The 54,878-nt window shown below is 70.7% G+C and carries 58 protein-coding genes and 2 pseudogenes (1 of these 60 running past the window's edge); 31 read left to right on the forward strand and 29 right to left on the reverse strand.

All coding sequences use genetic code 11. From position 1 onward, the window contains the following. Positions 1–1,356 (reverse strand): arabinofuranosidase catalytic domain-containing protein (locus tag M8J74_RS05220; RefSeq protein WP_249835261.1); only part of this gene is annotated, 1,356 nt, incomplete at its 3' end. 303 nt (positions 1,357–1,659) lie between these two features. Between M8J74_RS05220 and M8J74_RS05225 the strand changes: the two are divergent. Next, positions 1,660–1,863 (forward strand): annotated as a pseudogene (locus M8J74_RS05225) (DUF6191 domain-containing protein); the annotation flags it as partial. 165 nt (positions 1,864–2,028) lie between these two features. Here the strand turns inward: M8J74_RS05225 and M8J74_RS05230 are convergent. Further along, positions 2,029–2,679 carry a hypothetical protein gene (locus M8J74_RS05230; RefSeq protein WP_249835262.1) on the reverse strand — a complete coding sequence of 217 codons (651 nt, stop codon included), beginning with the start codon at positions 2,677–2,679 and terminating at the stop codon, positions 2,029–2,031. Positions 2,680–3,358: 679 nt separating this feature from the next. Between M8J74_RS05230 and M8J74_RS05235 the strand changes: the two genes are divergently transcribed. The 6 genes from M8J74_RS05235 to M8J74_RS05260 all read left to right on the forward strand — a co-directional run bounded on the left by M8J74_RS05235 (position 3,359) and on the right by M8J74_RS05260 (position 8,759). After that, positions 3,359–4,120: a DeoR/GlpR family DNA-binding transcription regulator gene (locus M8J74_RS05235; protein ID WP_249835263.1), complete on the forward strand. Its 762-nt coding sequence runs from the start codon at positions 3,359–3,361 to the stop codon at positions 4,118–4,120. Positions 4,121–4,201: 81 nt separating this feature from the next. Continuing rightward, positions 4,202–5,560, forward strand: a complete 1,359-nt coding sequence (locus M8J74_RS05240) for an ABC transporter substrate-binding protein (RefSeq protein WP_249835264.1) — start codon at positions 4,202–4,204, stop codon at positions 5,558–5,560. A 78-nt stretch (positions 5,561–5,638) separates the two neighbouring features. Further along, positions 5,639–6,598 (forward strand): carbohydrate ABC transporter permease, encoded by a 960-nt coding sequence (locus M8J74_RS05245; RefSeq protein WP_058927513.1) that lies wholly within the window; start codon positions 5,639–5,641, stop codon positions 6,596–6,598. After that, positions 6,595–7,491, forward strand: coding sequence for a carbohydrate ABC transporter permease (locus M8J74_RS05250; protein WP_249835265.1), 897 nt, complete (start codon positions 6,595–6,597; stop codon positions 7,489–7,491). Before M8J74_RS05245 ends, M8J74_RS05250 begins: the two co-directional genes overlap by 4 nt. After that, complete coding sequence (locus M8J74_RS05255) at positions 7,488–8,477, forward strand: zinc-dependent alcohol dehydrogenase family protein (protein WP_249835266.1); 990 nt, start codon at positions 7,488–7,490, stop codon at positions 8,475–8,477. The genes M8J74_RS05250 and M8J74_RS05255 overlap by 4 nt, the downstream gene beginning before the upstream one ends. Before the next feature lie 72 nt (positions 8,478–8,549). Next, the gene (locus M8J74_RS05260) at positions 8,550–8,759 is read left to right on the forward strand and encodes a hypothetical protein (RefSeq protein WP_249835267.1); all 210 of its coding nucleotides are present in this window, start codon (positions 8,550–8,552) and stop codon (positions 8,757–8,759) included. A 70-nt stretch (positions 8,760–8,829) separates the two neighbouring features. On the opposite strand, the gene M8J74_RS05265 is transcribed toward M8J74_RS05260, so the two are convergent. Then, positions 8,830–9,249, reverse strand: coding sequence for an arsenate reductase ArsC (locus M8J74_RS05265; RefSeq protein WP_249835268.1), 420 nt, complete (start codon positions 9,247–9,249; stop codon positions 8,830–8,832). Between the two features lie 127 nt (positions 9,250–9,376). Here M8J74_RS05265 and M8J74_RS05270 point away from each other — a divergent pair, with 127 nt between their 5' ends. Together M8J74_RS05270 and arsB are read left to right on the forward strand one after the other, a co-directional pair. Then, on the forward strand, positions 9,377–9,685 hold the full coding sequence (locus M8J74_RS05270) for an ArsR/SmtB family transcription factor (protein ID WP_249835269.1): 309 nt from the start codon (positions 9,377–9,379) through the stop codon (positions 9,683–9,685). Then, the gene (arsB, locus tag M8J74_RS05275) at positions 9,682–10,788 is read left to right on the forward strand and encodes an ACR3 family arsenite efflux transporter (protein ID WP_249835270.1); all 1,107 of its coding nucleotides are present in this window, start codon (positions 9,682–9,684) and stop codon (positions 10,786–10,788) included. The genes M8J74_RS05270 and arsB overlap by 4 nt, the downstream gene beginning before the upstream one ends. A gap of 34 nt (positions 10,789–10,822) precedes the next feature. Here the strand turns inward: arsB and M8J74_RS05280 are convergent, their stop codons facing one another. Continuing rightward, positions 10,823–11,200 (reverse strand): ArsR/SmtB family transcription factor, encoded by a 378-nt coding sequence (locus tag M8J74_RS05280; protein WP_249835271.1) that lies wholly within the window; start codon positions 11,198–11,200, stop codon positions 10,823–10,825. 132 nt (positions 11,201–11,332) lie between these two features. Between M8J74_RS05280 and M8J74_RS05285 the strand changes: the two genes are divergently transcribed. The 4 genes from M8J74_RS05285 (at position 11,333) to M8J74_RS05300 (ending at position 15,171) form a co-directional block, all read left to right on the forward strand. Beyond that, on the forward strand, positions 11,333–12,709 hold the full coding sequence (locus tag M8J74_RS05285) for an FAD-dependent oxidoreductase (protein WP_249835370.1): 1,377 nt from the start codon (positions 11,333–11,335) through the stop codon (positions 12,707–12,709). Between the two features lie 143 nt (positions 12,710–12,852). Further along, entirely contained in the window at positions 12,853–13,572 is a 720-nt protein-coding gene (locus tag M8J74_RS05290) for a haloacid dehalogenase type II (protein WP_249835272.1), read from the forward strand. A gap of 95 nt (positions 13,573–13,667) precedes the next feature. Next, positions 13,668–14,369: an SDR family NAD(P)-dependent oxidoreductase gene (locus M8J74_RS05295; RefSeq protein WP_249835273.1), complete on the forward strand. Its 702-nt coding sequence runs from the start codon at positions 13,668–13,670 to the stop codon at positions 14,367–14,369. A gap of 7 nt (positions 14,370–14,376) precedes the next feature. Continuing rightward, entirely contained in the window at positions 14,377–15,171 is a 795-nt protein-coding gene (locus M8J74_RS05300; RefSeq protein WP_249835274.1) for a YqjF family protein, read from the forward strand. A 37-nt stretch (positions 15,172–15,208) separates the two neighbouring features. On the opposite strand, the gene M8J74_RS05305 is transcribed toward M8J74_RS05300, so the two are convergent. Further along, complete coding sequence (locus M8J74_RS05305) at positions 15,209–16,549, reverse strand: glycosyltransferase (protein ID WP_249835275.1); 1,341 nt, start codon at positions 16,547–16,549, stop codon at positions 15,209–15,211. Positions 16,550–16,814: 265 nt separating this feature from the next. On the opposite strand from M8J74_RS05305, the gene M8J74_RS05310 reads away from it, so the two are divergent. After that, on the forward strand, positions 16,815–18,806 hold the full coding sequence (locus M8J74_RS05310; protein WP_249835371.1) for a glycosyltransferase family 4 protein: 1,992 nt from the start codon (positions 16,815–16,817) through the stop codon (positions 18,804–18,806). Between the two features lie 58 nt (positions 18,807–18,864). Here M8J74_RS05310 and M8J74_RS44405 read toward each other — a convergent pair whose 3' ends face one another. Beyond that, positions 18,865–19,665, reverse strand: coding sequence for a DUF427 domain-containing protein (locus M8J74_RS44405; RefSeq protein ID WP_283947815.1), 801 nt, complete (start codon positions 19,663–19,665; stop codon positions 18,865–18,867). Positions 19,666–19,876: 211 nt separating this feature from the next. On the opposite strand from M8J74_RS44405, the gene M8J74_RS05325 reads away from it, so the two are divergent. Then, complete coding sequence (locus M8J74_RS05325; protein ID WP_249835276.1) at positions 19,877–20,866, forward strand: aldo/keto reductase; 990 nt, start codon at positions 19,877–19,879, stop codon at positions 20,864–20,866. A gap of 12 nt (positions 20,867–20,878) precedes the next feature. Here the strand turns inward: M8J74_RS05325 and M8J74_RS05330 are convergent, their stop codons facing one another. Beyond that, entirely contained in the window at positions 20,879–21,664 is a 786-nt protein-coding gene (locus M8J74_RS05330; RefSeq protein ID WP_249835277.1) for an AraC family transcriptional regulator, read from the reverse strand. 70 nt (positions 21,665–21,734) lie between these two features. Between M8J74_RS05330 and M8J74_RS05335 the strand changes: the two genes are divergently transcribed. Both M8J74_RS05335 and M8J74_RS05340 read left to right on the forward strand, forming a co-directional pair. Then, positions 21,735–22,553 (forward strand): phytanoyl-CoA dioxygenase family protein, encoded by an 819-nt coding sequence (locus M8J74_RS05335; RefSeq protein ID WP_249835278.1) that lies wholly within the window; start codon positions 21,735–21,737, stop codon positions 22,551–22,553. Beyond that, positions 22,550–22,834 (forward strand): hypothetical protein, encoded by a 285-nt coding sequence (locus M8J74_RS05340; protein WP_249835279.1) that lies wholly within the window; start codon positions 22,550–22,552, stop codon positions 22,832–22,834. Before M8J74_RS05335 ends, M8J74_RS05340 begins: the two co-directional genes overlap by 4 nt. Before the next feature lie 128 nt (positions 22,835–22,962). On the opposite strand, the gene rox is transcribed toward M8J74_RS05340, so the two are convergent. The 8 genes from rox to M8J74_RS05380 form a co-directional block, all read right to left on the reverse strand. Continuing rightward, a complete protein-coding gene (rox, locus tag M8J74_RS05345) occupies positions 22,963–24,438 on the reverse strand; it encodes a rifampin monooxygenase (protein WP_249835280.1) in 1,476 nt (491 codons plus the stop codon). Positions 24,439–24,726: 288 nt separating this feature from the next. Continuing rightward, on the reverse strand, positions 24,727–25,551 hold the full coding sequence (locus M8J74_RS05350) for an ATP/GTP-binding protein (protein WP_249835281.1): 825 nt from the start codon (positions 25,549–25,551) through the stop codon (positions 24,727–24,729). A 140-nt stretch (positions 25,552–25,691) separates the two neighbouring features. Then, positions 25,692–26,396, reverse strand: coding sequence for a 3-oxoacyl-ACP reductase FabG (fabG, locus tag M8J74_RS05355; protein ID WP_249835282.1), 705 nt, complete (start codon positions 26,394–26,396; stop codon positions 25,692–25,694). Continuing rightward, positions 26,396–26,671 (reverse strand): hypothetical protein, encoded by a 276-nt coding sequence (locus tag M8J74_RS05360; RefSeq protein ID WP_249835283.1) that lies wholly within the window; start codon positions 26,669–26,671, stop codon positions 26,396–26,398. The genes fabG and M8J74_RS05360 overlap by 1 nt, the downstream gene beginning before the upstream one ends. Then, a complete protein-coding gene (locus M8J74_RS05365; protein ID WP_249835284.1) occupies positions 26,668–27,120 on the reverse strand; it encodes a hypothetical protein in 453 nt (150 codons plus the stop codon). The genes M8J74_RS05360 and M8J74_RS05365 overlap by 4 nt, the downstream gene beginning before the upstream one ends. Before the next feature lie 292 nt (positions 27,121–27,412). Then, a complete protein-coding gene (locus M8J74_RS05370) occupies positions 27,413–28,432 on the reverse strand; it encodes an AvrD family protein (RefSeq protein ID WP_249835285.1) in 1,020 nt (339 codons plus the stop codon). 284 nt (positions 28,433–28,716) lie between these two features. Next, complete coding sequence (locus M8J74_RS05375; RefSeq protein ID WP_058927533.1) at positions 28,717–29,202, reverse strand: MarR family winged helix-turn-helix transcriptional regulator; 486 nt, start codon at positions 29,200–29,202, stop codon at positions 28,717–28,719. A 177-nt stretch (positions 29,203–29,379) separates the two neighbouring features. After that, positions 29,380–31,074 (reverse strand): MFS transporter, encoded by a 1,695-nt coding sequence (locus tag M8J74_RS05380; RefSeq protein WP_249835286.1) that lies wholly within the window; start codon positions 31,072–31,074, stop codon positions 29,380–29,382. 372 nt (positions 31,075–31,446) lie between these two features. Here M8J74_RS05380 and M8J74_RS05385 point away from each other — a divergent pair, with 372 nt between their 5' ends. Then, the gene (locus tag M8J74_RS05385) at positions 31,447–32,607 is read left to right on the forward strand and encodes an amidase domain-containing protein (protein WP_249835287.1); all 1,161 of its coding nucleotides are present in this window, start codon (positions 31,447–31,449) and stop codon (positions 32,605–32,607) included. Between the two features lie 120 nt (positions 32,608–32,727). Here the strand turns inward: M8J74_RS05385 and M8J74_RS05390 are convergent, their stop codons facing one another. After that, positions 32,728–33,387 carry a DUF305 domain-containing protein gene (locus tag M8J74_RS05390; protein ID WP_249835288.1) on the reverse strand — a complete coding sequence of 220 codons (660 nt, stop codon included), beginning with the start codon at positions 33,385–33,387 and terminating at the stop codon, positions 32,728–32,730. Positions 33,388–33,494: 107 nt separating this feature from the next. Beyond that, on the reverse strand, positions 33,495–33,989 hold the full coding sequence (locus tag M8J74_RS05395) for a hypothetical protein (protein WP_249835289.1): 495 nt from the start codon (positions 33,987–33,989) through the stop codon (positions 33,495–33,497). A gap of 166 nt (positions 33,990–34,155) precedes the next feature. Here M8J74_RS05395 and M8J74_RS05400 point away from each other — a divergent pair, with 166 nt between their 5' ends. From M8J74_RS05400 to M8J74_RS05410, 3 genes are all read left to right on the forward strand, one after another. Beyond that, on the forward strand, positions 34,156–34,611 hold the full coding sequence (locus tag M8J74_RS05400) for a hypothetical protein (RefSeq protein ID WP_249835290.1): 456 nt from the start codon (positions 34,156–34,158) through the stop codon (positions 34,609–34,611). Positions 34,612–34,707: 96 nt separating this feature from the next. Further along, on the forward strand, positions 34,708–36,294 hold the full coding sequence (locus M8J74_RS05405) for a multicopper oxidase family protein (RefSeq protein ID WP_249835291.1): 1,587 nt from the start codon (positions 34,708–34,710) through the stop codon (positions 36,292–36,294). Between the two features lie 81 nt (positions 36,295–36,375). Beyond that, positions 36,376–36,591 carry a hypothetical protein gene (locus tag M8J74_RS05410; protein WP_249835292.1) on the forward strand — a complete coding sequence of 72 codons (216 nt, stop codon included), beginning with the start codon at positions 36,376–36,378 and terminating at the stop codon, positions 36,589–36,591. A 114-nt stretch (positions 36,592–36,705) separates the two neighbouring features. On the opposite strand, the gene M8J74_RS05415 is transcribed toward M8J74_RS05410, so the two are convergent. The 5 genes from M8J74_RS05415 to M8J74_RS05435 all read right to left on the reverse strand — a co-directional run bounded on the left by M8J74_RS05415 (position 36,706) and on the right by M8J74_RS05435 (position 41,598). Further along, entirely contained in the window at positions 36,706–37,683 is a 978-nt protein-coding gene (locus M8J74_RS05415; protein ID WP_372500112.1) for an L-threonylcarbamoyladenylate synthase, read from the reverse strand. A gap of 218 nt (positions 37,684–37,901) precedes the next feature. Then, positions 37,902–38,468 (reverse strand): helix-turn-helix domain-containing protein, encoded by a 567-nt coding sequence (locus M8J74_RS05420; RefSeq protein WP_249835294.1) that lies wholly within the window; start codon positions 38,466–38,468, stop codon positions 37,902–37,904. Positions 38,469–38,614: 146 nt separating this feature from the next. Beyond that, complete coding sequence (locus tag M8J74_RS05425) at positions 38,615–39,361, reverse strand: LamG domain-containing protein (RefSeq protein WP_249835295.1); 747 nt, start codon at positions 39,359–39,361, stop codon at positions 38,615–38,617. Positions 39,362–39,559: 198 nt separating this feature from the next. After that, positions 39,560–41,170, reverse strand: a complete 1,611-nt coding sequence (locus tag M8J74_RS05430; RefSeq protein WP_249835296.1) for a sodium/solute symporter — start codon at positions 41,168–41,170, stop codon at positions 39,560–39,562. Continuing rightward, positions 41,167–41,598: a DUF485 domain-containing protein gene (locus M8J74_RS05435; RefSeq protein ID WP_249835297.1), complete on the reverse strand. Its 432-nt coding sequence runs from the start codon at positions 41,596–41,598 to the stop codon at positions 41,167–41,169. Before M8J74_RS05435 ends, M8J74_RS05430 begins: the two co-directional genes overlap by 4 nt. 573 nt (positions 41,599–42,171) lie before the next feature. Between M8J74_RS05435 and M8J74_RS05440 the strand changes: the two genes are divergently transcribed. The 6 genes from M8J74_RS05440 (at position 42,172) to M8J74_RS05465 (ending at position 46,173) form a co-directional block, all read left to right on the forward strand. Next, complete coding sequence (locus tag M8J74_RS05440) at positions 42,172–42,852, forward strand: SMI1/KNR4 family protein (RefSeq protein ID WP_249835298.1); 681 nt, start codon at positions 42,172–42,174, stop codon at positions 42,850–42,852. 250 nt (positions 42,853–43,102) lie between these two features. Then, entirely contained in the window at positions 43,103–43,417 is a 315-nt protein-coding gene (locus M8J74_RS05445) for a hypothetical protein (protein WP_249835299.1), read from the forward strand. Positions 43,418–43,549: 132 nt separating this feature from the next. Beyond that, the gene (locus tag M8J74_RS05450; RefSeq protein WP_249835300.1) at positions 43,550–43,741 is read left to right on the forward strand and encodes a hypothetical protein; all 192 of its coding nucleotides are present in this window, start codon (positions 43,550–43,552) and stop codon (positions 43,739–43,741) included. 159 nt (positions 43,742–43,900) lie between these two features. Beyond that, positions 43,901–44,146 (forward strand): hypothetical protein, encoded by a 246-nt coding sequence (locus M8J74_RS05455; protein ID WP_249835301.1) that lies wholly within the window; start codon positions 43,901–43,903, stop codon positions 44,144–44,146. Positions 44,147–44,534: 388 nt separating this feature from the next. Then, on the forward strand, positions 44,535–45,389 hold the full coding sequence (locus M8J74_RS05460) for an ANTAR domain-containing protein (protein ID WP_249835302.1): 855 nt from the start codon (positions 44,535–44,537) through the stop codon (positions 45,387–45,389). A gap of 316 nt (positions 45,390–45,705) precedes the next feature. Beyond that, positions 45,706–46,173, forward strand: a complete 468-nt coding sequence (locus M8J74_RS05465; protein WP_249835303.1) for a LysE family translocator — start codon at positions 45,706–45,708, stop codon at positions 46,171–46,173. A 34-nt stretch (positions 46,174–46,207) separates the two neighbouring features. Here the strand turns inward: M8J74_RS05465 and M8J74_RS05470 are convergent, their stop codons facing one another. Continuing rightward, positions 46,208–47,410, reverse strand: a complete 1,203-nt coding sequence (locus tag M8J74_RS05470; RefSeq protein ID WP_249835304.1) for an alkane 1-monooxygenase — start codon at positions 47,408–47,410, stop codon at positions 46,208–46,210. 248 nt (positions 47,411–47,658) lie between these two features. Between M8J74_RS05470 and M8J74_RS05475 the strand changes: the two genes are divergently transcribed. After that, on the forward strand, positions 47,659–48,240 hold the full coding sequence (locus M8J74_RS05475; RefSeq protein WP_249835305.1) for a TetR/AcrR family transcriptional regulator: 582 nt from the start codon (positions 47,659–47,661) through the stop codon (positions 48,238–48,240). A 216-nt stretch (positions 48,241–48,456) separates the two neighbouring features. Here the strand turns inward: M8J74_RS05475 and M8J74_RS05480 are convergent, their stop codons facing one another. Then, positions 48,457–49,068 (reverse strand): class I SAM-dependent methyltransferase, encoded by a 612-nt coding sequence (locus M8J74_RS05480; protein ID WP_249835306.1) that lies wholly within the window; start codon positions 49,066–49,068, stop codon positions 48,457–48,459. A gap of 89 nt (positions 49,069–49,157) precedes the next feature. Beyond that, a complete protein-coding gene (locus M8J74_RS44775) occupies positions 49,158–50,798 on the reverse strand; it encodes a LuxR C-terminal-related transcriptional regulator (protein ID WP_249835307.1) in 1,641 nt (546 codons plus the stop codon). Between the two features lie 65 nt (positions 50,799–50,863). Between M8J74_RS44775 and M8J74_RS05490 the strand changes: the two genes are divergently transcribed. Both M8J74_RS05490 and M8J74_RS05495 read left to right on the forward strand, forming a co-directional pair. Continuing rightward, entirely contained in the window at positions 50,864–51,433 is a 570-nt protein-coding gene (locus tag M8J74_RS05490) for a hypothetical protein (RefSeq protein ID WP_249835308.1), read from the forward strand. 219 nt (positions 51,434–51,652) lie between these two features. Next, entirely contained in the window at positions 51,653–51,964 is a 312-nt protein-coding gene (locus M8J74_RS05495; RefSeq protein ID WP_249835309.1) for a WhiB family transcriptional regulator, read from the forward strand. A 142-nt stretch (positions 51,965–52,106) separates the two neighbouring features. Here M8J74_RS05495 and M8J74_RS05500 read toward each other — a convergent pair whose 3' ends face one another. The 4 genes and pseudogenes from M8J74_RS05500 to M8J74_RS05515 form a co-directional block, all read right to left on the reverse strand. Then, entirely contained in the window at positions 52,107–52,328 is a 222-nt protein-coding gene (locus M8J74_RS05500) for a hypothetical protein (RefSeq protein WP_249835310.1), read from the reverse strand. A gap of 36 nt (positions 52,329–52,364) precedes the next feature. Further along, the gene (locus M8J74_RS05505; protein ID WP_249835311.1) at positions 52,365–53,210 is read right to left on the reverse strand and encodes an MOSC domain-containing protein; all 846 of its coding nucleotides are present in this window, start codon (positions 53,208–53,210) and stop codon (positions 52,365–52,367) included. A 121-nt stretch (positions 53,211–53,331) separates the two neighbouring features. Further along, entirely contained in the window at positions 53,332–53,598 is a 267-nt protein-coding gene (locus M8J74_RS05510; RefSeq protein WP_249835312.1) for a hypothetical protein, read from the reverse strand. A 32-nt stretch (positions 53,599–53,630) separates the two neighbouring features. Then, positions 53,631–54,028 (reverse strand): annotated as a pseudogene (locus M8J74_RS05515) (NF041680 family putative transposase); the annotation flags it as partial. Positions 54,029–54,044: 16 nt separating this feature from the next. Here M8J74_RS05515 and M8J74_RS05520 point away from each other — a divergent pair. Beyond that, a protein-coding gene (locus M8J74_RS05520) for an inositol monophosphatase family protein (RefSeq protein ID WP_249835313.1) crosses the window boundary here: on the forward strand, positions 54,045–54,878 show its 5' portion. 15 nt of this gene lie beyond the right edge of the window; only the first 834 of its 849 coding nucleotides appear in the window; its start codon is at positions 54,045–54,047; the stop codon falls past the right edge of the window.

Consider the following 54,878-nt stretch of genomic DNA (forward strand, 5'->3'; position numbering starts at 1 on the left):
GGTGGCGCCGCTGGGGGAGTCGAGGCAGCGCCCGGACTGCGGATTGCGCAGGGAGCCGTCGGCCTGCTGCACCCATTTCTGGCCGCCGACGCCGTTGCAGTCCCACAGTTCGAGCTTGGCTCCGCCCGTCGTGCCGTTGTTCTCGATGTCGAGGCAGCGGCCGAGGGTGGAGAGGGAGCCGTCGGGGTTGTGGGTCCAGTGCTGGTCCTCGGCGTAGGTCTGGCAGTCCCACAGCGGCACGGCGGCGCCGTTGACGCCTGAGTCGTCGGCGGCCACGTCCATGCACTTGCCGCCCGGTCCGGTGACGATGCCCTGTGGCCCGTTCGGGACGTCGGTCTCGCCGCTGTAGCCGACGGAGGTGATGTTGGCCTGTACGGCGTTCTCTGCGGCGTCGGTGGGATAGCCGGAGACCATGACGCCTTCGAAGAACGTGCCCCGGTTCCAGTTGCTGTTGTCGCCGCCGATGCCCAGGATGATGCCGCCCTCCTGGTGCATGGGCTGGTAGCCGCCCCGGGTGGGCAGCGCCCCGTCCCACCAGGTGGTCAGGCCGCCGGACTGAGCGTCGCCGCCCTTGAGTGCGTATCTGGTCTGCCCGTTGTTCTTCAGGACGGCGGTGACGAAGGTCGACTTGTTTCCCAGGTTGGCGGTGTTGGAGCCGTTGTCGCCCTGGAACATGCCGTTCTCCAGGTCCGCCTCGATCCACGGACCGGTTCCGGTGCAGGGGGCGAAGTAGCAGGTGGTGGCGATGGATACGGCGTCCATGTGCCCGTTGCCGGTGTCGGCCGGGGTGCTTTCTGCGTTGCCGTAGTCGAAGCAGCAGGCGGAGCCCACGTGGGTGCCGCTGGCCACCATGTAGGCCCCTTCGGGCCGGCCGTTGACGGCGACGCCGGAGGCGACACCGGTGTAGCGGTAGCCGACGCCGGGCGAGATCCACAGGCCGTACACCTTGTGGCCGCCCGCGCTGACGGAGATCTCGGAGGCGTCGGCACCGCGGTCGGCGCCCGTGCCGGCGGTTCCGGCGGGGCCGGGGGTGAGGTCGTTGTGGCGGCCGCTCTGGTCGTAGATCTTCGTGATGCGACAGCCGCCGCTCGTGGCGCAGAAGGCGTCCTGGGCCCCCGCGTCGGCGTAACCGCCCTGCGCGAGCAGGCCGATGTCGGTGGTGGCTCCGTCGGAGACGCGGGTCACCTGGTAGAGCGGTCCGTTGTACGAGGACAGCAGGGCGCGGGTGACACTGTGCGCGGCCACACACGGGGTGCCGGCCGCGGCGTAGATGTCGCACGGGAGGGAACCGGCCGCCACGGAGGCGGCGGGGAAACCGAGCAGGGCGCCGAGGGCGAGGACCAACGCGCTCAGCATGGTGGCCGCGGACCGCCAGGGTGCACACGCTGGGCGCGGAACCGTTGTTGGCGGGTGCATGACAGTCCGAGACGCAGGACGGGAACTGTGCATGGGAGTCCCTTCGATGCTCGACGAGCGGGGGTGGACGCACCGTTGGCATGACGGTGCGACTCTTCGATCGGCACGCCCGGAACCTACGCACGCTGTTCGAGAAGGTCAATATTTGTTGCCTTTTTTGGTACAGACCAAAAGAAGGGTGGCAAGGACGTCGGCTGCCGTACGTAGTTGACCGCAGGCGTCGAGCCGCAGGGGTACTGCGCCATGGGATTCGTGTTCTTCATGACGCTGCCCGGGCTGGTCACCGGGTTCGAGCAGCTGCACGCGAGTCTTTCGCCCGGCAAGCAGACCGAGTTGAAGGAGCGGCGGTCGGCCCTGGTCATGCCGGACGGCGAGGACGACGGAGCTCCGCCGAACAGGACCACGGTGGACCTGGACGGAGGAACCGCGGTCGTCCGGATGCCTCGCCGGGAGCCGATGAGGCAACACCCCGAGGGGTGCGGGGTGCACGGTGGCGGGGCCACGGTGGCCCACTCGACCAGGGCGCGGGTCTGGTCGAGTGCGGCTGTGCATGGGCCTTCCGCGCGGCACCGGGATCACAGGGCAGCCGCCGAAGCGGCTCCCCGACGGTGGTCAGGCTGGCTGCTGTTCCTCCTGCTCACCCTGCTGAGCGGGCTCGGAGCTCTCCGGGGTGGTGTAGAAGACGGACCTGCCCTGCTTGGTGCGCTGGGCCTGGTTCTTGGCCACGAGCCCTTCGAGGGTGAGGCGCACGATCTTGGCCTTGAACTCGCGCTCGGGGTGCTGCTGTTCCAGGGAGGTGGCGATCTCGGCGGCGGAGCGGGGCTCGTTGAGTCCGGCCAGGTGTTCGCGGACGAGATCGACGAGCTTGGTCGACGGTGCCTGAGCGGCCGGTGACGCGGCGGCACTCTTCTTGGCCGCTCGCTTGCGGGCCGGGGCAGCGGACTTGCGGGCCGGGGCGGAGGACTTGCGGGCCCGGGCCGGCTTGGCCGCGGCCGGTGCGGCTGATGTCTTGCGCTTGCGGGGAGCGGGCACCGCCGCGACGGCCTCCGGCTCCGGCTCGACGGCTGCCGCCGGGCCCCCGAGAGCCTGCTGGATGTTCACAAGGACCGTCTGGTCCTGCTGCAGGGCGGTCAACTGCGCCTGCAGTGCCTCGATCTCGCCCTGGACGCGCTCCTGCTCCTTGAGGTTGCGCTCAAGGTCGCCGGCCACCTGCGTGCTGTACTGCGAGGTCAACTCGGTGGTGTTGGTTGTGGTTTCGGACATCGTGCTCACACCCTTTCCCTGGCGCCACGGCCGGTGGGTAGCAGGCTGCGGCATGTGCGGAATTTCATGCGTGTGCTGTTCATCCTGATAGCCAGGTTCGCGGCAGCCGTTACTGCTGCACACCTGTGTCTTAGCGATAGTACGGAAGACATGCGCATTGTTCTCCACTGCATGGCTGAAATTCAACAAATGGGGTGGTGGCCGCGGTCGAGGAGCGGAGCTGTGTGCGGCGGGGCACATGTCGTGCGGCAGGCGAGGCAGCGAGACAGACAGCATCTGCCGGCCGACTCGGCGCCTGTCTCGCCGAGCACGAGCGGAGGTCGACCGCGACAAAGAAGCGGCACTGAGCAAGGGCTCCTCAGGAAGACCCAGGTGACCGGAATTCCGCTCCTGCATCCCGGCCCGCGATCCTGATCCACCCGGAAACGGGCACCCATCGGGCACGTCTCGGTCCGCTTGCAGTCACCCGGCCCCCCTTCCCCGACGCGTTCCGCCGCGGCGAGCAGGGAATCCGTGTCCGGCGAGACGGTCACATTCGGTCACGAACTTCGTTACGACGAACCTGGTCAGTAGCCGCTGTCCCCTTGTAGAAATTTGGCCACCGGAGCCCGAACGGGACGGGCTCGGGGATCGGCCCACTCGGGCACATCATGCGGAGCCGTGGAACGGAGGTGTCGCCGTGGACACCGAGGAACGAAGACGGGGAATCCTGGAGACGGCACGCCGTGACGGATCCGTCGACGTCGGGCAGCTCGCCGTAGAGCTGCGGGTCTCCAAGGAGACCGTGAGGCGAGACCTCAACGCACTGGAGAGGCACGGGCTCGTCCGCCGTACGCACGGCGGCGCACACCCCGTGGAGAGCGCGGGCTTCGAGACGACGCTCGCCTTCCGCACCACCATGCACGTCCCCGAGAAGTCCAGGATCGCCGGCGCCGCGGTCGAACTCCTCGGTGACGCCGAGACCGTGTACATCGACGAGGGCTACACCCCGCAGCTCATCGCCGCCGCCCTGCCCCGCGACCGGCCACTGACCGTGGTCACTGCCTCGTTGTCCACCGCCGGCGCCCTGGCGGCCGCCGAGAACATCAACGTGCTGCTGCTCGGCGGCCGGGTCCGCGGCGGGACGCTGGCCACCGTCGACCACTGGGCCACCCGCATGCTGTCCGGCTTCGCCATCGACCTGGCGTTCGTCGGCGCGAACGGCATCTCCCGCCAGTACGGACTCACCACTCCCGACCCCGCCGTCGGCGCCTTGAAGGCCGAGGTCATGCGGGTCGCCAAACGCCGGGTGTTCTCCGGCGTCCACACCAAGTTCGGTGCCGTCAGCTTCTGCCGTTTCGCGCAGGTCACCGACTTCGAGGCCATCGTCACCGACACGGGACTGCACAGTTCCGAGGCCCGCCACTACGCACTGCTGGGTCCCCAGGTCATCCAGGCCTGAGCCGCAGCCCATCCCTCGTCCATCCCACCCCGCAAGGCCGGGGCGTGGTTCCCCATGCCCTCGAACACCCTGGAGTCAGTCATGCGTACACGGAGAATGGTTCATGTTCTCGCCACGGCCACGGCCGCCGGCTCACTGCTGGTCGCCTGCAGCGGCGCGGGTGGTTCGTCGAGTTCCGGTGGCGGCGGCAAGAGCATCAACGTGCTGATGGTGGGCAACCCGCAGATGGAGGACATCGCCAAGCTGACCAAGAGCACGTTCACCAAGGACACCGGCATCAAGGTCAACTTCACGATCCTTCCCGAGAACGAACTGCGCGACAAGGTCACCCAGGACATCGCCACCCAGGCCGGCCAGTACGACGTCGCCACCATCGGCGCCTACGAGGTGCCGATCTGGACCAAGAACGGCTGGCTGCACGAGCTCGGCTCCTACGCCGACAAGGACGCCGGCTTCGACAAGGCCGACCTGCTCAAGCCGATTGTCACCTCCCTCTCCGGCGCCGACGGCAAGCTGTACGCCCTGCCGTTCTACGGCGAGTCGTCGTTCCTGATGTACAACAAGGACGTCATGAGGTCGAAGGGCGTCACGGTGCCCGAGCACCCCACCTGGCAGCAGATCGCGGACATCGCGGCGAAGGTCGACGGTGCCGAGCCCGGCATGCGGGGCATCTGCCTGCGTGGTCTGGCCGGCTGGGGCGAACTCGGCGCACCGCTGACCACCGTGGTCAACACCTTCGGCGGCACCTGGTTCACGAAGGACTGGAAGGCGCAGGTGGACAGCCCCGCCTTCAAGAAGGCCACCAACTTCTACGTGGACCTGGTCAAGAAGCACGGCGAGGCGGGCGCGGCGCAGTCGGGCTTCACCGAGTGCCTGAACGCCATGAGCCAGAAGAAGGTCGCCATGTGGTACGACGCCACCAGCGCCGCCGGGTCCCTGGAGGACCCCGCCTCCAGCAAGATCGCCGGTCACGTCGGCTACGCCTACGCCCCGACCGCCCAGACCAAGAGCAGCGGCTGGCTGTGGAGTTGGGCCTGGGCCATGCCCAAGACCACCAAGAACGCGGACGCCGCGGCGAAGTTCATGCTGTGGGCAAGCAGCAAGAAGTACGAGAACCTGGTCGGCCAGAAGCTGGGCTGGGCCCGGGTTCCCTCCGGCAAGCGGGCCAGCACGTACGCGATCCCGCAGTACCAGAAGGCCGCCGGGTCGTTCGGTGACATCACGCTGAAGTCGATCGAGGGTGCCGACCCGGCCAACCCGGGCGTCCAGCCCCGCCCGACGGTCGGTGTCCAGTACGTGGCCATCCCGGAGTTCCAGGACCTGGGCACGAAGGTCACCCAGGAGATCTCCGCCGCCATCGCCGGCAAGACCAGCGTGGACACGGCACTGAAGGACGGCCAGAAGCTCGCCGCGGACGTCGCCGAGAACTACCAGAAGTGACCTCGACCGCCCGGCCGGACCTCCCCCCGGCCGGGCACCGCTTCCCCCATTCCGGCCGTCCCGGCAGAGGAACCCTCCATGACCACGCTCACCGCCCCACCCAAGACAGCTCCACCTCCCGTCCGTCCCCGCGCCTCCCGGAGCGCCGGCGCCTGGAAGCGCCGCTTCCCGCTGCTGCCCGCGCTGATCTTCACGATCGTCGTGACCCAACTGCCCTTCGTGGCAACCCTGGTGATCTCCACCCTGCAGTGGAACATCCTCAAGCCGGGCGAGCGGCACTTCGTCGGCCTGTCCAACTTCACGTTCGTCTTCACCGACGAGCGGCTGCGCACCGCGGTCCTCAACACCATCGTCCTGACCGCGTCGGTGGTGCTCATCAGCGTGCTCCTCGGCCTCGGTCTGGCGATGCTGCTGGACCGGCGGTTCGCCGGCCGCGGCCTGGCACGGACGATGCTCATCGCTCCGTTCCTGGTCATGCCGGTCGCGGCGGCGCTGCTGTGGAAGCACGCGATCTACAACCCCGACTACGGCCTGCTCAACGGCACCCTGAACGCCGTATGGCGACTGTTCGGAGCCGCCAACGGTCCCACGGTCGACTGGGTCTCGTCGTACCCCATGCCCGCCGTCGTCATCTCCCTGGTCTGGCAGTGGACGCCGTTCATGATGCTGATCCTGCTGGCCGGTCTGCAGGCCCAGCCCGGTGACGTGCTCGAAGCGGCCCGTATGGACGGGGCCTCGGCGACGCAGACCTTCCGCCACATCACGCTGCCGCATCTGCGCCAGTACATCGAACTGGGCGTCCTGCTCGGCACCATCTACGTCGTGCAGACCTTCGACGCGGTCTACACGATCACCCAGGGTGGCCCCGGTTCCCAGACCACGAACCTGCCCTACGAGATCTACCTGACCATGTTCCGCAAGTACGAGTACGGCCAGGCGGCCGCCGCCGGTGTCGTCGTCGTCCTCGGCTCGATCGTGATCGCGACCTTCGCACTGCGCACGATCGCGTCCCTGTTCCGCGAGGAGGTGTCCCGATGACCGCTCACGCAGCGACAGCCGCGCCCGGTGCTCCCGGCGCGCGGCTGAGGAAACTCGTCCGCCGCCGTGACGACCATGGCGACGCGCCGAGACTGTCCCCGCTGTGGACCTTCGTGGCCTGGCTCGCCACGCTGGCGTTCTTCGCGCCCGTGGCCTGGATGGTGCTCACCTCCTTCCACCAGGAGGCGGACGCGGCCACCAACCCGCCGAGCCTCCTCGCACCTCTCACCTTCGACCAGTACAAGCTGCTGTTCAGCCGGGACATCACCCCGTTTCTGCTCAACTCGGCCATGGCCAGCGTCATTTCGACCCTGCTGGTCCTCGCCCTGGCGGTGCCGACGGCCTACGCGCTGTCCATCAAGCCGGTGCGGAAGTGGACGGACGTGATGTTCTTCTTCCTGTCCACCAAGTTCCTCCCGGCCATCGCCGCCCTGCTGCCGGTGTACCTGATCGTCAAGGACGCCGGGATGCTCGACAACGTCTGGACACTGATCGTCCTCTACACCGCCATGAACCTTCCGATCGCGGTGTGGATGATGCGTTCCTTCCTCGCCGAGGTCCCGAAGGAGATCCTGGAGGCCGCCGAGGTCGACGGCGCCAACCTGCTCACCGTGCTGTGGCGGATCGTCGCCCCGGTCGCCATGCCCGGGCTGGCCGCCACGGCGCTGATCTGCTTCATCTTCAGCTGGAACGAGTTCATGTTCGCCGTCAACCTCACCGCCACCAACGCCTCCACCGCGCCGGTGTTCCTGGTCGGCTTCATCACCAGCGAAGGCCTCTTCCTCGCCCGGCTGTGCGCCGCCGCCACGCTGGTGTCCCTGCCCGTGCTCATCGCCGGTTTCGCCGCCCAGGACAAACTGGTCCGCGGCCTGTCCCTAGGAGCAGTCAAGTGAAAGCCGCCGTCATCGAAGCCCCCGGCCAGGTCACCGTCACCACGGTGCCCGACCCCACCCCCGGGCCGCGCGACGTCGTGGTCGACGTGGCGGCCTGCGGGCTGTGCGGAACGGATCTGCACATCCTGCAGGGGGAGTTCGCACCGACCCTGCCCGTCGTCCCGGGCCATGAGTTCGCCGGCGAGGTCGTCGGGCTCGGCAGCGAGGTCACCGAACTCGCCCTCGGCGACCGGGTCGCGGTCGACCCCTCGCTGTACTGCAACGAGTGCCGATACTGCCGGGCCGGCCGCAACAACCTCTGCGACCGCTGGCAGGCGATCGGCGTGACCGTGGCGGGCGGCGCCGCCGAGTACGCCGTGGCTCCGGTCGCCAACTGCGTACGACTGCCCGAGCATGTCGATGTCCAGGACGCGGCGCTCATCGAGCCCCTCTCCTGCGCCGTGCGCGGCTACGACGTCCTCAACAGCAGACTCGGCGCACACGTCCTGATCTACGGCAGCGGGACGATGGGCCTGATGATGCTGGAACTCGCCAAGCGCACCGGCGCCGCCTCGGTGGACGTCGTCGACCTCAACCCGGAGCGGCTGGCGACCGCCGAGAAGCTGGGCTGCTCCCAAGCAGCCGGGAACGCGGACGAGTTGGGGCGCGCGCAGGGCTGGGACGTGGTGGTCGACGCGACCGGCAACGCCGCCGCCATCCAGGACGGCCTGGAACGCGTCGCCAAGGCCGGTACCTTCCTGCAGTTCGGCGTCTCGGACTACGCGACGACGGCCACCATCTCGCCGTACCGCATCTACAACCAGGAGATCACCATCACCGGTTCCATGGCCGTCCTGCACAGCTACGAGCGGGCGGCGGAACTCTTCGCCACGGGAGTACTCGACCCCCAGGTCTTCATCAGCCACCGCCTGCCCCTGACCCAGTACCCGCAGGCACTGGACCAGTTCGCGGCGGGCCAGGGCCGCAAGATCGTCGTAGTGCCGTAGTCCCTTGGCCGCACAGGTAGGGTGACCCACCTGTGCGACCAGGGGGGAACGTTGGCCGACGTAGTGCGCGTCATGGAGGCGCTGGCCGAGCAGGGTGTCACCGTGCTGTTCAAGGCAGACGCGGAGCGCATGCGCGACGGAGCCGGGCCTTGGACCTTCGTCGCGAGCGGCGCTCCTTTTCACGACGCCCTGCTCGTACGCACAGACGCCGCTTCGGTCGAAGCCTGCCTCGACATCTGCCTGCCGCAGCTGCGCAAGCGCGGACTGGTCGTCCCTGAGTGAGTTCGCCCCGGCCGACCGTCAGGTCCGCAGCTCCGTCGGTATCCCGGGCCGGATCGAGATCGTCACGAGGTCATGCCTTCTGCTTCGTGTCGATCTCGGTGATCAGGGCCTCGATACGCTTCCGGATCTCGTCGCGGATGGGGCGTACCGCCTCGACGCCCTTGCCCGCCGGGTCCTCCAGGGCCCAGTCGAGGTACGTCTTGCCGGGGAAGACGGGGCAGGCGTCGCCGCAGCCCATGGTGATGACGTAGTCGGACGCCTGGACGGCCTCGGTGGTCAGGATCTTCGGCGTGGCCGCGGAGATGTCGACGCCGACCTCGCGCATGGCCTCGACCGCGGCGGGGTTGACCTGGTCCCCGGGGACCGAGCCGGCGGAGCGGACCTCGATGCGGTCGCCAGCGAGGTGGTCGAGGAAGCCGGCGGCCATCTGCGAACGCCCGGCGTTGTGGACGCAGACGAACAGCACTGAGGCGAGAGGGCTGGAGGACATCGTTCTTCCTTCGTCGGTGGACGTCGGTGGACCAAGCGGACGGGAGGGGCCGGAGGTTGGGGCGACGCGAGTATCACGCATCAGTGCTAACTGGTATCAGCCCACAGTGATGTGACAGTATCAGCCCATGATGACGTCGGTCGACACTGATCTGATGCGCGTCCTCGCGGACCCGTTGCGCCTTCGGATCGTCACCTTGCTGGCCCGGGAGACGCTCTGCACCACCCACCTCATCGAGGAGACCGGTGCGCGGCAGACCAACCTCTCCAACCACCTGAGGGTGCTGCGCGAGGCGGGGGTCGTGGAGACGGAGCCGTGCGGCCGGTACACGTATTACAGGCTGCGCCCCGACGTCATCGCCTCGCTTGCCGGTCAGTTCGCCGAACTGGCCGAGTCCGCTCGCCGTGCCGCCGAGAACAAGAGGGCCTGCCCGTGACCCGCACAGAGACCGCGATCACCGGTGAGTCCTCGGTCGTCGCGAAGCTGTCGACGCTCGACCGTTTCCTCGCCGTCTGGATCCTGGCCGCGATGGCCGCCGGCCTCGGTCTGGGCCGGGCCGTCCCCGGCCTGAACGACGTCCTCGCCCAGGTCGCGATCGGGGGCGTCTCGCTGCCGATCGCGCTCGGCCTGCTGATCATGATGTACCCGGTCCTGGCCAAGGTGCGCTACGACAAGCTCGACGCCGTCACCGGCGACCGACGGCTCATGATCTCGTCGCTGGTCATCAACTGGCTGGTCGGCCCGGCCGTGATGTTCGCGCTGGCATGGATCTTCCTGCCGGACCTGCCGGAGTACCGCACCGGCCTGATCGTCGTCGGGCTCGCCCGCTGCATCGCCATGGTCATCATCTGGAACGACCTCGCATGCGGGGACCGCGAGGCAGCCGCCGTCCTCGTCGCGCTCAACTCCCTCTTCCAGGTCCTGGCGTTCGGTCTGCTCGGCTGGTTCTACCTCGAACTGCTGCCCGGCTGGCTGGGATTGGGCGACGGCCGGCACCTGGACATCTCCATGGGGAAGATCGCCCTGAACGTCGTCATCTTCCTCGGTGTCCCGTTGCTGGCTGGGTTCCTCACCCGTCGCATCGGTGAACGGAGGCTGGGCCGCGACGGGTACGAGGCGCGCTTCCTGCCGAGGCTCGGCCCCTGGGCGCTGTACGGCCTGCTCTTCACGATCGTCGTCCTCTTCGCCCTGCAAGGAAAGACGATCACTTCCCAGCCCCTGGACGTGGCCCGCATCGCCCTGCCGCTGCTGGCCTACTTCGCGATCATGTGGTTCGGCACCTTCGCCCTCGGCAAGGCCATTGGCCTGGCCTACGACCGCACGGCCACCCTGGCCTTCACGGCCGCGGGCAACAACTTCGAGCTGGCGATCGCCGTCGCCATCGCCACCTTCGGTGTCACCTCCGGCCAGGCGCTGTCCGGTGTCGTCGGTCCGCTGATCGAGGTGCCCGTCCTGGTCGCGCTCGTGTACGTCTCCCTCGCCTGGCGGGGCAGGTTCGCGGCCGTCCGGCAGTCCGCACTCGCACCGCAGGAGGGCTGACGCCCGGCCCGGCTGCGGATCCCCGCCGTCCGGCTCACGCCGAGGACGGCGGGATCGTCAGCAGTCGGCCCATCGTGGCGAGGACGGACGGCTCGACCCGGTAGTAGACCCAGGTGCCGCGCCGTTCGGAGGTGAGCAGACCGGCGTCCTTGAGCTTCTTCAGGTGGTGGGACACGGTCGGCTGTGAGACGCCGACGTCGGAGATGTCGCACACGCACGCCTCGCCGCCCTCGTGCGAGGCGACCGAGGAGAACAGCCTCAGCCGCACCGGGTCACCGAGGGCCTTGAACATGCGTGCGGCGCTCTCCGCTTCGTCCGCGGTGAACGGGCGCTCGGTCAGGGGCGGGCAGCACGGCGTCGCTTCCTCGCTGGTCGCGGGTTCCAGGAGCGGCAGCGCCTTGGTGTTCGACATACGTCTATGTTGACACATGTCGAACCAGCCTTTCTGGATCGATATTTATCTATGTTGACGCTCGTCGAATCAGGTGGCATGGTGGCCGCAGATACATCGACGAACGTCGAAGCAAAGGGGAATCCCGTGGCTGTGCCCACCACCAGCGTGTCCGCGACCGAGCAGCCGCCCGTCGTGGTCGTCGGAGCCGGGCCCATCGGCCTGGCCGCCGCCGCCCATCTCGTCGAGCGCGGCATCGAACCGCTGGTCCTGGAGGCCGGACCGTCCGCCGCCACCGCCGTACGGGCCTGGGCGCACGTCCGGCTGTTCTCGCCGTGGGCCGAGGTCACCGATCCCGCCGCCGAGAAGCTGCTCGCCCCGACCGGTTGGACCCGACCCGACGGGACCGTCTGTCCGACCGGCGGAGACTGGGCCCAGAAGTACTTGCAGCCGCTCGCCGACGCCCTCGGCGACAAGGTCCGTTACGGCGCCACGGTCACCGGCGTCGCCCGCGCGGGCCGTGACCGCATCGTCGACTCCGGCCGCGACGAGCAGCCCTTCGTCGTGCACGTCCGTACCGCGAGCGGCCACGAGGAGCGGATCACGGCCCGCGCCGTCGTCGACGCCTCCGGCACCTGGTCCACCCCCGGCCCGATGGGCGCGGACGGCCTGCCGGCCCTCGGCGAGAGGGACGCCGCCGACCGTGTCTCCTACCGCGTGCCCGACCTGAGCGACCCGGCCGTGCGCGCCCGGTACGCCGGCAGGCGGACCGCCGTCGTGGGCTCGGGCGCCTCCGCGTTCACCGCCCTGGCACACCTCGCCGACCTGGCCGAGGAGGACGACGCCACGCACGCGGTGTGGGTCCTGCGGCGCGGGATCCGTACCGACACCTACGGCGGCGGCGAGGCCGACCAGCTCCCCGCGCGGGGCGCCCTGGGGCTGCGGGCCAAGGCCGCCGTCGACAACGGCCACGCCGGCGCGGTCACGGGCTTCCGCACCGCGGCCGTCGAGCGCGACACGGACGACCGGCTGGTCCTGGTCGCCGAGGACGGCCGCCGCCTGGACCCGGTCGACGAGGTGATCGTCCTGACCGGCTTCCGCCCGGACCTGTCGTTCCTGTCCGAGGTCCGCCTCGGCCTCGACGAGCGCCTCCAGGCCCCGACCGCGCTGGCCCCGCTCATCGACCCGAACGTCCACTCCTGCGGCACCGTCTACCCGCACGGCGTCAACGAGCTCTCTCATCCCGAGCAGGGCGTCTACCTGGTCGGCATGAAGTCCTACGGCCGTGCCCCCACGTTCCTCGCGATGACCGGCTACGAGCAGGTTCGCTCCATCGCCGCCGCGATCGCCGGCGACCGCGAGGCCGCCGAGCGCGTGGAGCTGACCCTGCCGGAGACCGGCGTCTGCGGGGGCGCGGGCCTGTTCGACGACCCCGACGCCGTACAGGGCGCTGAAGGCGGCGGATGCTGCGCCGCCCCGGCCACGCTCCAGATCGGCATCGGTGCCCCGGCGGCTTCGGGCGGCTGCTGACGCGCCGACGCCCCACACCCCGGCGCCGCACTCGGACCGCATCCCCCGGCACACGGTGCGGCGTCAGCGCGCAGGACGGGTACTCGCCGCCCGACGGTCGCGCCGCCCGGCGACCGCGTACGGACGCCCGGAAGGGGGAGCCCATGGCTGCCGACCAGCCCGAGGTCCTGGTCTTCGACGTCAACGAGACGCTCAGCGACCTCACGCCGCTGCGCGGCCGCTTCGAGGACACCGGGGCCCCGGGGCATCTGCTGCCGACGTGGTTCGCCGGGGTGCTGCGGGACGGTTTCGCCCTGACGGCCGCCGGTGCCTACGCGGACTTCACCTCCGTGGCCCACGACGGGCTGCGGACGCTGCTGTCCGGCCTCGACGGCTGGGAGGGAGACGTAGAGGCCGCGGCCACGCACATTCTGGACGGATTCTCCCAGCTGGACGTCCACCCCGATGTGCCGGACGGGGTAAGGACGTTGAGGGAGGCCGGGTACCGGCTGACGGCGATGACCAACGGCGGCGTCGCCTCGACCGAGCGGCTGCTGGACAGGGCGGGTGTGCTGCACTGCTTCGAGGCCCTGTCGGACGTCTCCGGCCCCCGCTGCTGGAAACCCGCGCCCGCCGCCTACCGTCACGCCGTCGAACGGGTCGGCGTACGCCCCGAGCGGGCGATGCTGGTCGCCGTGCACCCCTGGGACATCGACGGGGCGCGGCGAGCGGGACTGCAGGCAGCGTGGCTGCGGCGCGGAGCGTCCGTGTACCCGCGGACGATGACCCCTCCCACGCGCGGCGCACAGGACCTGCGGGAGCTCGCGGACGAACTGGCCGCCGCGCGGGGGAAGAGCCGAGGCGCACGCGGAGACACCGTGTGACGTTCCCGGTGTGCCACCGCCTGCATCCGCCCGGCGGCCGACCGGCGAACCAGACACGTACGTCCAGGTGGTCGGCTGCGAACGGGAGGCGGGGCATGGACCTGCGAGGTGCACGGATTCTGGTGCCCGGCGCCACCGGGGAGATCGGGGGCGCGCTCGCCGTCCGTCTGCACACCCTCGGCGCCCGCACGGCACTGGCCGGTCGTGACCGCGAGGCCCTCACCCGCGTCTCGGCGGCGTGCGGGCACGCCCCCGTCTGCGCCTTCGACGCCTGGGACGTCGACTCCTGCGCCAAGACGGTCGACTGGGCGGTGGCGGAGCTGGGCGGCCTGGACGCGGTCGTCGTGTGCGTCGGCGTCGCCGCCTTCGGGCCGGTCGGGGAGGTGGAGGACGCGGTCCGCGAACACCTGATGGCGGTGAACGCGCTGGCCCCGATGGCGTTCCTGAGGGCCGCCGCGGACCGGGTGCCCGAGGGCGGTGTCCTCGCCGCCGTCACCGGGATCGTGGCCGAGGCGGCACCGGCCCGGATGGCGGACTACGCCGCCGCCAAGGCGGCGCTGGCCACCTGGCTGACCGCGGTCCGCCGCGAGCAGCGGCGCAAAGGCGTGAGCGTGATGGAGGTCAACCTGCCCCACATGGACACGTCCTTCGCCGCGCGCGCCGTCGTGGGCGAAGCGCCGCCGCTGCCGCCGGGACTGCCGGTCACGGCGGCCGTGGACGCGATCGTGGAGGCGCTCTCCGCGGGAGCGAGGCTGGTCCGCCCCGGCTCCGGCGCGACGCTCGACGTGGTGCGGTAGAGCGGCCATGCCCAGGAGACGTCTCGCGTACAGCCCCCCGTCCCACCGCGCCCGGCCCGCGGAGGCGCTGACACCGCTGGCCCCCCGTACGGTGCGGCGCGTGCTGTTCCGGCAGCGCTGGCGGGACCTGGTGTTCCTGCACTGGCCCGCCGACCCGTTCGAGGTGGCCCGGCTGCTGCCGGCCGGTACCGTGCCCGACCTCTACCGGGGCCGGGCCTACGTCGGCCTGGTCTTCTTCCGCATGGACGACCTCGCCTTCGGCCGGACGCCGGCGCTGCCGTACCTGGGGAGCTTCGGCGAGGTCAACGTCCGGCTGTACAGCCGCGACGCCGCGGGCCGGCGCGGGGTCGTGTTCCGCTCGCTCGACTGCGACCGGCTGCTGCCCGTGCTGACGGCGCGCGGCGCTTTCGGGCTGCCCTACCGGTGGTCCCGCATCAGCAGCCAGTGGTTCGACAACCGGCTGCTGTACAGCACGCAGCGGCGCCAGGGTGCGCGCGCGGGGGCACGTGTGTGGCTGGACGTCCAGGACGAGCCGGTGGCGGCCGGGCCGCTGGAGGAGTTCCTCACCCAGCGGTGGGGGCTGCACGAGCGGTTCCTCGGGCGCACCTACTACCTCCCCAACGCGCACCCCGCCTGGTCCTTCCGCAGGTGCAACCTGCTGGGATGGGAGGACGACCTGGTCGCGGAGGCCGGTCTGTCGCGGCCCCAGGGCGAGCCCGTGAGCGTTCTGTACGCGCCCGGCCTCCCCGTGGTCTTCGGACCGCCGGTCCCGCTGCCCACGCCCGGCATGCCGTTCGACTGACCGGCGCCGGGCGCGGGCCGGCGCGCCGGCGCCGGGATCAGTCCGCCGACGTCCGCCGGGCCATGGCGGCCAGCAGTTCACCGGCTGCCCACCGGGGCCCCCGCAGCCGTACCGACGCGGCCAGGTCGGGCATGCGCGGGCCCGCGGTGCGCCACACCGTCTCCAGCGCCGCGGGGACGTCGGCCGGCGAGAGCCTGTTCGGGTCGAGGACCACACCGGCGCCCGACCGCTCCGCGTCCCGGGCCACGGAGAACTGGTCGCTGGAGAACGGCAGCAAGACCGCGGGCACGCCCGCCCTCAGGCACTCGGTGAAGGAGTTGCTGCCGCCGTGATGCACCATCGCGTCCACCCGCTCCAGCAGCGCGCGCTGGGGCACCGACGGCACCACGACGGCCCGCTCGCCGGCGAGATCGGCCAGCGCCGCGGACCGTTCCCCGGCGGCGACGACGACCGACACGTCCGGCCTGCCCCGGAGCAGCCCCGTGACGACCGTGCGCAGGACGTCGTCCCGCGCGGACAGGAACGTGCCGAGCGCGACGAGGACGACCCGCTCCTCCCCGCTCGCCCGCAGTTTGCGCAGGCGCGCGTCCCACTCCGTGTCGAGGGGTTCCGGGGCGGCGGCCATGTGCCCGGCGAACAGACGGGCCGGCCCCGGCGGAGGCGTCGGCAGCCACGCGAACTCCGGGTAGGCGTAGACGACGGCATGCGGCGAGCTGAGGGCGAAGGCCCGGCCCGGAGCCGGCCGCGCGGGCGCGTGCCGCCGGGAGAAGGAGGCGAACAGGGCCGTGAACGCCTCGTCGTTCTCCCGCGCGGCGGCCCGCAGTCGCCCCAGGCGGTCCGGATCGGGGCGCAGCGCGTCGGGCCAGGCGTAGGGCACGCCGAAGTAGGCGTCGGGGCCGCTGAGCACGTAACTGGGGTGCCCGGGGCAGAAGGTCGCGTAGGGCAGGCCGAGGCAGTGCAGTGCCAGGGTGACCGGGTAGCTGAGCTGGTCCACGACGTACCAGTCGGGCCGCAGCCGCCGGTCGGCCGAGCGCAGCGCGTCGAGCACGCCGTCGGGGTCGGCCAGCATGTCCGCGCGCCGGTGGCGGGCCTGGGCGAGCAGCGCGGACACGGCGCCCTCCTTGGTCGCGTCGAGGAACTCGGCCAGCCGGGCCGCCTCCTGGGCGTCCTGTTCGGTCCCCTCGGCCACCCCGGTGTTGGCGTTGCGCGTCACGGACAGCGGCTCGAAGCCCACCCCCGCCTCCCGGGCCAGGTGCTCGAACGCCGGGGCACAGGCGAAGTACACGTCCGCCCCTCGCAGACGCAGGGCACCGGCCAGGACCGACAGCGGCCGCGCATGGGACATGAACGGGGGACTGACGACAACGACACGCGGCATACGCACCCCTCGGCCAGACATCGTGCGCCCACCTTCCGTCGAAGCGGCGCCAGCGCATCGTAGGCACGTTCGGGCAGGTCGGACGCTGTGGCGATGAGCACGGACGGCAGGTGCATCCGGAAGGCCGACACCCCGGGAACCACAGAGGTCAAGCGCCGTCCCTGAGACAGGAGAACCCGTGGCCGGCACCGCTTTCGCATCCCCCTCGGCCGCTCACGACCCCGGACGGTCGGCAGAAGTCGGCCACGGGGACCGTGACCCCTTGGTGGCCGCCCGGACCGCGTTCTTCAACGGCTCCGGCTGGACCGCACACCTTCCCGAGCCGCGACCCGACAGACGCCTTCCGGACGCGGCGGGCGAACTGGCGAGGCTGCTGGAAGCCGAGTACGGGCTGCGGCCACGCGCCGTGCCGCCCGGCGACGGGCCCGGCGTCGACCGCCACGACAAAGCCGTGGCGGGACTGCGCCGCGCCGCCCGCCTGGGCGTACCGCTGACGCCGGAGGCCCTGCTCGCCCACGGGGCGAGCGACCCGCGGCTCATGGCCGTCCTGACGGAGCTGTGGCCGGAGACCGTGCGCTGGCACGGCCCCCGGCACGCCGAGGAGGTGCTGCGCGCCACGCTCGGCGACTCCCACGACGGACCGCCCGTGGGCCGGCTGCTGGACCTCGCGGTGGCCTCCGGCCTGCGTCCCTTCACCCCCGTCGAGGGCGCGTCACTCGCCCGGGACACCACCCACCGGGCCGTACGCCATGCCGCCTGGCGCTACCTGCACCAGCTCCCCGACGGCCGGGCCCACCTGCCCGGCACCTCCGACGCCGAGGACGCCTACGAACGCCTCCTGCTGGCGCCGCCGGTGCCCGCGCTCGGCCCGCAGGGGAAGGAGCATGCGGGCCGGCTCGTCGCCCAGAGCATGCTGCTGGGCGGCCTGGACACTCCCGGGCAGGGGCTGAGCGGTGGACTGGCGGTGCTGCTCGGCGGGCTCGGCGACCGGCTGGCCGAGACCGAGGACATAGCCGCTGTGATCACGGTCGTGACGGCCGGGCACGAGGACCTGGCGGCGGACGGCCGGCTCGCTCATGAACGCGCGCCCGGGCACTGGGTGCTGCGGCTGCCCGTGGACGCGCCCTCGGCGCCGGCCCAGCCGGAGATGCACCGCCACCGCCCGGCGCTCACCTGGTGGGCGACCCGTCTGCTCGGCGGCATGCCCCGCCCCTTGGACGTCGTGCACGTCAGATACGCCGACGACGGCAGCCTGGCACTCGCCGACGCCGCCGAGCGCCTGGGCGCGGCCCTGGTCTTCACGGCCACCCCCGACCCGCACCGCGGCCTCGCCGAACGCCATGCCGCCAGCGATCCGGCCGACCCGGCGGCGGCGGAGGCACTGCGCAACGACCTGCACCGGGTGTTCGTGGCCGACCGGCTCGTCGAGCGCGCGGACACGGTCGTCGGCATCCCCGGACGCGGCGGCACACAGGACCTCGTCCGCCACTTCCCCGGCCTCGCGCAGCTCAACGGGGGAAGCGGCCCCAGCGCGCCGCCCGAGGGCATCGCCCCCTACCGGGACGCGCCCGACGAGGACGACCGGCGGCGCGAGGCACTGGCGCGGCTCTACCGGGACGGGACGCGCCCCGACGCCCTGGACCCCCGGGACCGTGACCTGCCCGTGCTGCTCTGCGTGGGCCGGCTGCACCCCGTCAAACAGCAGGACCTCCTGGTCCGGGCCTGGCTGGCGACGGGCGCCCACCGCACCACGACGCTGGTCCTCGTCGGCGGCAGCCCCGGGACCGGCACACCGGTCGAGGACGACATCCGCCGCCGTATCGACGCCCTGCTCGCCGCATGCCCCGAGGCGGCCGGCCGCCTGGCACTGCTGCCCGCCCTGCCGAACGCCGAGGTACGCCGCCTGCAGCGGGCCCTGACGGAGCGCACGGCCGACGCCTGCTGCTGGTACGTGTGCCCGAGCGCGAAGGAGGAGTTCGGGATCGCGGTGCTGGAGGCGATGGACGCGGGCCTGCCTGTCGCCGGTCCCCGCCGCGGGGGCGTCGCGCACTACCTGCGCGACCAGGTCAACGGCATCCTGATGGACACCTCCAGCCAGACCGGACTGATGCGGGGGCTGCGGCGTATCGCGGCCACCTCCGCCGACGATCGGGGCCGCTACGCGACCGAGGGCAGGAAGCTGGTCGCAGAGCGGTTCTCCGTGGGCCGGATGGCGGACGAACTGGCCGCCGAGTACACAGCCCTGCGCCCGCGCTGACGAACGGGGCCCGAAGGACACCTGTCGAACGGTGTCCTTCGGGCCCGCAGGCGGCACGTCACCACATCAGGGTGCCCGGCGCTCCCTTGAACGGCCCCCGCACTTCCGGGGTGATCCAGCCGCCGTAGAAGTCGCCCTCCTGCGCCGTGACGTCCTCCCCGCCGACGGTGCAGCGGTCCATGCTGCCCGGGTAGAAGGCGAAGAAGCGGGTGAGGGCCGTGTAGCCGGGCTCGGGACTCGGATAGCTCCACGCGGCACGAGCCCGTACGTCGTCTCCCACGACGACGTCCCAGTACCGGGCCGCTCCCTTCCACTCGCACCAGGTGCGGCCCGAGACCGCCGGAAACAGAAGGTCCGTCCGCACGTCCGCCGGAGGAATGTAGAAGACGGGAGGATGGCTGGTCTCCAGCACCCGGACCGCCCTCCGGCTCTCCGCCACCACCTGGCCTGCGCACTCGACCCGCACGAGGCGGTCGTCCTCCTGCACGGCGGGCGGCCGCGGGTAGTCCCAGACGGACTCGGGCGTCCTCGGGACGGAACGCGGCACGGACCCTTCCGGGAGCGGGTCCAGGTACACCTCGTCCTCGTAGCACCAGGCCCACTCCTGGCCGGCCGTGAGGGAACGTGCCACGGGGTGGCCGCCGGAGTGGAAGTGCGCCGTGGCGTGGGCGCCGGGGGAGCTGTCGTCGCAGCCCACGTGCCCGCAGGTCAGGCAGAGCAGCAGGCCTGCCGGCGCACGCCCGCGCGCCGCGCACTGTGCGCACGTCCCACCTCGCGGCGCGGGGTCCGCCGTCCAGGTGTGGGAGCAGGACCTGCCCGAGGGCCGTCCGCCGTCGGGCCGGGGCATCCACTTCGTCATCGGTGACCCCCCGCCGCTGATGTGCCGTTCACGATCTCTCCTCCGCAGTCCCGGTCTCACCCTCTGCTTCACCCCCACCCCGCGCCGGGGATGCAGACCGTGGGCATGTGGGACACGCGTCGAGCACCTCGCACTTGCCATGGAGTGCGCTCCAAGTCATAGCGTCGAGGACGTAAGGGCGCACAAGGACTGGGAAAGGCTGGGACACGACATGCGGAAGCGCAGTCTGCGGGACTTGCAGGTATCGGCCATCGGCCTGGGGTGCATGGGGATGTCCGCCTTCTACGGATCCGCCGACGAGGCCGAGGGCATCGCGACGATCCGGCACGCCCTCGACCTCGGGGTGGACTTCCTCGACACCGCGCAGATGTACGGGCCGCTCACCAACGAGTCCCTCGTCGGCGAGGCGATCCGGGGACGCCGTGACGAGTACGTGATCGCGACGAAGTTCAACTACCGGATGGACGACGCCGTACCGGGCGACATCAGCACGGTCGGCCCGCAGGACGGCTCGGCCGAGCACGTCCGCAGCTCCGTGCACGGCTCGCTGAAGCGTCTGGGCACGGACTACATCGACCTGTACTACCAGCACCGGGTCGACCCGAACGTGCCCATCGAGGAGACGGTCGGCGCACTGGGCGAACTGGTCGCCGAGGGCAAGGTGCGCCACATCGGGCTGAGTGAGGCGAGCGCGCAGACCATCCGGCGCGCCCACGCCGTCCACCCGGTCACCGCGGTGCAGAGCGAGTACTCGCTGTGGTCGCGGGACGTGGAGGCCGAGGTGCTGCCCGCCTGCCGGGAGCTGGGCATCGGCTTCGTGCCGTACTCGCCTCTCGGCCGCGGCTTCCTCGCCGGGCGGTTCACCTCGCCGGACGACCTGGACGTCGACGACTGGCGCCGCCAGAACCCCCGCTTCCAGGACGCCAACCTGGAGGCGAACCTGCGGCTGGCGGCGAAGGTGAAGGAGATCGCCGCCGAGAAGGACGTGACCCCGGCTCAGCTGGCCATCGCCTGGGTGCTGGCCCAGGGCGAGGACCTGGTGCCGATCCCGGGCACCAAGCGCCGCACCTACCTGGAGCAGAACGCCGCCGCGGTCGACATCACACTGACCAAGGACGATCTGGCCCGTATCGACGCCGAGTTGCCCCAGGCGTCCGGTGAGCGCTACGACGAGGCGGGCATGCGGTCCGTCAACCGGTAGGCGCGTGCTGTCTCATCGACCCGCTGAGCGCCTGACCGAGCGTGGTGAGGCGCCCAGCTCCCGGTGGCAGGTCTTGTTGAACGCCTGCAGGTCGGGAATGCCGACGGTCGCGGCGATCGCCGGGATGGCGAGCGTCGAGGCGATCAGCAGGTGCCGGGCGCGTTCCATCCGGCGGTGGCGGATGTAGCCGACGACGGTGAGCCCGGTGTCCTGGCGGAACAGCCGTGTGAGCTGCGTGTGGGAGATACCGGCGGCACGGGCGATGTCCGGGACGTTCAGCTGCTCCGCCAGACGCTGCTCGATGTGGGCCATGGCAGCCCGCAGGGCGGGGTGCCGGGCCCCCTCTCCGTTTCCGGACGTGCGCGCCAGGGTGGTCGTGCGCCACAGCACGGTCCACAGTTCCGCGGCGGCGCGCGTGGGGGAGTGGGTGCCCGCCGCGACCGTCTGCCGCAGCATCGCGGTGAGCATCGCCGCGTCCGCGCCCGCGTCCTGCATCGCCGGGACGCGGCGCCGCTCACCGTCTCCGGGCAGCGTGAAGTGGGCGTACAGGTGCTGGCTGGGCGCGTGGTCGTAGTGGAAGTGGACCTCTGTGGCGGGCGGTACGAGGCTGATGTGTCCCGGACGGATCGGATGCCGGAAGCCGTCGAACTCCAAGGTGCCGGAGTAGGCGTACAGATGGAGCTGCCACAGGTGCGGCAGCCGGAACACCTCGTGAGGGCCGGCGTGGCCGTGGACGCCCACCCCGGCGTTCTCCACGTGCGGAGGCAGGTCCAGGGCCGGCTCCACGAAGTGCGTCATGGCGGAAAAATACCAGTGGTCGCTGATTACAGCCCACGACGGAACGGCCGTCCCTTCCTACGGTTGCCGTATGCCAACCACACGACAACTGCTGAGCTCCGCCCAGGTGGCGCGGTTCGTGGCACACGGTTTCCTGCGCCTGGACGGCGTCGTGCCCCGTGAACTCAACGAGGAGGCGCCCGGCGTCTTCGCCGCGGGCCTGCCGTCGGTTCCGTACGGCACCGCCGTGCCGAAGGCGTTCCCCGAAGGATCCTTCGCCCGGCGGCTGGTCGAACTGCCCTCGGTCGCAGGCGCGTTGGAGAGCCTGGTGGGCCCCGACCCCACGGTCGACCACCACTTCGTGCACACGCGTCAGCCGCGCGAGGGCAGTGCGCAGCCGCTGCACGCCGACGCCCTGATCGACCTGCGCACCGACGCCTTCGACGTGCAGCTGATGTACTACCCGCAGGAGGTCACCGCGGACATGGGCGGCACGCTCATCGTCCCGGGCAGCCATCTGCGGCGCACCAACGAGTCGGACACCGGCCGGTACCAGAACCTGCGCGGACAGACCCGGCTGACCTGCCCGGCCGGCACGGTCGTCCTGCTGCACCACGGCATCTGGCACGGCGGCCGCCGCAACGACAGCGACACCGTCCGCCACATGTACAAGATCCGTTTCAACCCGACCGTGCCGCAGATACGGCTGTGGGACACCACCGACCTCCACGACCTCGCCGTGCGCGAGGAGTTGGGGCGCACCTTCCCCTGGTACGAGACGGCCACCGGCCGTCTGGAGATCCACAACCGGATCAGGCTCTGGCGGGCCCTGTCCGCCGACCCCGACTTCGACATCGAGTACTGGGCCACCCGGATCTCGAACCGACCCGCGCAGAGGAGCCACGCGTGACCAGCTCGGACACCGTACGGCAGCAGGTTCTCGTCCTGTACCTGGACACCTCGGCACTGGACTCGCCGGTCGTCGGATGGGCTCGGTACGACGGCACCGGCGCGAGCCGGCCCACCACCGGGGACGCGGACGAGCCGCCGTACGAGACCGGCGTCGCCGCCCTGCGGGACGGCTGGCGCCTCTTCCAGGCCGCCCAGCTCATCCCCCCGTACCCGGGGGCGGAACACGAGACGTCGTTCCTCAAGCACGAGTTCTTCTTCGAGAGACTGGTGACCGTGTGAGCCGGGTACGGTGCGGCCCCGTCGCCCGGCCGGGGCCCTGGCAACCTGCCGGGTGCGGGGCCGTCCGGCAACGTGACTGAGCCGGACGGCCCAGCGCCTCCCGCCGCGGGCTGCTGCCCGCGGGGGCTTCAGCCGGTGGGTTCGCCGAACCAGCGACCGAGGTGGTCGTCGAGATCGTGCTGGTCGTCGCCGACCCAGGCGACGTGGCCGTCGGGGCGCAGCAGAACGCACGGGACATCCAGGGCCGCGGTGGGGTCGGCGACGTGGTCGACGCGGTCCGACCAGCCGCCGGCGGTCAGGCGTTCGGTGCGGTCCAGCAGCAGCCCGCGGCCGCCGTGCAGCAGACCGTAGAGGCGTCCCCGTTTCACGTCGATGTCCCGCAGGCGGCGGCCGAGCAGATCGTGGCCGGCGCCGAAGTCGTAGCGGATGCCGATCGCGGTGATCTTCTCGGTCAGGAAGCGGTTCACCTCGTCGAAGTCCATCAGTTCGGTGAGCAGCCTGCGCACGGCCTGCGGGCCGGGTTCGGTGGAGTTCAGCTCCATCTGGGCGCGGGTGTTGTCGAGGACGTCCTCGGCGACCGGACGGCGTTCGCACGGGTAGGTGTCCAGGAGTGTGTCCGGTGCCCAGCCGCGGATCCGCGCGGCCAGTTTCCAGCCGAGATTGAACGCGTCCTGGATGCCCAGGTTGAGCCCCTGCCCGCCGGTGGGCGGATGGATGTGGGCGGCATCGCCGGCCAGCAGCACCCGCCCGGCCCGGTAGCGTTCGGCCAGCCGGGTGGCGTCCCCGAAGCGGGACAACCAGCGCGGGGAGTGGATGCCGAAGTCGGTTCCGGCGACGGTCCGCAGCCGGCGCCTGAAGTCCTCGAGGGAGGGCGGTTCCGCGCGGTCGCTGACGGCGGCGGCCGGGACCACGACGCTGTAGACCCGCTCGCCGACCGGCCGCAGCCAGAACCGCGGCTGGGCCGCGCGGATCTCGCTCACCTTGGCGGCGATCTCGTCCTGCGGCACGCCCACTTCCACTTCGCCCATCAGCGTCTCGTTCCGCGAGGCTTCGCCGGGGAAGCCGACGCCGAGGAGTTTGCGTACCGTACTGCGTCCGCCGTCACAGCCGACGAGGTAGCGCGAACGCAGCCGTTCGCCGTCGGCCAGTTCGACGGTCACGCCCTCGTCGTCCTGCTCCAGAGCGGTCACCGCACTGCCGTGCCGGACCTGCGCACCCAGGTGGACCGCGTGTTCCTCCAGCAGGCGCACGACGGTGGGCTGCGGGATGCCCAGCAGATAGGCGTGCGCGGAATCCAGGTCCTTGGGCGCGGGTTTGGCGATGGCGGCGAAGAGGCCGGCTGCCGGGCGCCGCCGTCCGTGGGCGAGCATGCGCTCCAGGAGCCCGCGCATGTCCAGCAGTTCGAGGCTGCGCGCGTGCAGACCCACGATGCGGGCGAAGGACACGGGTTCGGTCTCCCGCTCCACGACGAGTACCCGCACGTCGTGCAGGCGCAGTTCGGCGGCCAGCATCGCGCCGGTCGGCCCACAGCCGGCGATGATCACGTCGAACGTGCGGGGCGCGCGGTGGGCGTCGGAAGCCTGCGATTGGGGTGCAGAGTCCATGGGTGTTGCCTTTCGGGAGTGCCTTGTGGTGGAGGCGCTCCCGGCGACCTGTTACGTCAGTCGCCGGCCGTGACCGCAAGGGGGAGCACCCACGTCGATACAGCGTTCATGGGTCTCACCTCCTCGGGCGGTGTCACGGTCCACCGCAAGCTACAAGCCCGGGCATCGCCCGTCCAACGCTTTTCGCGGCCATGCCGCCTGCCGGGCTCGTCGCACCGGCGCCGCGCCCTTCCCCTTGCCGACGCCCTGGCGTCGGCAAGGGGAAGGGCGTCCGTGGTCGTCGGCGGGTCAGAAGCGCATCGCGTACGCCACGCGCCGGCGCAGGGACTTGGTGCGCTGCGCCTCGTGGAAGCGGTCGTCCTGCTCCAGGACCTCGGTCGCCTGGCGAACGCGCTGGTGCGCCTGGTCGATGGCCTCGTCGAGCGGCATCACCAGGGGCAGGCCGAAGATGTCGACGATCTGCGCTACCCGGTCGCGGACGCTGCCGCCCACGACGTGGTACGGGATCTGCAGTTCCTCGAGCGTCTCGATGAGCAGGTCGTCGGAGAGCTTGCGGAACTTCTCCGACACCGGGCGGTGACCGTCGGCCTTCATGGCGAACTCGACGGGCAGGTGCACATAGGCGTCGTAGATGCGCTTGGCGCGGGCCTTGGTGACCGCGCCGTAGGCGTCCATGTACTGGCGGTAGAACCGCTTCACCGGCAGCCCGGCGATGTTCTTCACCGTCTTGACCAGGAGGCTGGCGCCCGGGTTGATGCCGACGCGCATGCGCGCCTCGCCGTAGATCCACTCGTGGATGACGGAGCCGTCCGAGATGAACGGTCCCGCGCCCGCCTCGTGGTGGATGCGTTCCTCGAGGCGCCGCAGGCCGAGCATGGTGAGCTCGGACGCGCTCAGTTCCTGCACCTGTTTGCCGGGGACGAGATCCATCAGGATCTCGCGGGAGGTCATCGCGTGGGTGCGAGGGATGCCGGTCGCGATCGACAGGGCCTCGGTCGTGGTGCTCTTGCCACTGGAGTACGTCCCTGAGATGGCCAGGTGGAGGCCGCGCTCCGATGCGGGCGCCGCGGACGGTGAGTCGGTCCGGGGCGTCGGGGTGTGCGTGTCGCTCATGGCGTGTTCTCTTCTCGTCGTTGGTGTCGTGGCGGTCTCGTCGCCGGTGTCATGGCCGGGACGGGCGGGCCGGCGGCCGGGACGGCGGCGGTGACGGCGCGGAGTCGGGCCCGCGGGTGCTGCGGCCGGTGGGTCGCGGGTCAACCGCCCAGGCCCAGGCCGCCGCTGACGGGCAGGACGGCGCCCGTCACATAGCGGCCCGATTCGCCGGTCAGGTACCGGACCGCGGCGGCGACGTCCTCCACCTCCCCGGCATGGCCCAGAGGCGTGATGGCCAGCAGGTGCCGGCGCCGGCCGTCGGTGATCGCACGGCTCATGTCGGTGTCGATCAGACCTGGTGCGACGACGTTGACCGTGATGTTGCGGGGACCGAGCTCCCAGGCGAGGCTGCGGGCCATGCCGAGCATCCCGGCCTTGGCCGCCGCGTAGTTGACCTGTCCCGGCGCCCCGTACGCGTAGGTCATCGAGGACATCAGGACGATACGGCCCCAGCGGGCACGCATCATGCCGCGCACCGCGCGCCGTACCGTGCGGAAGGCGCCTTGCAGATTCACGTCGACGACGTCGGTGAAGTCGCGCTCCTCCATGCGCAGGAGCAGCCGGTCGCGGGTGATGCCCGCGTTCACGACGAGGACTTCGACCGGTCCGTGTTCCGCCTCCACCTTGTCGAACGCGGTGTCGATGCTCTGCGGGTCGGTCATCTCGGCGCGCACCGCGAGGAGCCCGTCCGGCGGCTGGGTGTCGCGGTGGGTGACGGCGACGCGGTCGCCGTCCGCCGCGAGGGCTCGGGCGACGGCGAGTCCGATGCCGCGGTTGCCGCCGGTGACCAGCACCGAGCGTCCCATCAGTGGCTCCTTCGGGAATCGTCCTGGTGGTGCGGGAGACGGCGGTCCGCGGCGCGTCGGCGGGCGAGCATGAGGTTGGCGGCCGCGGTCGCGGCGATCAGCGAACCGATCTCCGTGTGACTGGGCATCTCGAAGAGGCTGTCCGGGAGGGCAGTGGGCAGTTCGCCCCGGCCGAGGTCGCCGTGCGGGAGGTGTTCGTGAGCGCGGAGCGTGCCCGTGGTGGCCTTTGTGCCGTCGCCGGCAGCGATGCGGCCGTTGTGAGGTGGGTGCTTCATCGGCCTGCCCCGCTCCCCGGACCCGCCGCGGCGCATCGCTGCGGGGCCTCGGCGAAGAGGTGCTCGACGGCCGCGGCGAGCCGGTCCGCGGGCAGGGCGCCCGGCAGGATGCGGCGGGCGAAGCGGGGGCTCGGCGGCAGCCCGTCGCGCCGGTCCTCGGTCAGCAGCGGCGGCAGGAGTGCCACCGGGGTGCGGGACAGGGTCTCGTCGCTGTCCTTCAGGAACCGGGCGGCACGGTCCCGGTGGGCGTCCGGGAGCCAGTCGAGGAAGGGCAGGCGCAACTCCACGACCTCGTCCTCCCCGGGCTCGTCGGGATGGGCGCGGGTCAGGGATGCGAGCAGCCGACAGGGTGCGGACCGCATCTCCTGGCGCAGCACCGGGACATGGCTGCGGGCCTCGTCCAGCAGCACCAGAAGCGGTCGTTCCTTTTCGATGTGTTCGTGCACCATCGCCAATTGGTCTTGGTCCGGCCAGATTCCCGTAGGTGTCCAGGACCGTGTGCCGGGTTGCCGCGGCTGCTCTTTCCAGAGCACGCGCGCCGGTCCTTCGAGTACGACGATCACTTCTCCGAAGCGTAACGTCGGTGAAAAACGCATGACTGATATTCCCCCGTACTGTTCCTGCAATTTCGCGATACCGCGCAGTCGAATTCCCGGTGGGCAGGCCGATTTCCTGGCATGGCCCGCTCGGGAATGCTGAGCGGATTGAATACGGCCTTGGCCGTGATGTCGCGCCGTGCGGTCAGGCGGCCGTGGGCAGCCGGTGCGCGAGAGAGCACCGGCCGCCGATCCCCGCGAAGTCGTCGACGGCCAGGTCCGCGGTGCGCCACGTCTCCCCGCGCATGGTGACCAACCGGGTTCCGGTGGTGCGGACGTTCGTGGCGAAGCTGCGGCCCAGCGGCCGTACCGGCGTGCGGGCGCCGATGGCGAAGCGCCTCATCCACAGCGTGTCGGTACGTCCCCGGGTCAGCCCGTCCTGCGCGTAGAGCAGGGCCTGGGCGAGCTGGGCCACCCCCACGAGCGCGTCGATCGGCGAGACCGAGGGCCCGTACTCCGCTTCGGCGCCGTGGGTGTCCGTTCCGGTGCCCGGCTGTTCGGCCACGACGCGCTGACGGCCTTGGATGCGCTGTCCGTCCAGGTCGACGTGGACGTGGTCCGCGTACTGGGTGCGGTTCTTGTAGCCCTCGCCGTAGTGGCGGGCACTGGCCGGCCCCAGGGCCTGCGAGGCGTCCGCGTAGGTGTGGGGGCCACCGCTTGCGTGACCCCGTTCGTGCGCGAGAGTGCAGCGCACCCGCAGGCCGCCGACCCGGCAGCCGAACGTGGTGCTGACCGGCGCGGAGGGGCCGGAGTCCGGGCCCTCGGATGCGAGGAGACGGCCCTCCACGGGGAAGTCCGCGAGGTCCTCGTGCGGGGAGTTGCCGGCGCGTACGTCGGCCTCCCGCAGCCAGGTGCGCCGCTGTTGGGCCGGTGTCAGCCCGAAGGCCCGGCCGATGTGCGTCTCGGCCAGTGTCACGGCCAGTACCAGCGCGTCGATGCTGCTCAGATGGGGCCGCAGTTCGCCGGCGCCCGACTTGCGGGACCAGTCCTGCGGGTAGTGCAGGGTGCCCCGCGCGGTGACGAGGGCTCCCGGTTCGGCCGAGCCGTCGGTGCTGATGTTCCCGAGGTCCTGGCCGACTCGTTTGTAACCGCTTCCGAAGAAGCGTGCGCTGCCCGGACCGAGGCAGCTGTCGAAAGATCCGTAGAACAAATCCTTGCTGTTCATTCCCCCGTTGACCTTTCCCCCTGTTGCGGGCTTGACCCGCGTGCCGGATCCGACCTGGATCGGTCGGCTTCGGACACAACGAGACTAACACGGTCGAGTTGGGGTCCAGCGGGAATCAAGGACCATGTGAGACTGTCCACAATTCCGCCTGGGGGTGTATCAGGAGGGGATTATCGAATTCCGCGGACAGGCTCGCGAAAACACGCGAGGGATCGCGAAATGCGGATTTATCAATTCCGGCGAAGCGGAGAAGGGGATTCCGTGCCCGCGCGCCCACAGGACGGTCACTCGCAGGCGATGACCCGCGGCCAGCGGTCGGCGAGCAGTTCGCCGAGCAGCGTCCGCAGTCGCTCACGGTCCGCCTCGGGTACGGCGGCCAGGAACTCCCGCTCCACCGCGTCGACCGCGTGACCGGCGCGCTCGAGGGCCTCACGGCCGGCGTCGGTCAGGCTCAGGATGTAGCGCCTGCGGTCCGAGGGGTTGCGGCGGCGCTCGACATGGCCCGCGCCCTCCATCTCGTCCACCAGCGCGACCATGGTCGTCGGATCGAGGTTCAGCAGCCGGCTCAGGTCCTGCTGGGAAAGGCTGAGGCCGCTCTCCAGGGCTGCGAGGACGTAGAAGTAGCGCATCCTCATCCCCTGTGCCGCCAGGGCCCGTTCGGCGTCCTCCATCAGCAGCACGCCTGCCTTGTGCAGCAGGTATCCGGTCCTGCGGACAAGGGGCAGGTCCAGCCCGGCGGGCTCCGCCGGGCCGCGCATCGCCTGTGTCATCCGGGCCGCTCCCCTTGTCGAATGAGGTGACCGGGACCTGCCGGGAGACCCTTGGTCTTGCCGAGCGTCCCCCGTGCCGATCATCGGTTCTTCGAAGCGTAATGGCAGTGGTGCCCGCCTCCAAGACCGGGCAGCCACGCCCCCGGTCCGTGGCTGCCCGGTCGCTCGTCCGGCCCGTCAGTGGGCCTCGCCGGCCGGCTCCCGGCTCTCGCTCCGGCTCGGCGCGACGGCAACGGCGCCGCTCTGCGCGGCCTCGTCGCCCGGAACGGCCGCGGGTGCGCCGGCGACCTTCGACGTCTCCGTACGGGCACTCTCGTGGAGGTCCCGGGTGCGGACGAAGGCGAATCCCGCCAGCGCCCCGACGGCCGCGACGGCGGCACACACGAGCATGACGTCGGTCAGACCGTCCACGAAGGCGGTGCGTGCGGCCAGGTCGAGGGCCGGAACCAGTTGTCGGGGCGCGCGGCTGAGGGCCTCGGCCCCGCCGCCGGCCGCCACGGCCTCACCGAACCCGTGGGCGGCCGGGCCGAGTTGGCGGCCCGCGGCGGACTGGGTGAACAGGTCGGTCACCCGGCTGTGGAAGACGGCGCCGAAGCCGGCGATACCGATGGCCACGCCCACCTGCTGGAACGTCTCACTGATGCCGGAGGCCATACCCGCCTTCGACGGCTCCACCACGGCGATGGACAGCGATGCACGGGAGGGGTTGAACAGCCCCATGCCGATGCCGATGCCGAACATGCTCGGCAGCAGCGCGGTCCAGGCGGTGTGCGGGCCGGTGAGCGCGACGAGGGCCAGTCCGACGGCGATGAGAGCCATGGAGGTTCCCATCAGCAGCCGTTGCGGCACCCGGGTCGTCAGCGAGCCGGCGACGGCGGCGGCCACGAACAGGGTCAGGGTCAGCGGCAGGAAGCGCAGTCCGGTCTCCCACGGCGAGAACGCCAGCACGTTCTGGACGTAGGAGACGAGCAGGAAGATCGCCGACATGGTGGCGGCGGCGCACAGCAGCGTGACGGCGGAGACGCCGTTGAAGGTGACGTTGCGGAACAACGACAGTTGCAGCATGGCCCGTTCGCCGCGCCGCCTCTCGACGACGGTGAACAGCGCCAGCAGAACCACGGAGGCGCCGAACATCGCCGTGATCGGCAGGCTGCTCCAGCCGTCGGTCTCGCCGCGCAGCAGCCCCAGGACGAGGAGGCTCAGTGCTCCGGAGAACAGCACCAGGCCCCACCAGTCCAGAGCGGGCGCCGTTTCGGGGTGCCACTCGCGCATCCGCAGCAGGCTGATGGCCAGTGCGACGAGGCCGACCGGAACGTTCACCAGGAAGATCCATCGCCAGCCCAGTCCGTCGGTGAGCGCGCCCCCGATCAGCGGTCCGAAGGCGATGGACAAGCCGACGACACCACCGAAGACGCCGAAGGCCCGGCCCCGGTCCTGGCCCTGGTACTCCTGCCCGATCAGCGCGGGACCCACGGCGAACAGGACGGCGCCGCCCAGTCCCTGTACACCGCGCGAGACGGAGAGGGTCACGGTGTCGTTCGCGAGGCCGCAGGCGAGCGAGGCCAGGAGGAACACGACGAAGCCCGCGTTGAAGACGCGCTTGCGGCCCAGCCTGTCGGCCAGCGAGCCGGCCGTCAGCAGCACCGCCGCCAACCCCAACGCGTAGGCGTCCAGCACCCATTGCAGGGACGTGAAACTCGCGTCGAAGGCCTCCCGGATGTCCGGCAGCGCCACGTTCACCACGGTCAGGTCCAGCAGCAGCATGAACGTGGCGACACACACCACGGCCAGCGTCCACCCCCGGCCACCGGGACCCGCCTCGGCCGCGGGCCCGGACGCCGACTGCGGCGGCCTGGTCGTTCGTTCGTCCATCGTTCCCCCGAATCTCGATGATCAATAGTTCAAATCATCGGCAACACCGATGATTTGAAAAGCTATGGATGCGCCAGGACGCCTGTCAATGCGCCGGTCGCCTTTCGGCCGACACCGGGCCGGAAATCGCGCCTCGGCGTCGGTCGCGGGGAGGGGTGCCGTGCCCGTGACGTCGGCACTGTGCCGGTCTGTCTGGGGCCTACTCGGCCGGCGGTCGCACCCGGGGCTGTTTCACGGGTTTCGCCGGCGCATCCCCCTTCACACCAGCTACACACGGCGTGCGAAGATGCCGTCGCCCGGTACGTACATCGGTGTGCCGGCAGAGGGGAAAATCGAGTGAAATCAAGGAAACTGAGCCGCAGACGGCGTCACGTGACCATAGTGACGGCGGCCGCAGCATCGGTGGTCGCCGGTGCGGCGCTGCTGCCCAACTGGAGCGCGGGTGCCGCGGTCGGGGCCGACCAGCCGACCGTGGACCCGACGACCAAGGCCACCTTCCAGAAGCTGGCCGACGCGGTCTTCACCGAGCGCACAGACGCTCTGCTGGACAGCGGCAAGGGGCGAAACAAGCCGCTGTCGTCCCGGTTCTCCGGCGACGTACGCATGTCCTCCACGCTGTCGGACGACGAGAAGTCCGCTCTGTCCCAGCTGCGCACCCGCAAGTCCCGTCTGCAGGCGCTCGGCGAGAGCTACAGCGCGGGCAACACCAAGGTGTCGCTGGACCGGACGGTCGTCCAGGGTCGGCACGCCACGGTTCAGGTCACCGAGACCACTACGCTGACGTACAAGAAGGTCAGCGGTAAGAAGGTCAGTGGCAACGAGCCGAAGACGACCGGCTTCCAGGCCCACCACCGGCTCACCTTCACGGCCGACGCCAACGGCAACTGGCAGCTGTCGAAGATCCGGGAGACGGACGCGGGCTACCTCGCCGTCAACCAGCCGGCCAAGCCGTCCATCAAGGCGGCGCCGACCACGGCCGACGACAACATGCCGCAGGCGGCTCGCTCCGCCACCACGTGGCCCGCGCCGTCGAACCCGAAGAACTTCTCCGCCAGCGGCTACGACTACAAGGCGATGGCCGCGTACGCGGAGAAGTACTGGAGCAACTACAACCCCGCCTACCCGAACTTCAACGGTCAGGGTGGCGGCGGCGACTGCACCAACTTCGTCAGCCAGTCGCTGAAGGCGGGCGGCTGGAAGCACGTCCCCGGCTACGTGTACGACTACACCAAGTGGTTCGGCAACTCCGACATCCAGTCGGACTCGTTCGTCGGTGTCAACGAGTTCTCCTGGTTCGCCCTGAACTCGAAGCGTGTCACCAGCCTCGCCAACGTCTACCAGCTGGACGTCGGTGACGTGCTGCAGATGGACTTCGACAAGGACGGGTCCAAGGACCACACGATGATCGTCACCTACCGCAGCCCGCAGGGCGTGCCGTACGTGACGTACCACTCCACCAACACCTACCGCAGGTCGGTGGCCAGCATCATCGCGTCGTACCCGAACGCGGCGTACTACGCCTACCGGACCTGACCGGTGCGTGAATGGGGACCGGGCGACCGGTCCCCGATTCCGTCGAACGGTGCTGACGGGCGACCGTCCGGGCTGCCGGGCGCATGCCGGGGAGCCCGGACGGTCGGCCGGTGATCCGGCTCAGAGCCGGTCGAGGATGCCCTGCAGCTGCTCGACCTCGGCGGACTGGCTCGTGGCGATGTTCCCGGCCGTCTTGACCGCGTCGGCGTTCTTGCCGTTCTTCCGCTCTTCCTCGGCCATGGTGATCGCGCCCTTGTGATGCCCGATCATCATCTGCGCGAACATCTTGTCGAACGCGGCGCCCTTCATGGCCTTGAGCGCCTTCATGTCCTTGTCGGACATCATGCCGTCGCCCATGTTCATGCCGGGCATGTCCCCCATGGCCACCGGCCTGCCCCAGGACCGCAGCCAGCCCTTCATCGCCGTGATCTCGGGGTCCTGGGCCTTCTCGATCTTGCCCGCGAGGCTCTTGACCTCCGAGTCGGCAGCCCGGCCGTCGGCCAACCGGGCCATCTCCAGCGCCTGCTCGTGGTGCGGGATCATCATCTGGGCGAACGTCACGTCCGCGTCGTTGAAGTCGCCGGCCGAGGGGGTCTTGCCTGCGTCGGCGGCCGCGGTGGAGGACGGCGTGCCGCCGGCGTGGTTCATGCCGGGCATGCCGCCCGTGTCGTCGCCGTCGCCGCCGCAGGCGGAGAGCAGCAGGGCTCCCGCCGCGACGACGCTCGCGGCGGCGACGCGGCGGGCGGGCTTGCGGCGCAGGGCACGCGTGAAGGCAGTCATGATCGATGTCACCTCGGGTGTCTGGTGTGTCCGGTTCTGGTGGCTGTTTCGGCGCGTACGGCGTCGCGGGCGCGCGCGATGGCACGCGACCGCGAGGACGGTTCGGCCTACAGCCTCAGAACCGACAACCGGGTGAGATCGGGACCTGGTGGGGGAGGGGCGGGCCACAACTGGGCCAAGGCCCGGGAGAGCAGATGCGCCGGCCGGTCGGGATGACGGGCGAGGGCGGAGCGCAGAAGCGCGGCCAGGACCCAGGCCCCGAGCAGCACGGCCAGACACAGCGTCAGCATGTCCATCGCCATGAAAGGCATCTGCATGACCGGCATGTGCGTGTAGTGCATGTGCGTGAACTGCATGTGCTTCAAGGGCATGTGCGCGGATGACGCCTGCGCCGGGTCCGCTGCCCCGTGCGCGTCCACGCGGGTGACGGCGGCTGCGTGAGCCGCGGCGGCGTCGCCCATCGCCGCTGCCGGCGCGTGGGACGCCGTGTTCATCACGGCCGAGGACGCGTCGGCCTGGTGTCCCACGGTGTGCATGAGGAAGACGCTGAGTGCGAGCACGACGACGAGCAGCAGATGCCCGAGGGCGCCTGCCGCGCGCACGCATCGGCTCACTCGCACCGCGCTCTCCTGTCTGCTCGTTGTGGATCTCTGCCTCTCGACAGTAGCGGAGGGGAAGAGGGCGCGCAGTCGGATGCCCCTGGGTGGACCGTATACCCCGTCTGGGTATAGTGAGGGATCTGTCTGACGAAGCAGGGTGCGGAAAGCGATGACGGCAGCGATGGATGAGCGGGTCCGCCCCAGCGGCGGCGCCGTCCGCTGCGCACGGGCGGTCGTCGTCGCGCTGCTCGCGGCACTCGCCGTGCTCGTCCATCACGACACGACGTCCATGGCCATGCCCGCTCGTGCCATGAGCGCGATGGCCGGCATGGGCCATGCCACCGGGCACGCGGGTATGACGGCAACGCCCACCTCCACCGTAGACGCCACGGCGCTCCGGACGGTGGACATCCCCATGGACCGTGACGACGGGGCCTGTTCCGGTTCCGCGATGCAGCACTGTTCGGCCGGCGACATCGGTACGGCGAAGCTCGTACCCCCGGCCGCCGCCGTCACCGTCGGCCGGTCGCACCTTCCCCCTGCTGCGTTCGCCGGGCACCGGTGGCCCGGCAGGTCACACCGTGCGCCCCCCGATCTCTCGCTCCTCTCCCGACTGTTGATCTAGGCCGCTGTGTGCGAGCCGCCGCCTTCGCACGGACATGCGAGCGGCGCCGCCCGCGCTCGGTCAGGCCAACGACACGTCGACAAGAGGACCTTCCCCATGAACAGCATCGACCGCCGCTCCGTCCTGCTGGGCGGACTCGGCGCCGCGGGCGCGGGCGCGCTCGCCGCGTGCAGCAGCGGCTCCGGCGGCTCCAGCGGCGCCCCTTCCCTGGTCAGCCCCGACGACAAGGTGGTGGCCGCCACCGACAGGAAGCGCAGGACCACCGGCACGGTGCGGCAGGTGACCCTGACCGCCGCGTCGGCCGTGCTCGACCTCGGCGGCGGGGTGACGGCCAAGAGCTGGGCCTTCAGCGGACGCACCCCGGGCAAGGAGATCCGGTTGTCGGCCGGGGACACGCTGGCCGCCGAACTCTCCAACCAACTGCCGGACCGGACCACCACCTCGATCCACTGGCACGGCATCGCTCTGCGCGCCGACATGGACGGTGTGCCCCCGGCCACCCAGACCGCCGTACGAGCAGGCCGCACCTTCACCTACCGCTTCATCGCCGACGCCCCCGGCACCTACTTCCTCCACCCGCACGTCGGCGTCCAGCTCGACCGCGGCCTCTACGCCCCGCTGATCGTCGAGGACCCCAAAGAGCCGCTGTCGTACGACGACGAATGGGTGGTCGTCCTCGACGACTGGGTCGACGGTGTCACCGGTACCCCCGACCAGGTCTTCGCCGAACTCAGGCAGGGCATGGGCGGGATGGACATGGGCGGCGGAGGTACGAGCGGAGGAAGCATGGGCGGGATGAACTCCTCACCCTCACCCTCCGCCGCCTCCTCCGGCGGCATGTCGATGAGGTTCATGCTCAGTGGCGCCGAGAGCGAGCTGCTCGGCGGCGACGCCGGCGACGTCACGTACCCGTACCACCTGGTCAACGGCCGCATCCCGGCCGACCCTCACATCTACACCGGCAAGCCCGGCAAGCGCGTCCGGCTGCGCATCATCAACGCGGGCGGCGACACCGCGTACCGGGTGGCGCTCGGCGGCCACAAGCTGACCGTCACCCACACCGACGGCTTCCCGGTCCAGCACCAGCAGGCCGACGCCCTGCTGGTCGGCATGGGGGAGCGCTACGACGTCCTGGTGACCCTCGCCGACGGGGTCTTCCCGTTGGTCGCGCTGGCGGAGGGCAAGGGCGCCGGTGGGATGGCGCTGGTGCGCACCGGGTCCGGCAGCGCGCCGAAGTCGACCGTGGGTCCTGCGGAGCTCAACGGCATGATCATGACCGCCGCGCAGCTGAAGGCGGCGGACGACGTCCGGCTCGACGCGAAGAAGGTCGACCGAGTGCACCGCATCGAGCTGACCGGCGGGATGATGCACTACGACTGGGGCATCAACGGCAAGCGGTTCGACATGAGCAACCCGACGGCGAACCCCATCCCGGTCGAGCAGGGCCAGCGCGTGCGGCTGGACTTCGTGAACACGACCACCATGTGGCACCCGATGCACCTGCACGGCCACACCTACCAACTGGGCACCGGCGGCCCGCGCAAGGACACCACCCTCGTGCTGCCCAAGAAGACGGTGTCGGTCCACTTCGACGCCGACAACCCCGGCCAGTGGATGCTGCACTGCCACAACGCGTACCACGGTGAGGCCGGGATGATGGCGCTCGTGGCCTACCAGGCCTGACGACGGATCCCCCCGGCCGGCACCGTTTTCGGGACACGGCCGGCCGGCGGGGTTCATCCCGACTGTTCCAGGTCGGGGCAGGTGCCGTACGTCAAAGGCGCGCGGGTCGGCGTATGGGCCCGGTCAACGGTGCTCGGATCCGGTCGGAGACGAGGTTGTCTCTATCCGTCCGATCCGCTCGGGGATACCCGCACCTCACTCCAGGAGTTCACGATGGCCGATCTGGCCTTCGTCGTCACCATGATCGTGTGCTTCGCGCTGGTGGCTCTCGTCGCCAAGGGGGTGACGAAGCTGTGACCGCAGAGAACATCGTCGGCCTGGTCGCGACCGTCGCCCTGCTGGGAGTCGGCGACCGCGACGCGGTCGCCGGCCCCGCCGCCCCTCGCATCGCGTCGACGGGGGGTGCTGGACTCAGACGCCGATGCGGGGGCCCGCGGCGCGGCGGAGGCGGTTGGCGATCGCCAAGCCCAGCCCTTCCTCGACGGGCAGGGAGGCCACGATCAGGTCGCAGCCCTGTCGGTCGAGGTCGCGGAGGAACCCGAACAGGCCGTGCGCGTAGGCGGCCATCGAGTCGGGGACCGGGACCACGGCGTGGGCCTTGAGCGCGGCATCGGCGTAGGAGGAGGGCAGGAAGACACCCACCTGGTGCCCCAGTGCCTGTGCGCGCTCGGCTTCGGCGACGACGTTCTCGGGCTCGACGAGGACGACTCGCGCGCGGGGCGCGTAGTGGGACGGATGCTGGCCCGGCACACGGACGTCACTGGTCGCGGGGACCGCGAGTGGATGTCCCAGTACCGCTTCCAGGTCCTCGCGTGTGACCCCGCCGGGCCGCAGGATGCTGGGCACCTCTCCCGTGGCGTCGACGATGGTCGACTCGACGCCGACTTCGCAGGGGCCGCCGTCGAGCACGCAGTCGACCGCGTCGCCGAGCTCGGCCCGGACATCGTCCGCCGTGGTGGGGCTGACAGAGCCGAAGCGGTTGGCGGACGGGGCGGTGACGCCGCCGCCGAAGGCCGACAGCAGAGCGAGGGCCGTGGGATGGGCCGGCACGCGCACGGCGACCGTCTCCAGGCCGCCGGTCGCCTCCAGAGGCACGCGGGGACCGCGGCGCAGGACCAGGGTGAGCGGTCCCGGCCAGAAGTGCTCGGCCAGCAGGCGAGCCGTTTCCGGCACGTCCTCGGCCCAGTCGCCGAGCTGCTCCGCGCCGCCGATGTGGACGATCAGCGGGTGGGACGGCGGACGGCCTTTGACCTGGAAGATGCGCGCGACGGCGGCGGGGTCCTCGGCGTTGGCACCCAGACCGTAGACGGTTTCGGTCGGAAGGCCCACCAGGCCGCCGGCGCGCAGCACGCCGGCTGCCTTGTCGATGTCACTGAAGCTTGCCGTCACGCTCGTCATTCTAGGTGCGTCCAGAACCGACGACGTCCATGATCAATCCCGGGTGGGGCGCTGACGAGGAGTTCTCGGTGAAGGGAGGTCGGGGCCGGTGACCCAGGTCACGGCGTTCCGGCGGAGACGCAGGTCCCCGGCCCCTTCAGAATCTCCCGCGAAGCGGCACCGCCGCAGGTCAGAGCCGGGCGGTGGCGCTTCGGCGTGAGGGGCCGGTGTCACATGTGCGGCGGCGGAGAAGTGATCACGAGGTGGAGGAAGACGGTCCAGGCGCCCGCCGCGGCCGCGGCGACGCGCAGCCTCCTGCGGCGCGCGGGCGTGATCGGGTCGGGACCTGGTCCTACGGGGAGGACGACCGGAACCGGCGCTCGTCCCGGCACGGCCTCTGGAGAAGCGGATGCTTCCGGGGCAGGCCGCTGCGGCGTGGGACGGCCCTGAGGCCGGCTCTCGGGCCGCCGGAGGCGCTGCCGCGTCGTCCGGCGGGGTGGGTGCACGGCCGTCGACGTGGCTGAGCCGTCCGTGACGGCCGGAGCCAGTCCCTGGGCGAGGCCGCTCAGGAACGCGGCGTAGGCGGCCCGCCGCAGACCGGTGGGAGTGGTCCGGCCGCTCTCCCACGAACGCACCGTCGCCGCCGTCACACCGAACGCCGCGGCGACCTGTTCGTCGCTGAGCTGCCACGCCCGGCGCAACCGTGCGCGCTCCTCCGGGGCGGGCAGAGGTGCTTTGCCGTCCCTGCGGCGAGGGTGGGACGGCATGGGGTGCTGAGGCAGAACGTTGATCGTCATGACCGTATGACAACCCGTCAGGAAGTGGTGTGACTCTATGACGGGAAGTGCACCCGTATGCCGTAACCCTTGGACGGTTCCCGTGAGGAGGTAAGCCGTGGAACGGCCGACGCCGGTGCGTGCATGGCGTCGGAAGGGTCGGTCAGCTAGGCGGGTTCGGGGCTGATGGTGGACGACGGGCCGGTCTCCGCCGCCGGTTCGCTGCGGGTGGCCGGGACGGTCGGGTGCGGCACCGAGGGTGCCGACGGACGGTGCACGGTCAGGGTTTCGACGCGGTAGGACAGTTCGGTGGCCTCGGGGTCGGGGGGCGGGTGGTACCGGCCCGCGCACACGGAGAGGTTGACGATCAGGTAGGCGCGCCAGTGCGCTCCGACGCCTCGCCCGTCGGCGAAGACCTGCGTCCCGTCGAGGGACCACACCACGTCGCGTCGGCCGAACGTGACCTCCAGGTCGATGGTCGCGCCGGGGCGCACCGAGGGATGCCGGAGGTAACGGTGGCCCTGGCGCACGTGGTTGGAGAGTTCCAGGAGGTCCGGGTTGTCGGGGTGGTACTCGAACACGTCGACCTCGTTGCCGCCGTCCCGCCAGGTCCAGATCGCGGGCCACGCACCCATCCCGGTGGGCAGGCGAACCCGGGTTCTGAGCTGGTCGCCGGTGCGGACGGTGAAGCCGTCCTGGCTCCCTTCGGTGGTGAGCAGACCGGCGTTCCACCAGCCGTCCGTTCGGCGGGTGGCGCGGAACGTGCCGGTTCGGGAGTAGGCGGGGTCCGCGGTGAGGTAGTCCAGTTTGTTGTCGCCCGGGTTGGTCGGGCCGCCGTCGGGATAGGCCCACGAACGGCCCGCGACCCACTGGCGTTCGGAGGTGAAATCGGCTGAGAAGACGACATCGCTCACGTGCGTGCTCCGTGGTGGCCGAATACCGCGTAGGGATCGGCCGAGTGCTGCCCGCGCGGAACCCCGGCCATGCTGCGGCCACCGCACCGTGCTGCCCTTTCGTTCTCCCGGGTGAGAAACGTGCGTCGTGCGGTCGAACGCCCGGATGAGATGCGAATGCAGGCGCCCTTCGCCGCGATGCGCGAGCGAGGTGTCGCGTCATCCGCTCCCCTGCCCTGACGGGCCTGCCAGCAGGAGATGTTCCATGGCCTCGTAGTGGTCTCCTTCTCGTACGGCCGTCCGTCTGCGCGTCAGTACGGTGCCCAGCACACCGCACAGGAAGCCCGCCGGTACCGAGACCAGGGCCGTGGTGGTGAAGGGGAACCAGTTGAAGTCGGCGTCGGGGAAGGCCGATTGCGGGGTGCCGGAGACGAGGTTGGTGCCGGTGATGAGGACGAGGACGCTCAGCGTGCCGCCGATGAGGGTGCACAACAACCCCGTGCGCGTGTAGCGGCGCCAGAAGAGGCTGTACACGAGCGCGGGGGCGATCGCCGAGGCCCCCAGGCAGAAGGACAGGATGGCGAGCGGCTGGAGGCTGCGGTGCTGGGCCACCACGGCGAGCAGGATCACCGGCAGGCCGACGGCGAGTGCGGCCAGCCGCGCCAGGGCCGTCTCCCGCTGCGGCCCCAGGGGGCGGCGCGTGGCCGCGACGTCGTGGGCCAGGGAGTTGGCGCATGCGAGCGTCATGCTGGACACGGAAGCCAGCAGCGTCAGGAAGATCGCCGTGGTGACCGTGGTGAACAACAGGCTCTCCGCGTGCGACAGTTGCATCCCGAACGCGGCCCGGGCGCCGAGCAGATAGGCGGTGTTGCCGCGCGCGTCCGCGGCGGTGACGCCGGTCCGCCCGATGAGGGCCGTGGCACCGACCGCGATGACGACCACGACGGCCATGAACAGGGCCACCGTGGAGACCGCCCAGCTCATCGCGCGCCGCACCTGGCGTGCGCTGCCGGCGCTGTACATGCGCATGGTGACGTGCGGCAGGCAGGCGCCGCCGAGCACGATGGCGCACTGGGTGCTGACCATGTCGAGGTCGCTGTGCGGGCCGTTGGCGAACTGCAGACCGAAGCGCAGGTAGGCGTCACCCGCACCGCTGCGCCGCGCGGCTGTGCGGAAGAGGGTCTGGGGGTTCCAGCCGAAGGTGTGCAGGATGAGCCCGGCGACGATCAGCCCGGAACCGAGCAGCATCACCGTCTTGAGGATCTGGATCAGCGCCGTGCCCCGCATGCCCCCGAGGGCCGCATACGTGATCATCAGGCCGCCTGCTCCGACGACACAGCCAGTCCGCATCGCACTGTCGGTGAAGCCGAGCACGTATGCCAGCAGTTGGCCCACTCCGGCGAGTTGCACGACCATCATCGGCACCAGCGAGGCCAGGGTGACCACGCACGCCGTGATGCGCACGGCGCGGCCCGACAGCCGTCGGCCCAGCGCGTCGCCCATGGTGAACCGGCCGGTGTGATGCAGGGGTTCGGCCAGCAGGACCATGAGCAACAGCAGCGACAGCAAGGTGCTCAGGGCCAGTACGACACCGTCGTACCCGCACAGGGCGATGACGCCGCCGATGGTGAGCACGGTGGCCGCGGAGATGTAGTCACCGGCGATGGCCAGTCCGTTGCGCAGGGGCGACAGGGAACGGTAGCCGGTGTAGAACTCGGCGAGGTCGTCGCGGTCCGGGCCGGTCAGCACGCACAGCAGAAGGGTGAGGGTGACGACCGTGCAGAACGCGACGAGCGACCAGGACTGGGCGGTGCCGGAGAAGTCGGTCACGGCCGTCCCTCCCCGTCGTCGGCGCCGCCTGCGTACCGGCGGACGCGCCGGGCAAGGGGGTCGACGTACCGGCGTGCGGTGACCTCGTAGAGGAGCACCGCCAGCCAGGTCACGGGGAGTTGGGCGAGGGCCAGCAGGAGGCCGGTGGGCAGCCCGCCGGGTGCGGGGCGGGTCATGAGCGAGGGGAGCCGGACGGTCAGGGTGAGGAAGACGGCGAAGTAACCGAGTGCGGCCAGGGTCGCCACGCGGCGCAGGCGTCGGCTCGCCCGCCGCAGCAACCGCAGATCGCGGTGGGGACCGGTCCACGAACGGGCGCGGGCCGGGACCCGCACCTCGCTCGCGCGATGCGACTGCGGTGCCGGGCCGGGGAAGGCGTGCCGGGCGGGCCGGTGCTGCGCCGGGTATAACTCGGAGCTGTCGGAGGACATCCCAAGATCTCCTGGTGGTCTGGGCCCAAGAGGTGCGGACCGCGGTGTGTGGGGGAGCGGTTCGGGATACCGCACGTTATGCGGCCTGCGGGCCGCGCGCAGCGGCTTCCGGTGAACTGCCTGGTGGCACCCGGTTCCCGCGCTGACCTCGGGTGTTGCGGGTGTGGCGAGTGTGGCGAAGGTGCTCGACCGGGTGCAGCGGCGGCGTCGGGTACGGCTCTGTTCCGGGGGCGCGCCGGGGACCGGCAGGGTGATCGTCGTCAGGTGCCGCCGGGGGACGGAACGCGCGATTCACCTGGGCGGCCCAGTGTGGGTGCGCGCGGGCGGGGCAGTCGACGGTCACCTCCGGAAGGTGATCCTCCTCTTGCCTTCCGGGGGATGCAGGCGCGGATGCCGCAGCCATCCCCGAGTCGGCTGCGGCATCTGGCGCTTTGCCGGTGCGGGGATGCACGCGTGGAGAGGGGGCGGCGGAGTTCGCGCGGAAGCGCCGGTCACGCCGCTCACCGCTTGGCCAGGCTCGAGCGCCGCGATAATCGCATGTCGACCTGCTTCGCGTCCCCATAGCGTGTGTTCATGACCGTAGGCATATGGGCGGGAGTCAGGGAGCGGGTGCTCCGACTGGCCGAACACCCCAGGGCACAGCAGGTTTTCGGGGCCCGAGGCCATGGCTTTCGCCTCGGCCCCGTCATGGACGAGGGAGAACTGAACGCGCTGGAAGCGGACCTGGGTGTCGGCCTGCCGACGGAGTACCGGAGCTTCCTGCTGTGTGTCGGAAGCGGGGGCGCCGGCCCCGACTACGGTCTGATGACGCCTGTCCCGGGTGACAGCGGGTGGCAATGGCGCGGCATCGGGCTCGCCTTTCCCGGGCAGCCCACCACGGCCCGTTTCGCCGGACAGCCTTTCGTGGCGAAGGCACTCCAGGAGGAGCTCGACTCGCTCGAGACGCAGGAGCCCGAGAGGGAGGCCTTCGCGACCGACGACGCGTTCCGCCGCGCGCACCGGGCGTGGGACGCGCGCTACGAGGAACTGAGTGACGCCCAGGAAGCCGGCGCGGTCTTCCTCAGCGAGCAAGGGTGCGGCTATACGTCACTGCTGGTGATGACGGGCCCGTACCGGGGCGCCATCTGGGAGGACCTGAGGCCGGCGGACCTCGGGATCAAGCCGTCCGGTCAGAACTTCGCTCAGTGGTACCGGAGTTGGCTGGAGCGCACGGAGCAGCAGTGCGAAGCCCTCCCCGATGACGATGTCGACTGATCGCGTACGGATCATTTCTATCGAGCAACAGTTGGCATATAAACTTGTCAGGGTCTCGGCAAGGCCCGTCATCGGGCGGGGACCGGTCTCCACCTGGCACGCATCGACTTGGGGGGCGTCAGTGGCCTGGTTCTCGAAGGGAAGACGGGACGAACCCGTCTCCGACGCCCGAGACACCCCCGTGGCCTTCGCGCTGAGTCAGACGGACTTCAGGACTCTCGTCCGCGTGGTCGAACATGCCCGAGAAAGGATGGAGGCCACCGGCGGCAGTGATGCCGACACCATCCGCAACGCCAGCGGGGCCGAACTCCTGCCGGTGCTCTATCCCCGCGTAGGGACCGCGGTCGCTCGCGGTCACGGTGTCGCGATGCTCGTGTCCGAGATCCGGCATGTGGAGGCTGCCGTCATCAACCTGGAGTCCTACGGGGGCCACGAGACCGTCCTGGTCGAGGGCTACGCCCTCCTGAAACGGTTGGCCACGCTCAAGGAACAGGCCGCGGCGGCGGAGACGGTCGATGGCATCCTCACCCTGCCGCCACCCACACCTCGCGCCCCTTGCGGCTGACTCGCCGACTGGCTGAAACGCGATGCCACATGGCTGTTGCATATCGGCCGCATTGTCACGGAACGTCTGCGGGGCGGTGGGCGCACGGTCACGGACAGCAACCAGGCCGGGCCGGTACCGGTTGAAGACGTCATGAACGAACAGCCCCAGCACGATGAGTACGTTTCCGGTGTCCGCGCCGTACAGTTCCAGCCGTCCGTCCATGACGACAGCTGCCATGCGGGCACCGGTGTGGAGTGTGCCTGGTGTGCCCAGATGCAGGCCGCTGAAGAGGCGGCTGTGCGTGCGCGCCGACAGGACAAGCCCACCTTCCAGTGGCCGTGACGCTGGTGTCGCGGCATTGTCGCCGTCCGCGCATCGGCGGATATGACAAACACCGGATTGCATCCTCTGCGTGATGACGCCCGCAGATCGCAACTGAAAGCCCACCGACTCGCCTCTCCCACATCGACAACCACACCACCTGTGAGCAAGGAGCGCGGTATGACCCTGACGACCCACCCGGTGATCAGCTCTCTCCACACCGACGACCACCTGCTGCCGCCGCCCAACCCCGCGCACCGGCTCCCCTGCCACATCGAGCCGCGTGATCTGCGCCGCCTGGAACTGCACGCGGTGCTCACCGCGGCCGGCATCGCCCCGCTGCCCGGCGACTGCGAGGCCATCGAGCAGATCAGTGCGCTCCCCGCCGAGGTGCATCAGGCCCTGCACCGGTGGCTGACCGCGTAGGCGACCTCGGGACCGACCGGTGGGGTGGCGACGCCCCGCGGTGCGGCGGAGTTGCCTGAGACCGGCCGCCATGCAGCGGCAGGTGGACACAGTGGCGGGGCCGCCCGGCCCCGCCCGCTCCACGTCCGGGCCCACCGCTCCACGCCTGGCCCCACCGCTCCACACCCGGGCCCCCGCCCCGCGCCTGTGCGGAAGGCCGGCCGAGTGCGTCCCGCCGCCCTGCATGCCTGGTCAGCCGCCTGCGGCCACCCCTGTCTGGAAGCGGTGACGCGGGGCATGCATACAGTGGAGGCGGGTGTTTCGTCCCGGAGCACCGCATGATGCGCTCGTGCGCGCAGCGCCATCGCGTGTCGCCGCACGGTCGCCGCGAAGGTCTGGAGGCCCGACCGTGACCGACACCCCCAGCATGCCCGTCGCGCCGTCGGGCGGGGAGCGCCCCGTCCCCGGGGACGCCGCACGGGACGCCGAGGAGGACGTCGTCGGGCAGCGGAACCGGCGGCTGGCGCAGGCCGGTGTCGCACGGGCCGAGGACCTGCTCATGTCGCGTTACGGGATCTCGTCCCGGCAGGAGGCCTTCGACCTGCTGCGGCGCACCTCTCAGCGGTTCAACATCAAGCTCCACGTCCTCGCGGACGTCGCGGTACGCCTTCCCGCCCCCCAGATGCAGGCTCCCCATTGGGCGCCGAGCCGTCCTCGCAGACCTGAGCCGCCGGTGCCCGCACTGCGGGCGGGCGGACCGGCGCGGTCCGGCTACGGCGCCGTCCTCAAGGCCGCCCTGGAACGGACGCTGCACCTCACGGGTGCCGAGATGGGGAACGTCCAGGTGGTGGAGAGCGGGGTGCTGCGTATGGAAAGGCACACGGGCCTGGACCGCTCCTTCACCGACTACTTCGCCTTCGTGGCCTCTTCGACGACCTCCTGCGCGCAGGCCGCCGAAGAGGTCCGGCAGGTCACCGTCAAGGACGTCGGGGCCTCCGACATCTTCGACGAAGGATCCCGGCAGACGATCCTGGACGCCGGTAGCCAGGCCTGCCACAGCGTGCCGCTGCTCGGTCCGAACGGCGCCGTGAGGGGCATGATCTCCTCCCATCACGCACGGCCGTTGAACGATCTGTCGCCCGACCGCCTCGGCGCGCTGCACGAACTGGGCAGGCAGGTCGGCCTTTGGCTGTCGTGGCACCGCGGCACCGTCGTCCCCACCGCGCTCGACCACCTCCACCGGACGGTCACCGGCAGGCGCTGACGGTCCGCCGTCCCGGTACCCGTCGCCCGGCATCGGGCCCGGACGGGAGCCAGGTATACGGCCGTTGACTCCCCGCCCCCTCCAAGTGCCGCTGCCTGCGGAGCGTTGGGGTACTCGTCGACACCTTCGCCCTGCGGCCAAGGGCCCGACGAAACGGAGTGCGGGTGTCGGTCGACCTCATCGGCTTTCTCGGAGTGGTCCTGGCGGCCTACGTCGTCCCCGGCCCCGACTTCCTCGTCGTGCTCAGATCGGCGCCGAACACCCCCTCAAGGGGCGGGCCGCAGCGCTGGGGGCCCAGGCCGGCTTGTGCGTGCACATGCTCGCCGCGGCCCTCGGGCTCTCGCTGATCGCCGCGCGTTCGCCCGTGGTCTTCGACGTCGTCAGGCTGCTGGGTGCGGCCTACCTCGTCCACCTGGGAGTCCGGGCGGTGTCGGCCGCCCGCCGTGCGATCCGGCAGCGGCGCGCCGGGCGCGCGGAGACCTGCGGCGCGGGTACTGAGAGCACGGGAACCGTTGACCTCCTCACGAACGTACTCAACCCCAAGGCCGCGTTGTTCTTCCTCAGCGTGCTGCCGCAGTTCGTCCATGGCGGCGGATCGACGACCCGGCAGATCTTCTTCCTCAGGTTCCTGGACGTGCTGATCGGGGTCGCCTACTGGTTCGCCCTGGTCGCCGTCGCGGCACGGCTGCGGGCATTTCTGGCCCGTCCGACGATCCGTGACAGGTGGGAGCCGGCCACCGGCTGGCTGTTCATCGCGATCGGCATCGGCGTCGCGGCTGCCTGAGAGGCGCGGCGCTCGCCACGAGGATCCGCCGCTTTCAGCCGGCGTTGCGGGCGCCGGGCCGGGTGGCCGATGACGCGGCGGGAGGCGTGTCCGCGGTGCCGAAGAGCCGGCGCCGCAGGGGCGGGTGGAGGTTGGCCCGGGTCAGGTCACTGTCGTAGTGCGCCATCAGCCGGTGGTCCATCACCCGGCGCCACAGCGGCGGGAACCAGGCCAGCACGATCATGGTGGCGTAACCGGAGGGGAGTTGGGGCGCCTCGTCGAAGTGACGAAGGGTCTGGTAGCGGCGCAGCGGGTTGGCGTGGTGGTCGGAGTGCCGCTGCAACTGGAAGAGGAACAGGTTGCTGACCGTGTTGTTGCTGTTCCAGCTGTGGCGCGGGGCCACGCGCTCGTAGCGGCCGTCCGGTCGGCGCCGGCGCAGCAGGCCGTAGTGCTCCAGGTAGTTGACCGTCTCCAGCAGGCAGAAGCCGAGCACGGCCTGCAGCGCCAGGTACGGCAGGACCTGCCAGCCGAACACCGCGGTGAGTGCGGCGAACAACGCGGCCGAGAGAGCCCAGGCGGTCAGGATCTCGTTGTGCGGGCCGTACACCGCGCGTTTGCGCCGGGTCAGACGGCGCGTCTCGAGTTCCCAGGCCGAGCTGAGGCTGCCCCACACGGTGCGCGGCAGGAACCGCCAGAAGCTCTCGCCCATCCGGCTGCTCGCGGGGTCCTCGGGTGTGGCGACCCGCACGTGGTGACCGTGGTTGTGCTCGACGTAGAAGTGCCCGTACCAGGTCTGCGCGAGTGCCATGCGGCTCAGCCGCCGCTCCAACTGTTTGCGCTTGTGGCCCAGTTCGTGGGCCGTGTTGATGGCGACGCCGGCTACGACTCCTGTCGTCGCGGCAAGCCCCAGGCTGTCGGCGACCGGCAGGCGACCGGTCGCCCACTGGCCGCAGGCCCAGACGAGGGCGCCGAACTGAAGCGGCAGATAGAGGTAGGTGCACCAGCGGTAGTAGCGGTCGGCCTCCAGGCGCGGCATCGCCTCGTCCGGCGGGTTGGCGCCGTCCGGTCCCGTCAGCCAGTCGATGAGTGGGATCAGGACGAAGGCGAAGAACGGCCCCCACCACCAGAAGGCGCGCAGGTGCGTGAGGGCGACCAGGCCGCCCGCCTGGAACGGCAAGGTCGGCACGGCGAGGGCGAGCAGCCACAGGGGGCGCTTGGGATCCCGCCAGACGCGGGCATCGTACGGCGCTGGCTCCATGAGGACTCCTTGACGAGGGCGCGGGCTTCCGCCGCACCGATCCGGGACGGCGGAAGCCCGCGCTGGGGGGGGTGAGCCGACAGTGCCACGGAGACGAGAGCGCTGACAAAGGGGGCACCGTGTAAACGTTCTGACGTCAAGTCAGATATCTGGCCCGGGGTCCCGGGAAGACGAGGGGATGGCACACTGCCGGGGTGCGTGAGAGCCGTCCGTCCCTTCCCTCCGAGCCCCGCCCCGATCCACCGCGTGTGGCGTGGCGCAAGCAGATGCGGGAGCGGGTGCTCGAAGAGGCCCGCGCGCTGGCCGCGGAGGGCGGCTGGGACCGGGTGAGGGTGGCCGACCTGGCGTTGCGGGCGGACGTCTCCCGGCCCTCGATCTACAAGGAGTTCGGTGACCGGGCCGGCATCGGGCAGGCGCTGGTGTCCCGCGAGACGGAGAAGTTCCTGCTGGGCCTCGCCGTGGTGCTGGACGCGCGCCGTGACGACCTCGCCGCCGCGTTGCGGGCCGGGGTCGCCCACGCCCTGGTCGAGGCGGGTGCCAATCCCTTCATCGGCGCCGTACTGACCGCGGCGCGGGGTGGTACGGACGCGCTGCTGCCGTTCCTGACGAGCAGATCCGAGCCCGTCTTCACCAGCGCCTGGCAGCTGCTGGCGGAGTGGCTGGGCGAGGTGGCGCCGGAGGTGGCGGCAGAGCGCCGGGTGGAGGCGGCCGACCTCGCGGTGCGGCTGACGATCAGCCACATGCTGCTGCCCTCCCCGCTGACCCCGGACGCGCCCGAACGCGTCTCGCGCGCCGCCTGCGCGGTCCTGGGACTGCCGGCTGCATCCTGAGCGCCGAGCAGGGCATCGAGCTCCCGACCACCGAGCGGAGGTATCGACATCCCCACCACCGGGCGGTGGCCGACTTCAGGACGGCCGCCCGGCATTCCGTGCGCACCGCTCTGATCCCCGCCGTCCGACCGGGCCGCCTGCCGGGCCTCGCGGCGGTGGCCGCCGTGACCTGCGTGGCTGCAGCGGAGGACGCGCAGTGGGTGCCGTCCGCACCCGTCAGGCGGTGCGCCGCAGCAGATGGAACATGGGCGCCGCCTTGCGCAGGGGAGCCGGCATCCCCTCGGTGGGCGCGGGCTCGCTGTCGATGAGGCGCCAGCCGGGGAACGCGGTCTCGATGTCCGTGGCGTCGGCGCCGCGCGGCAGCGGCTTCGGCACGGCTCCCGGCCGGAACGCGAGCAGGATCAGCAGAGCGTCCGGCGCCGCCACGGCGGTGACCGAACGTCCCATGGCGGCGCGCTGTCCGTCGTCCAGGCCGTGGAAGCAGCCGATGTCCAGCAGCAGGTGGTACGACGCGCCGACCTCGGCCCGGTCCAGCGCGGTGACGTCACCCTGAAGAACGCGGGCCGCCACGCCCGCATCGGCCACGCGGACCCGGGCCCGGCGCACGGCCTTGCCGATCAGGTCCACGCCGGTGGCCTGCCAACCGCGCTGGGCGAGAGCGACGAGGTGCAGGCCCGATCCGCAGCCCAGGTCGAGCGCGCGTCCCGGGCCGCCGAGCTCGGTCTCGGCCCGGGCGATGAGTTTGTCGAGTGCGGCCGCGCCACCGGTGCCGGCGCGCTCCCAAGGCGTGAGGTTCAGTGCGTACGCGACGGCGTATCCCCTGCTCATGACGGCTCCCGGGTCGAATCGTTTGGGCTGACCGTAGGAGCCGGCGGCGGCCGGCCGCATCGGCAGAACTATGCAGATCGCCCTTGGCGTCAGACCAAGCGGTGTTCGTAGGCGAACGCGGTGGCCGCCGCCCGCGACGACAGGCCGAGCTTGGTGAAGATGTTCGCGACGTGCCGGGCGACCGTCTTCTCCGAAAGGAACATCGCCTCGGCGATCGCACGGTTCGTGGCGCCGGTCGCCACCGCCCGAAGCACCTCGACCTCCCGCAGGGTCAGCCCACCGGGGCGAGCGGGCACGTCGGACCGGCGGGTCAGACGGTCCATGCGCCCGATCTCCGGTACGGCTCCCAGCTGATCGAAGATCCAGCGGGCCGCTCCGAATTCGAGCTCGGCGCTCTCGTGGTCGCCCAGGGCACGGCAGGCAAGGGCGATCAGGGTGCGGCACCGGGCCGCGTCGTAGGGAGCCGGAATCGCCTGGGCCAGTGAACAGGCCCGGCGCAGGCAGGGCAGCGCCGCCGCAGGGTCGCCCTCGGCGAGCCGGACGGCTCCGATCGCCTGCTGGGCGGCCGTGTCGAGCAGCGGGGCTGACCGGCGGCCGGAGACCTCGACGAGCTCCTCGGCCGCGCGCCGGGCCGCTTCGACGTCGTCGGCGGCGAGCGCGATCTCGACGTACGCGGGCAGCAGGCGCACGCGCAGTGACGGACGGCTCGCCTCGTCGACGGCGCGGCGGATCGCGGCGAGCGCCGCGCCGGTTCGCCGTTCGGCCAGGCGGAGCAGGGCGAAGCCCGGCTGTGGGTCGTGCCCGACGCGAAGCGCCGCCTGGTAGGCCCTTTCGGCGGCGGCGAAGTCGCCACGCAACCGCAGGAGTTCACCGTGCTGGTAGAGCGCCATCCCGGTGGCCGGGTCATGGGCGAGGGCCTCGGCCTGCGCCCGGGCCCGGGCGACCTCCGCGTCCGCATCCGGCCAGGAGCCGGTGAGCTGGAGGATCTCGGCACGGTGGACGGTGCACTGCCCGCGGTAGGGAACGAGGTCGGGTTGTGCGGCGCACCACCGGCTGAGCGCGCTGGTCCACTCCCTGCTGCGGTGGATGTCGAAGACGTCCCGGCAGGTGTTGATGACCGCGCAGTAGACAAGGCCGACCAGTTGCGGCGAGACGTCCGCGGCGGTGGTCACCCGGACCATCACCTCGTCCAGTTCGGAGAGTCCGGCTTCGACATCACCGCCGCCCACCCGGGCCTGGCCGTGCGCGTTGTGGGCAAGGACGGCAAGGTCGGCGTCGCCGAACCGCCCGGCGTACTCGATCGCCTGCTCGGCCACGGCGAGCGCCGTCGGCAGTTCGTTGCCGAAGAACGCGGCCATGGCGCGGGGCACGAGCAGGAACCCGGCCCACACCGAATCGGTTACGCCGTGAGCCTCGAGGACGCTTTGCACACGGCCGAACCAGCCACCGCCGCGGGCCGCCTCGCCGCGCAACGTGAGGGCGAGGGCCAGCCAGTACGCCACCCTGCACGCACCGTCGACGTCACCCGCGCCCGCGTAGGCGTGGTGCGCCCGCTCGCGTGCGGCGTCGGACTCGGCGTCATGGCCGGTCAGGAACGCGGCGAGCCCCCACCGCTCCAGGTCTACGGCGGTGAGGTCGCCGTCCGCCGCCGCAGCGGCGAAGAGATCACGGGCGGCGCCCCATCGATGCTGGGCGTACGCGGCACGTGCCGCCTCCGGTCCTGCCGTCACAGCGGGATCATATGCGGGGCGATACCACGGGGGTCGATCCGTGGGCGGCGTCTTATGGTTCCGGGATGAGCAACTCCGCTGCGTCCGCTGTCCTCACCACCGGCGACCTGTCTGAAGCGACACGTGCGGTGCGCACCTTGCTGGACCTGGCGGACCTCGGTCAGGCAGAGGTCGATTTCGAAGCCGTCGTCAGGTCGCCGGGTGTTCTGGCCCAAGTGCGTCACGTGCTGCCTGATCTGCAATGGTGGGCGCTGGCCGGCAAGGAGCACGGTTCGGCGGAGGCCGGTGACGACCCGGCGGAGTGCCTGCCGATCCGCGTGTTCGACTGGTGTCGTCCGCTGGACCGCGCCGAGCCCTTCATCGCCGCTCTGGGGCCGGACCCGGCGGCCGTCCGGTGGGATCTCAGCGCCTGGCCCGCGGTTCCCGAAGCGGGACTGGAGAAGATCTCGCAGAAGTACGCGTACCTCACGCTGAGCGTGAATTCCCGGGATCTCTACCAGGACGAGCCCTCGCAGGACCATACGGTCCATGTGCACGTCCGGGATGGCGACGGCGACCAGATCGCCCGTGTCCACTGGTTGGCCGCTCGAGTGGGTGGTCGATTCACGGGCAGGGTGGAGTTGGCACCTCTTTAGCAGCGGGCAGGGCGGCGGTCACCGACCCGGCGCTGATCGGTGGGTTCTACAACATCGCGTAACGCCTCCGTGCCCAGGAAGCAAGCGCCGGTCACCCGAAGGTGTGATGCTGCGGCGCAGATGCAGGAACGGTCCTCCTGACGACGTAACGTCATATGCCGGTCGATCATGGCCGGTGGCAACCCGCAGGACGATGACGGGAGAGGACGGCATCACGCAATGACGGAGACGGACTGGAGTGAGCAAGGGCTGTGCAGGAAGGCCGACCCCGACGCCCTGTTCGTCGAGGGGGCCGAACAGAACCGCGCCAAGGCGCTGTGCAACGGCTGCATCGTCCGCACCGAGTGTCTCGCCTACGCCTTGGACCAGCGCATCGAGTTCGGTGTGTGGGGCGGCATGACCGAGCGAGAACGTCGTGCCCTGCTGCGGCGACGGCCGACGGTCACGTCCTGGAGGCGTCTGCTGGAGATGGCCCGGGTGGAGCACGGACGCACGGGCGCCGTCACCGCGGGGGTCCGACAGGCGAGTTGAGGCGATCGCAGGGCGCGAGGGCGTGGGTGCGAGGACATCGACGGCTGGTCGTGTGCCCCCCCCGGAGCCTGCACCCGGGACGGTAGATCCGCACCGGCTCCACGCGCTGCTCCACTGACCTACCGGCAACCGAAGGGGCCCTTCAGGCAGGGAAGGGGACCGGGCCGTGCGCGGCCGCTGTTCTGCCGTTCCAGGCGTCTTGGGCGCTGGCACGGGCGGGAAAGCGGTCGAGCAGACCGCCCGCCAGCAGCACGAAGTCGATTATCATACTGCTGTGCACGACGCGAACCCAGCCCTGCCGGGCTCTGCAGTCGTCCCACGCCGCCGCCAACGGCTCCAGGATGCTCGTGTCGGAGAAGGTCACTTCACGGAGGCCGACCTGCCATGGCTGACGGTCTGATCATGATTCGTCCTGCCGCGTGAGCGTGTCGCCCAGTCGGACCGTGCCGGGTTCGAGGACATCCAGGTACACCCCGAGGCATGCCAGCCGACCCAGGTCGAAGACCGGTATCCGGTGTTCGCGGGCGATCGCACGCATGATGCCGGGGTCGGCCTTCAGCTCGTCGTGGCCCAGCGTGGGTACCACGCAGCGAGGCGTAGGCACCAGCACGCGAAACAGCGCCTCGCCCACGCGCAGTCGCCGGCCCTGCCAGCCGTCCTCCGCAAAGGCCGGTAGATCGCCGGTGTCCACCACCAGGTTCGGCCGGAAGCGACGCGGATCGAAATCGCCGGCGGGATAGACGGATCGGAGCTTTGCCAGCGAGGACGTGGTGACCAAGTGGACACGGCCGTGGTCGAAGAACGTTCCCGACGCGACCTTGCCGACAGTGATCTCCTCTCCTGTGCCGTCCACGGACGCCGTTGCTCGCACGGCATCCGGGACACCGCCTTCGTACTTCGGCACAGCACGCTCCAGCGTGCTGTGAGCCGGCGCGCTCGATGAGACAAACACCCGACGGCCCAGCAGCTTGGACAGCCGGGCATCCAAGTCAGGATTCCCAACCGTGACGGCAGTTCCGTCAGGCAGTTCGACCTCCGTGGTGTCATCGTCGGCTACCCGGCTTCGACAGCCCAGCAGATGCCCCCACTTACGCGGGTGCTTGGCACTCCCGATCGAGCCTGTCTCATCGAGAACGGCGTGAGTCCGGTCCCCAGACAGTCCCGCATGAGTCACCACCACGGACGCCAGTGCCTCGCCCAGCATGGACTTCACCGGATACCGGCATAACGCCGTCACAGTTCCCATGGAGATCAATTATGGTGTTGCCCCCGGCTCCACAGGCCAGAACCGTGAGCCGCGCGACCGCCTCGACACTGGCTCGCCATCATGTCTGCTTCAGGAACAAGACAAGCACTCAGCTTGTCGTTCAACCTCGGCGCTCGATGAGACGGGCGAGTGAATCTGTAGGCCGGCAAAGCCATCGCAACAATGGGTCGGTGACCACGAAGTAGTGGGCGCTGACCCAACCTCGTTCCTTGTCCAGGATCTGTGGGGCCTCATCGCGGTAGACGTAGCGGAGATAGCGGCGGCGGATCGGCGCTCCTGCTATCAGGAGTACTGGTGAGGCGACAAACATGGCCAGCGGGACCAGGGCCTTCACGGCCGTGCGCTTGCCTCTCTCCTCATAACGCATGAGCTCAGTGTGCTGGTCCTCTGTGTCGCTCGTCAGCCCGTTCTACTGGGTTTGGTGCCCGCCTTGTGGTGGGTGGGACGGCTGTATGCCTCGCCGGTGGCGAGGACGCGTCCCACGTCATGACGGATGGCCGGACAGCGGTTCTTCGAGCCGAGCGGTCGACCGGGGCCAGGGGGAGATGGTTTCGGTGCACCGGCCCGCGAGCCGGTCTTCGTGTGGAGGTTCCTGAACCTTCTGCGGACGCGGGCGGGTGTGCGGTTGTTCGGCGGAGCCGGTCTCTCCCAGGGGCGTCGGAGATCGGTGGCCAATGGACGAGCGAGCCGGAGCGGGGCATAGGCGGCGATCACGAGCCATGTCCACACCGGTTGGCCGCCTCCTGGCTGCGAAGCCGCGACTTGGTCCACCCCAGCGTCTGCTTGAACAGACGGAAGTGAAAGGCTCGCCGGATGGACCATGCGTTCGATGCGCCTCCTGTCGACCGGGAACTTCTGGACCTCGCTGTGCGCTTGGCGGGTCGTGCCGGGCAGATGTCTGCGGAAGCTTTCTTCGCTGGTGACTGGCACAGCCGTCGCAAGGAGGACGGCAGCGAGGTCACCGAGATAGATGTGGCCGTCGAGGACTTCCTCCGGGCCGAGTTGAGCAACCGGACGCCGGACGATGGGATCTTCGGCGAAGAGGGAGGCGCGACCAGCGGGTCATCGGGACGGCGATGGATCATCGACCCCGTCAATGGCACCACCTACTTCACCCATCGGGTGCCCCTGTTCACGAACGATCTCGCCTACGAGGACGAGCACGGGCCCGCCATCGGTGTGATCAACATGCCGCTGAGGCAACAGATGGTCGTCGCGGGCCGCGGTCTGGGCTGCTGGGTGCTGCCGGGTCCGGACCCGGACCTGCGGTCGGGCCGCCGTGCTCACGTCTCGGGGCGGACCGCCCTGGGCGGGGCGAGGACGCTGATGCACAACCCGGCAGGCTGGCCGGAGGAACTCCTTTCCGCTCTCCACCGTCGGGTCTTCCTCATGCCTTCGACGGGCATGATCGCGGCCCTGGTGACCGGGTGGGCCGATGCCGGCGTGATCGCCGGTCCACCGATGGGTTACGAGGACGTGGCTCCGATGCCGGTCATCGTCACGGAAGCCGGCGGCCGGGTGACCGACCTCGGAGGAACGTCCGTACTGCAGGGAGACATGTCGGTGCTGGTCACCAACGGTCAATTGCATGAGGACTTCCTGCAGTTGGTGAAGGACTTGCCGCGCAGTCGCGATTGGCAGGCCCTC

The sequence above is a fragment of the Streptomyces panaciradicis genome (assembly GCF_023516615.1).
GTDB lineage: Bacteria > Actinomycetota > Actinomycetes > Streptomycetales > Streptomycetaceae > Streptomyces > Streptomyces panaciradicis.

Excerpts from the sequence above, each read along its gene's own strand:
- M8J74_RS05230 (WP_249835262.1), bottom strand. The coding sequence starts at position 2,679 with ATGTCCGAAACCACAACCAACACCACCGAGTTGACCTCGCAGTACAGC.
- M8J74_RS05240 (WP_249835264.1), top strand. The coding sequence starts at position 4,202 with ATGCGTACACGGAGAATGGTTCATGTTCTCGCCACGGCCACGGCCGCC.
- M8J74_RS05245 (WP_058927513.1), top strand. The coding sequence starts at position 5,639 with ATGACCACGCTCACCGCCCCACCCAAGACAGCTCCACCTCCCGTCCGT.
- M8J74_RS05250 (WP_249835265.1), top strand. The coding sequence starts at position 6,595 with ATGACCGCTCACGCAGCGACAGCCGCGCCCGGTGCTCCCGGCGCGCGG.
- M8J74_RS05260 (WP_249835267.1), top strand. The coding sequence starts at position 8,550 with ATGGAGGCGCTGGCCGAGCAGGGTGTCACCGTGCTGTTCAAGGCAGAC.
- M8J74_RS05265 (WP_249835268.1), bottom strand. The coding sequence starts at position 9,249 with ATGTCCTCCAGCCCTCTCGCCTCAGTGCTGTTCGTCTGCGTCCACAAC.
- M8J74_RS05270 (WP_249835269.1), top strand. The coding sequence starts at position 9,377 with ATGATGACGTCGGTCGACACTGATCTGATGCGCGTCCTCGCGGACCCG.
- M8J74_RS05280 (WP_249835271.1), bottom strand. The coding sequence starts at position 11,200 with ATGTCGAACACCAAGGCGCTGCCGCTCCTGGAACCCGCGACCAGCGAG.
- M8J74_RS05290 (WP_249835272.1), top strand. The coding sequence starts at position 12,853 with ATGGCTGCCGACCAGCCCGAGGTCCTGGTCTTCGACGTCAACGAGACG.
- M8J74_RS05295 (WP_249835273.1), top strand. The coding sequence starts at position 13,668 with ATGGACCTGCGAGGTGCACGGATTCTGGTGCCCGGCGCCACCGGGGAG.
- M8J74_RS05300 (WP_249835274.1), top strand. The coding sequence starts at position 14,377 with ATGCCCAGGAGACGTCTCGCGTACAGCCCCCCGTCCCACCGCGCCCGG.
- M8J74_RS05305 (WP_249835275.1), bottom strand. The coding sequence starts at position 16,549 with ATGCCGCGTGTCGTTGTCGTCAGTCCCCCGTTCATGTCCCATGCGCGG.
- M8J74_RS44405 (WP_283947815.1), bottom strand. The coding sequence starts at position 19,665 with ATGACGAAGTGGATGCCCCGGCCCGACGGCGGACGGCCCTCGGGCAGG.
- M8J74_RS05325 (WP_249835276.1), top strand. The coding sequence starts at position 19,877 with ATGCGGAAGCGCAGTCTGCGGGACTTGCAGGTATCGGCCATCGGCCTG.
- M8J74_RS05330 (WP_249835277.1), bottom strand. The coding sequence starts at position 21,664 with ATGACGCACTTCGTGGAGCCGGCCCTGGACCTGCCTCCGCACGTGGAG.
- M8J74_RS05335 (WP_249835278.1), top strand. The coding sequence starts at position 21,735 with ATGCCAACCACACGACAACTGCTGAGCTCCGCCCAGGTGGCGCGGTTC.
- rox (WP_249835280.1), bottom strand. The coding sequence starts at position 24,438 with ATGGACTCTGCACCCCAATCGCAGGCTTCCGACGCCCACCGCGCGCCC.
- M8J74_RS05350 (WP_249835281.1), bottom strand. The coding sequence starts at position 25,551 with ATGAGCGACACGCACACCCCGACGCCCCGGACCGACTCACCGTCCGCG.
- fabG (WP_249835282.1), bottom strand. The coding sequence starts at position 26,396 with ATGGGACGCTCGGTGCTGGTCACCGGCGGCAACCGCGGCATCGGACTC.
- M8J74_RS05360 (WP_249835283.1), bottom strand. The coding sequence starts at position 26,671 with ATGAAGCACCCACCTCACAACGGCCGCATCGCTGCCGGCGACGGCACA.
- M8J74_RS05365 (WP_249835284.1), bottom strand. The coding sequence starts at position 27,120 with ATGGTGCACGAACACATCGAAAAGGAACGACCGCTTCTGGTGCTGCTG.
- M8J74_RS05370 (WP_249835285.1), bottom strand. The coding sequence starts at position 28,432 with ATGAACAGCAAGGATTTGTTCTACGGATCTTTCGACAGCTGCCTCGGT.
- M8J74_RS05375 (WP_058927533.1), bottom strand. The coding sequence starts at position 29,202 with ATGACACAGGCGATGCGCGGCCCGGCGGAGCCCGCCGGGCTGGACCTG.
- M8J74_RS05380 (WP_249835286.1), bottom strand. The coding sequence starts at position 31,074 with ATGGACGAACGAACGACCAGGCCGCCGCAGTCGGCGTCCGGGCCCGCG.
- M8J74_RS05390 (WP_249835288.1), bottom strand. The coding sequence starts at position 33,387 with ATGACTGCCTTCACGCGTGCCCTGCGCCGCAAGCCCGCCCGCCGCGTC.
- M8J74_RS05400 (WP_249835290.1), top strand. The coding sequence starts at position 34,156 with ATGACGGCAGCGATGGATGAGCGGGTCCGCCCCAGCGGCGGCGCCGTC.
- M8J74_RS05405 (WP_249835291.1), top strand. The coding sequence starts at position 34,708 with ATGAACAGCATCGACCGCCGCTCCGTCCTGCTGGGCGGACTCGGCGCC.
- M8J74_RS05420 (WP_249835294.1), bottom strand. The coding sequence starts at position 38,468 with ATGACGATCAACGTTCTGCCTCAGCACCCCATGCCGTCCCACCCTCGC.
- M8J74_RS05435 (WP_249835297.1), bottom strand. The coding sequence starts at position 41,598 with ATGTCCTCCGACAGCTCCGAGTTATACCCGGCGCAGCACCGGCCCGCC.
- M8J74_RS05440 (WP_249835298.1), top strand. The coding sequence starts at position 42,172 with ATGACCGTAGGCATATGGGCGGGAGTCAGGGAGCGGGTGCTCCGACTG.
- M8J74_RS05445 (WP_249835299.1), top strand. The coding sequence starts at position 43,103 with ATGGAGGCCACCGGCGGCAGTGATGCCGACACCATCCGCAACGCCAGC.
- M8J74_RS05450 (WP_249835300.1), top strand. The coding sequence starts at position 43,550 with ATGAACGAACAGCCCCAGCACGATGAGTACGTTTCCGGTGTCCGCGCC.
- M8J74_RS05455 (WP_249835301.1), top strand. The coding sequence starts at position 43,901 with ATGACCCTGACGACCCACCCGGTGATCAGCTCTCTCCACACCGACGAC.
- M8J74_RS05465 (WP_249835303.1), top strand. The coding sequence starts at position 45,706 with ATGCTCGCCGCGGCCCTCGGGCTCTCGCTGATCGCCGCGCGTTCGCCC.
- M8J74_RS05470 (WP_249835304.1), bottom strand. The coding sequence starts at position 47,410 with ATGGAGCCAGCGCCGTACGATGCCCGCGTCTGGCGGGATCCCAAGCGC.
- M8J74_RS05480 (WP_249835306.1), bottom strand. The coding sequence starts at position 49,068 with ATGAGCAGGGGATACGCCGTCGCGTACGCACTGAACCTCACGCCTTGG.
- M8J74_RS05490 (WP_249835308.1), top strand. The coding sequence starts at position 50,864 with ATGAGCAACTCCGCTGCGTCCGCTGTCCTCACCACCGGCGACCTGTCT.
- M8J74_RS05495 (WP_249835309.1), top strand. The coding sequence starts at position 51,653 with ATGACGGAGACGGACTGGAGTGAGCAAGGGCTGTGCAGGAAGGCCGAC.
- M8J74_RS05505 (WP_249835311.1), bottom strand. The coding sequence starts at position 53,210 with ATGGGAACTGTGACGGCGTTATGCCGGTATCCGGTGAAGTCCATGCTG.
- M8J74_RS05510 (WP_249835312.1), bottom strand. The coding sequence starts at position 53,598 with ATGCGTTATGAGGAGAGAGGCAAGCGCACGGCCGTGAAGGCCCTGGTC.